The sequence below is a fragment of the Pseudomonas sp. NPDC089569 genome (genome assembly GCF_050280625.1).
In the GTDB taxonomy this organism is placed as follows: Bacteria; Pseudomonadota; Gammaproteobacteria; order Pseudomonadales; family Pseudomonadaceae; genus Aquipseudomonas.
Genome location: NZ_JBNNVQ010000009.1, coordinates 57,161 through 111,999, shown reverse-complemented (window position 1 = coordinate 111,999; position 54,839 = coordinate 57,161). Strand labels below are relative to the sequence as shown.

Annotated in this window: 56 protein-coding genes and 1 pseudogene (2 of these 57 running past the window's edge); 30 read left to right on the top strand and 27 right to left on the bottom strand. The window is 61.2% G+C overall.

Annotated features, from left to right (window positions below; genetic code table 11):
* Positions 1-387: the 5' portion of an AzlC family ABC transporter permease gene (locus tag ACQKP2_RS06970; protein WP_427575472.1), read on the bottom strand. It extends 312 nt beyond the left edge of the window; only the first 387 of its 699 coding nucleotides appear in the window; the start codon lies at positions 385-387; its stop codon lies beyond the left edge, outside the window.
* Positions 388-558: 171 nt separating this feature from the next.
* Here ACQKP2_RS06970 and ACQKP2_RS06965 point away from each other — a divergent pair, with 171 nt between their 5' ends.
* The 4 genes from ACQKP2_RS06965 to ACQKP2_RS06950 all read left to right on the top strand — a co-directional run bounded on the left by ACQKP2_RS06965 (position 559) and on the right by ACQKP2_RS06950 (position 4,024).
* Positions 559-1,494, top strand: coding sequence for a diguanylate cyclase domain-containing protein (locus ACQKP2_RS06965; RefSeq protein ID WP_427575470.1), 936 nt, complete (start codon positions 559-561; stop codon positions 1,492-1,494).
* 284 nt (positions 1,495-1,778) lie between these two features.
* Positions 1,779-2,648, top strand: a complete 870-nt coding sequence (dapA, locus tag ACQKP2_RS06960; RefSeq protein WP_427575468.1) for a 4-hydroxy-tetrahydrodipicolinate synthase — start codon at positions 1,779-1,781, stop codon at positions 2,646-2,648.
* 59 nt (positions 2,649-2,707) lie between these two features.
* Complete coding sequence (locus ACQKP2_RS06955) at positions 2,708-3,082, top strand: DUF2784 domain-containing protein (RefSeq protein WP_427575466.1); 375 nt, start codon at positions 2,708-2,710, stop codon at positions 3,080-3,082.
* A gap of 24 nt (positions 3,083-3,106) precedes the next feature.
* Positions 3,107-4,024: a LysR family transcriptional regulator gene (locus tag ACQKP2_RS06950; protein WP_427575465.1), complete on the top strand. Its 918-nt coding sequence runs from the start codon at positions 3,107-3,109 to the stop codon at positions 4,022-4,024.
* A gap of 9 nt (positions 4,025-4,033) precedes the next feature.
* Here the strand turns inward: ACQKP2_RS06950 and ACQKP2_RS06945 are convergent, their stop codons facing one another.
* Positions 4,034-5,587, bottom strand: a complete 1,554-nt coding sequence (locus ACQKP2_RS06945; protein ID WP_427575464.1) for a sensor domain-containing diguanylate cyclase — start codon at positions 5,585-5,587, stop codon at positions 4,034-4,036.
* A gap of 102 nt (positions 5,588-5,689) precedes the next feature.
* The gene (locus tag ACQKP2_RS06940; protein WP_427575462.1) at positions 5,690-6,214 is read right to left on the bottom strand and encodes a DUF3087 domain-containing protein; all 525 of its coding nucleotides are present in this window, start codon (positions 6,212-6,214) and stop codon (positions 5,690-5,692) included.
* A gap of 215 nt (positions 6,215-6,429) precedes the next feature.
* Between ACQKP2_RS06940 and ppnN the strand changes: the two genes are divergently transcribed.
* The 3 genes from ppnN (at position 6,430) to ACQKP2_RS06925 (ending at position 9,578) form a co-directional block, all read left to right on the top strand.
* Positions 6,430-7,803, top strand: coding sequence for a nucleotide 5'-monophosphate nucleosidase PpnN (gene ppnN, locus ACQKP2_RS06935; protein WP_427575461.1), 1,374 nt, complete (start codon positions 6,430-6,432; stop codon positions 7,801-7,803).
* Positions 7,804-7,950: 147 nt separating this feature from the next.
* Positions 7,951-8,691, top strand: coding sequence for a response regulator (locus ACQKP2_RS06930; RefSeq protein ID WP_427575459.1), 741 nt, complete (start codon positions 7,951-7,953; stop codon positions 8,689-8,691).
* 152 nt (positions 8,692-8,843) lie between these two features.
* Complete coding sequence (locus ACQKP2_RS06925; RefSeq protein ID WP_427575458.1) at positions 8,844-9,578, top strand: substrate-binding periplasmic protein; 735 nt, start codon at positions 8,844-8,846, stop codon at positions 9,576-9,578.
* Between the two features lie 64 nt (positions 9,579-9,642).
* Here the strand turns inward: ACQKP2_RS06925 and ACQKP2_RS06920 are convergent, their stop codons facing one another.
* The 3 genes from ACQKP2_RS06920 to ACQKP2_RS06910 form a co-directional block, all read right to left on the bottom strand.
* Positions 9,643-11,076 carry an FAD/NAD(P)-binding protein gene (locus ACQKP2_RS06920; protein ID WP_427575456.1) on the bottom strand — a complete coding sequence of 478 codons (1,434 nt, stop codon included), beginning with the start codon at positions 11,074-11,076 and terminating at the stop codon, positions 9,643-9,645.
* 100 nt (positions 11,077-11,176) lie between these two features.
* Positions 11,177-12,580, bottom strand: coding sequence for an LLM class flavin-dependent oxidoreductase (locus ACQKP2_RS06915; protein ID WP_427575454.1), 1,404 nt, complete (start codon positions 12,578-12,580; stop codon positions 11,177-11,179).
* A 233-nt stretch (positions 12,581-12,813) separates the two neighbouring features.
* A complete protein-coding gene (locus ACQKP2_RS06910) occupies positions 12,814-13,377 on the bottom strand; it encodes a helix-turn-helix domain-containing protein (RefSeq protein WP_427575452.1) in 564 nt (187 codons plus the stop codon).
* On the opposite strand from ACQKP2_RS06910, the pseudogene ACQKP2_RS06905 reads away from it, so the two are divergent.
* From ACQKP2_RS06905 to ACQKP2_RS06875, 7 genes and pseudogenes are all read left to right on the top strand, one after another.
* Positions 13,372-14,398 (top strand): annotated as a pseudogene (locus tag ACQKP2_RS06905) (DMT family transporter). The gene ACQKP2_RS06910 and the pseudogene ACQKP2_RS06905 overlap by 6 nt on opposite strands.
* Positions 14,399-14,838: 440 nt before the next feature.
* The gene (locus tag ACQKP2_RS06900) at positions 14,839-17,757 is read left to right on the top strand and encodes a monovalent cation/H+ antiporter subunit A (protein WP_427575451.1); all 2,919 of its coding nucleotides are present in this window, start codon (positions 14,839-14,841) and stop codon (positions 17,755-17,757) included.
* On the top strand, positions 17,757-18,101 hold the full coding sequence (locus ACQKP2_RS06895; protein ID WP_095196030.1) for a Na+/H+ antiporter subunit C: 345 nt from the start codon (positions 17,757-17,759) through the stop codon (positions 18,099-18,101). Before ACQKP2_RS06900 ends, ACQKP2_RS06895 begins: the two co-directional genes overlap by 1 nt.
* Positions 18,098-19,783 (top strand): monovalent cation/H+ antiporter subunit D, encoded by a 1,686-nt coding sequence (locus ACQKP2_RS06890; protein WP_427575448.1) that lies wholly within the window; start codon positions 18,098-18,100, stop codon positions 19,781-19,783. Before ACQKP2_RS06895 ends, ACQKP2_RS06890 begins: the two co-directional genes overlap by 4 nt.
* Positions 19,780-20,268 (top strand): Na+/H+ antiporter subunit E, encoded by a 489-nt coding sequence (locus tag ACQKP2_RS06885; RefSeq protein WP_427575447.1) that lies wholly within the window; start codon positions 19,780-19,782, stop codon positions 20,266-20,268. The genes ACQKP2_RS06890 and ACQKP2_RS06885 overlap by 4 nt, the downstream gene beginning before the upstream one ends.
* A complete protein-coding gene (locus ACQKP2_RS06880; protein ID WP_427575445.1) occupies positions 20,265-20,543 on the top strand; it encodes a K+/H+ antiporter subunit F in 279 nt (92 codons plus the stop codon). Before ACQKP2_RS06885 ends, ACQKP2_RS06880 begins: the two co-directional genes overlap by 4 nt.
* Positions 20,540-20,902, top strand: coding sequence for a Na+/H+ antiporter subunit G (locus ACQKP2_RS06875; RefSeq protein WP_427575443.1), 363 nt, complete (start codon positions 20,540-20,542; stop codon positions 20,900-20,902). The genes ACQKP2_RS06880 and ACQKP2_RS06875 overlap by 4 nt, the downstream gene beginning before the upstream one ends.
* Before the next feature lie 767 nt (positions 20,903-21,669).
* On the opposite strand, the gene ACQKP2_RS06870 is transcribed toward ACQKP2_RS06875, so the two are convergent.
* The 4 genes from ACQKP2_RS06870 to ACQKP2_RS06855 form a co-directional block, all read right to left on the bottom strand.
* A complete protein-coding gene (locus tag ACQKP2_RS06870) occupies positions 21,670-22,107 on the bottom strand; it encodes a DUF3995 domain-containing protein (protein WP_427575441.1) in 438 nt (145 codons plus the stop codon).
* Between the two features lie 153 nt (positions 22,108-22,260).
* Positions 22,261-23,277 (bottom strand): ABC transporter substrate-binding protein, encoded by a 1,017-nt coding sequence (locus ACQKP2_RS06865; RefSeq protein WP_427575440.1) that lies wholly within the window; start codon positions 23,275-23,277, stop codon positions 22,261-22,263.
* Positions 23,278-23,396: 119 nt separating this feature from the next.
* The gene (locus ACQKP2_RS06860) at positions 23,397-23,600 is read right to left on the bottom strand and encodes a hypothetical protein (protein WP_427575438.1); all 204 of its coding nucleotides are present in this window, start codon (positions 23,598-23,600) and stop codon (positions 23,397-23,399) included.
* Positions 23,600-24,049, bottom strand: a complete 450-nt coding sequence (locus ACQKP2_RS06855; RefSeq protein ID WP_427575437.1) for a hypothetical protein — start codon at positions 24,047-24,049, stop codon at positions 23,600-23,602. The genes ACQKP2_RS06860 and ACQKP2_RS06855 overlap by 1 nt, the downstream gene beginning before the upstream one ends.
* Between ACQKP2_RS06855 and ACQKP2_RS06850 the strand changes: the two genes are divergently transcribed.
* From ACQKP2_RS06850 to ACQKP2_RS06840, 3 genes are all read left to right on the top strand, one after another.
* The gene (locus tag ACQKP2_RS06850; protein ID WP_427575435.1) at positions 24,044-24,385 is read left to right on the top strand and encodes a hypothetical protein; all 342 of its coding nucleotides are present in this window, start codon (positions 24,044-24,046) and stop codon (positions 24,383-24,385) included. The genes ACQKP2_RS06855 and ACQKP2_RS06850 overlap by 6 nt on opposite strands.
* 96 nt (positions 24,386-24,481) lie before the next feature.
* The gene (locus ACQKP2_RS06845; protein ID WP_427575519.1) at positions 24,482-24,718 is read left to right on the top strand and encodes a hypothetical protein; all 237 of its coding nucleotides are present in this window, start codon (positions 24,482-24,484) and stop codon (positions 24,716-24,718) included.
* A gap of 180 nt (positions 24,719-24,898) precedes the next feature.
* Entirely contained in the window at positions 24,899-25,138 is a 240-nt protein-coding gene (locus tag ACQKP2_RS06840) for a DUF2789 domain-containing protein (RefSeq protein ID WP_427575433.1), read from the top strand.
* A 7-nt stretch (positions 25,139-25,145) separates the two neighbouring features.
* On the opposite strand, the gene ACQKP2_RS06835 is transcribed toward ACQKP2_RS06840, so the two are convergent.
* From ACQKP2_RS06835 to ACQKP2_RS06825, 3 genes are all read right to left on the bottom strand, one after another.
* The gene (locus tag ACQKP2_RS06835) at positions 25,146-25,349 is read right to left on the bottom strand and encodes a hypothetical protein (RefSeq protein ID WP_427575432.1); all 204 of its coding nucleotides are present in this window, start codon (positions 25,347-25,349) and stop codon (positions 25,146-25,148) included.
* A gap of 165 nt (positions 25,350-25,514) precedes the next feature.
* On the bottom strand, positions 25,515-26,738 hold the full coding sequence (locus ACQKP2_RS06830) for a methyl-accepting chemotaxis protein (protein WP_427575518.1): 1,224 nt from the start codon (positions 26,736-26,738) through the stop codon (positions 25,515-25,517).
* A 629-nt stretch (positions 26,739-27,367) separates the two neighbouring features.
* Positions 27,368-27,772: a TraR/DksA family transcriptional regulator gene (locus tag ACQKP2_RS06825; protein WP_175378985.1), complete on the bottom strand. Its 405-nt coding sequence runs from the start codon at positions 27,770-27,772 to the stop codon at positions 27,368-27,370.
* A gap of 363 nt (positions 27,773-28,135) precedes the next feature.
* Here ACQKP2_RS06825 and ACQKP2_RS06820 point away from each other — a divergent pair, with 363 nt between their 5' ends.
* Positions 28,136-28,747, top strand: a complete 612-nt coding sequence (locus ACQKP2_RS06820; RefSeq protein ID WP_427575429.1) for a glutathione S-transferase — start codon at positions 28,136-28,138, stop codon at positions 28,745-28,747.
* A gap of 160 nt (positions 28,748-28,907) precedes the next feature.
* Here the strand turns inward: ACQKP2_RS06820 and ACQKP2_RS06815 are convergent, their stop codons facing one another.
* Positions 28,908-29,837, bottom strand: a complete 930-nt coding sequence (locus ACQKP2_RS06815) for a hypothetical protein (protein WP_427575428.1) — start codon at positions 29,835-29,837, stop codon at positions 28,908-28,910.
* A gap of 278 nt (positions 29,838-30,115) precedes the next feature.
* Here ACQKP2_RS06815 and ACQKP2_RS06810 point away from each other — a divergent pair, with 278 nt between their 5' ends.
* Positions 30,116-30,799 (top strand): response regulator transcription factor, encoded by a 684-nt coding sequence (locus ACQKP2_RS06810; protein WP_427575426.1) that lies wholly within the window; start codon positions 30,116-30,118, stop codon positions 30,797-30,799.
* On the top strand, positions 30,777-32,171 hold the full coding sequence (locus tag ACQKP2_RS06805) for a sensor histidine kinase (protein WP_427575424.1): 1,395 nt from the start codon (positions 30,777-30,779) through the stop codon (positions 32,169-32,171). The genes ACQKP2_RS06810 and ACQKP2_RS06805 overlap by 23 nt, the downstream gene beginning before the upstream one ends.
* A gap of 122 nt (positions 32,172-32,293) precedes the next feature.
* On the opposite strand, the gene ACQKP2_RS06800 is transcribed toward ACQKP2_RS06805, so the two are convergent.
* Complete coding sequence (locus tag ACQKP2_RS06800) at positions 32,294-32,704, bottom strand: SRPBCC family protein (RefSeq protein WP_427575422.1); 411 nt, start codon at positions 32,702-32,704, stop codon at positions 32,294-32,296.
* A 26-nt stretch (positions 32,705-32,730) separates the two neighbouring features.
* Positions 32,731-33,528: an SDR family NAD(P)-dependent oxidoreductase gene (locus tag ACQKP2_RS06795; RefSeq protein WP_427575420.1), complete on the bottom strand. Its 798-nt coding sequence runs from the start codon at positions 33,526-33,528 to the stop codon at positions 32,731-32,733.
* 701 nt (positions 33,529-34,229) lie between these two features.
* Between ACQKP2_RS06795 and ACQKP2_RS06790 the strand changes: the two genes are divergently transcribed.
* Both ACQKP2_RS06790 and ACQKP2_RS06785 read left to right on the top strand, forming a co-directional pair.
* Positions 34,230-34,589 (top strand): DUF6124 family protein, encoded by a 360-nt coding sequence (locus tag ACQKP2_RS06790; protein WP_427575419.1) that lies wholly within the window; start codon positions 34,230-34,232, stop codon positions 34,587-34,589.
* 175 nt (positions 34,590-34,764) lie between these two features.
* Positions 34,765-35,685, top strand: a complete 921-nt coding sequence (locus ACQKP2_RS06785) for a LysR substrate-binding domain-containing protein (RefSeq protein WP_427575418.1) — start codon at positions 34,765-34,767, stop codon at positions 35,683-35,685.
* Here ACQKP2_RS06785 and ACQKP2_RS06780 read toward each other — a convergent pair.
* Both ACQKP2_RS06780 and ACQKP2_RS06775 read right to left on the bottom strand, forming a co-directional pair.
* Positions 35,606-36,199, bottom strand: a complete 594-nt coding sequence (locus tag ACQKP2_RS06780; RefSeq protein ID WP_427575416.1) for a DinB family protein — start codon at positions 36,197-36,199, stop codon at positions 35,606-35,608. The two genes, ACQKP2_RS06785 and ACQKP2_RS06780, sit on opposite strands and share 80 nt — an antisense overlap.
* A 176-nt stretch (positions 36,200-36,375) precedes the next feature.
* Positions 36,376-37,575 (bottom strand): NAD(P)/FAD-dependent oxidoreductase, encoded by a 1,200-nt coding sequence (locus ACQKP2_RS06775; protein WP_427575414.1) that lies wholly within the window; start codon positions 37,573-37,575, stop codon positions 36,376-36,378.
* A 129-nt stretch (positions 37,576-37,704) separates the two neighbouring features.
* On the opposite strand from ACQKP2_RS06775, the gene ACQKP2_RS06770 reads away from it, so the two are divergent.
* The 3 genes from ACQKP2_RS06770 to ACQKP2_RS06760 all read left to right on the top strand — a co-directional run bounded on the left by ACQKP2_RS06770 (position 37,705) and on the right by ACQKP2_RS06760 (position 39,512).
* A complete protein-coding gene (locus tag ACQKP2_RS06770; RefSeq protein WP_427575413.1) occupies positions 37,705-38,724 on the top strand; it encodes a GlxA family transcriptional regulator in 1,020 nt (339 codons plus the stop codon).
* A gap of 46 nt (positions 38,725-38,770) precedes the next feature.
* Complete coding sequence (locus ACQKP2_RS06765) at positions 38,771-39,088, top strand: hypothetical protein (protein ID WP_427575412.1); 318 nt, start codon at positions 38,771-38,773, stop codon at positions 39,086-39,088.
* A 103-nt stretch (positions 39,089-39,191) separates the two neighbouring features.
* On the top strand, positions 39,192-39,512 hold the full coding sequence (locus ACQKP2_RS06760) for a DUF2388 domain-containing protein (RefSeq protein WP_427575410.1): 321 nt from the start codon (positions 39,192-39,194) through the stop codon (positions 39,510-39,512).
* A 66-nt stretch (positions 39,513-39,578) separates the two neighbouring features.
* Here the strand turns inward: ACQKP2_RS06760 and ACQKP2_RS06755 are convergent, their stop codons facing one another.
* Positions 39,579-40,487, bottom strand: a complete 909-nt coding sequence (locus tag ACQKP2_RS06755) for a pyridoxal-phosphate dependent enzyme (protein WP_427575409.1) — start codon at positions 40,485-40,487, stop codon at positions 39,579-39,581.
* Between the two features lie 101 nt (positions 40,488-40,588).
* Positions 40,589-41,380 carry an SDR family NAD(P)-dependent oxidoreductase gene (locus ACQKP2_RS06750; RefSeq protein WP_427575407.1) on the bottom strand — a complete coding sequence of 264 codons (792 nt, stop codon included), beginning with the start codon at positions 41,378-41,380 and terminating at the stop codon, positions 40,589-40,591.
* A gap of 123 nt (positions 41,381-41,503) precedes the next feature.
* Here ACQKP2_RS06750 and ACQKP2_RS06745 point away from each other — a divergent pair, with 123 nt between their 5' ends.
* The gene (locus ACQKP2_RS06745; RefSeq protein ID WP_427575405.1) at positions 41,504-42,451 is read left to right on the top strand and encodes a GlxA family transcriptional regulator; all 948 of its coding nucleotides are present in this window, start codon (positions 41,504-41,506) and stop codon (positions 42,449-42,451) included.
* An 85-nt stretch (positions 42,452-42,536) separates the two neighbouring features.
* On the top strand, positions 42,537-43,196 hold the full coding sequence (locus ACQKP2_RS06740; protein WP_427575403.1) for a methyltransferase family protein: 660 nt from the start codon (positions 42,537-42,539) through the stop codon (positions 43,194-43,196).
* A 135-nt stretch (positions 43,197-43,331) separates the two neighbouring features.
* Here ACQKP2_RS06740 and ACQKP2_RS06735 read toward each other — a convergent pair whose 3' ends face one another.
* The 7 genes from ACQKP2_RS06735 to ACQKP2_RS06705 all read right to left on the bottom strand — a co-directional run bounded on the left by ACQKP2_RS06735 (position 43,332) and on the right by ACQKP2_RS06705 (position 51,571).
* Positions 43,332-44,000, bottom strand: a complete 669-nt coding sequence (locus tag ACQKP2_RS06735) for an HAD-IA family hydrolase (protein WP_427575402.1) — start codon at positions 43,998-44,000, stop codon at positions 43,332-43,334.
* A 63-nt stretch (positions 44,001-44,063) separates the two neighbouring features.
* Positions 44,064-44,471, bottom strand: a complete 408-nt coding sequence (locus tag ACQKP2_RS06730; RefSeq protein WP_427575401.1) for a response regulator — start codon at positions 44,469-44,471, stop codon at positions 44,064-44,066.
* Positions 44,472-44,583: 112 nt separating this feature from the next.
* Entirely contained in the window at positions 44,584-46,197 is a 1,614-nt protein-coding gene (locus tag ACQKP2_RS06725) for a GMC family oxidoreductase (protein ID WP_427575400.1), read from the bottom strand.
* Positions 46,198-46,343: 146 nt separating this feature from the next.
* Entirely contained in the window at positions 46,344-47,561 is a 1,218-nt protein-coding gene (locus ACQKP2_RS06720) for a mandelate racemase/muconate lactonizing enzyme family protein (RefSeq protein WP_427575398.1), read from the bottom strand.
* A 1-nt stretch (position 47,562) separates the two neighbouring features.
* The gene (locus tag ACQKP2_RS06715; RefSeq protein WP_427575397.1) at positions 47,563-48,897 is read right to left on the bottom strand and encodes an MFS transporter; all 1,335 of its coding nucleotides are present in this window, start codon (positions 48,895-48,897) and stop codon (positions 47,563-47,565) included.
* An 82-nt stretch (positions 48,898-48,979) separates the two neighbouring features.
* Positions 48,980-50,404 carry an aldehyde dehydrogenase gene (gene aldA / locus ACQKP2_RS06710; RefSeq protein WP_427575396.1) on the bottom strand — a complete coding sequence of 475 codons (1,425 nt, stop codon included), beginning with the start codon at positions 50,402-50,404 and terminating at the stop codon, positions 48,980-48,982.
* A gap of 234 nt (positions 50,405-50,638) precedes the next feature.
* Complete coding sequence (locus ACQKP2_RS06705) at positions 50,639-51,571, bottom strand: LysR substrate-binding domain-containing protein (protein WP_427575395.1); 933 nt, start codon at positions 51,569-51,571, stop codon at positions 50,639-50,641.
* 370 nt (positions 51,572-51,941) lie between these two features.
* Between ACQKP2_RS06705 and ACQKP2_RS06700 the strand changes: the two genes are divergently transcribed.
* The 3 genes from ACQKP2_RS06700 to ACQKP2_RS06690 all read left to right on the top strand — a co-directional run.
* Positions 51,942-53,585: an ABC transporter substrate-binding protein gene (locus tag ACQKP2_RS06700; RefSeq protein ID WP_427575393.1), complete on the top strand. Its 1,644-nt coding sequence runs from the start codon at positions 51,942-51,944 to the stop codon at positions 53,583-53,585.
* A gap of 75 nt (positions 53,586-53,660) precedes the next feature.
* Positions 53,661-54,614 (top strand): ABC transporter permease, encoded by a 954-nt coding sequence (locus ACQKP2_RS06695; RefSeq protein WP_427575391.1) that lies wholly within the window; start codon positions 53,661-53,663, stop codon positions 54,612-54,614.
* Positions 54,611-54,839, top strand: the 5' end (the start) of a protein-coding gene (locus tag ACQKP2_RS06690; protein WP_427575389.1) for an ABC transporter permease. Its footprint extends 608 nt past the window's final position; 229 of the gene's 837 nt are visible here — the first part of the coding sequence; it begins with the start codon at positions 54,611-54,613; the stop codon falls past the right edge of the window. Before ACQKP2_RS06695 ends, ACQKP2_RS06690 begins: the two co-directional genes overlap by 4 nt.

Sequence of the window (54,839 nt, the reverse complement as noted above, 5' to 3'; positions counted from 1 at the left end):
ATCGAACTGCTGTTTGTCGTGCTGGCTGGTCAAGGCGAACAATTCATCGGTGAGCAGAAACCCCAGCCCCGCGCGCCAGCGCCCCGGCAACGGCGAAATCACCGAACGCATGCTCATCCCGTAAAGCAAGTGCTGGGAGGTCAGCAGCAAGGTGGTCAACAGGATCGAAAAGATCCCGGCCCCGCCCTTGAGCATGCCGATGGCCACCAACTGCGCGGCACCGGCAAACACAATGCTCGACAAGCCCTGGCCTTGCAGGGGCGTAAGATTGGCTTCGATGGCCATGGAGCCGGCCAGCAAGCCCCAGGGCGCTGTCGCCAGAGATAGCGGCATGATCGCCACCGCACCGCGAAGAAACGCACTGCGCGGCAAATGTGAATTGGACATAACGCTCTGCAACCTGTGGAAAGACCGCAGACTGTGCCAGCAGTCGCGGCCAATGGCTTGAACAATCTTGCGCACTGGCGCGAATTTGTTCCGTTCATCGCCTGCCCTTGTGTCACCGAGGTAGTAGCAACATGATGGCGCTGCATTTTTCCCTCAAGGTGCCGCCCCTTCATGATCTCAGCCGAAACCGACAGCGACGTCTACAAAACCCTGCTGGAGTCGACCAAGGCGATTCCCTGGCGAATCGACTGGAAAACCATGAACTTCAGTTACATCGGCCCGCAAATCGAGCAACTGCTGGGCTGGGAACAGGACAGTTGGGTCAGCGTCAACGATTGGGTCGAGCGCATGCACCCGGACGATCGCGACTACGTGGTGGAGTTTTGCGTCTCGCAATCGCGGGCCGGGGTCGACCATGAGGCGGACTACCGGGCGCTGACCAGCACCGGTGAATACGTGTGGATTCGCGATGTGGTGCATGTGGTGCGCAAGGACGGTGAAGTCGAGGCGCTGGTGGGGTTCATGTTCGACATCAGCGAACGAAAGAAAACTGAGGAACACCTGATCCGCCTGCAAAAGCAACTCGAAGAGTATTCCTTTCAGGATGGCCTGACCGGCATCGCCAACCGGCGCATGTTCGACACTGTTCTGGAACGCGAATGGGACGCCGCCCGACACTCGGGGGCGCCACTGTCGCTGATCATCCTGGATATCGACTATTTCAAGCAGTACAACGACCATTACGGCCACATCAAGGGCGACGAATGCCTGCGTCGAGTGGCCGGCACCCTGTCGCGGGCGGCCAATCGGCCAAGGGATTTCATCGCCCGGATCGGCGGCGAGGAGTTCGTCTGGCTGCTGCCGGAAACCGATGCGCTGTCCGCCGGGCTGGTGGCGCGCAAATGCCTGCATCTGGTTCGCCAGCAACAAATCCCGCATGAACTGTCCGCGATCTCGACCCAACTCAGCCTGAGCCTCGGTGTCGGCACAACCCATACTTCGCGGCACGCCACGGCGCTGACATTCGTCGAACAGGTCGATCAGTTGCTCTACAAAGCCAAACGCAATGGACGCATGCGCGCAGAGTTCGCCGATTTTCGCGATTGACAAACGGCGCGCCGGCTTTTAAAACTGGGCGCCTCACTTAGGGTGTAAGCGAATATGTCCGCAACCTGCAACTTCAACATTGTCGTCATTGGCTTGATTGCCAAGGCGCAAGGTTGCGTTGCGCGCACCCTCAAATCGAAGAAACAGTCGCTCATGTGACCGGGGCGCGCTGTCCCGTCAGATGAGCTGACAGGACATTGAGCGCGACGGACCACCCTCCCCCTGCTTATTTCCCTACACGCTCCTGACGGTGACGAAATCGGTCAACCATCAGGAGAAAGTGCATGTCATCGTTTCAAGGTATCTGGGTTCCCCTCGTCACGCCGTTCCACAATGGCGCCATCGACTTCGTCGGCCTGCGCCGGCTGGTCAGTCATCTTCTGGAACAAGGCGTCGACGGTTTCGTGGTCTGCGGCACCACCGGGGAACCGGCGGCAATGGGCAAGCACGAGCAACTGGCGGTGCTTGATGCCGTGCTCGAACAGGTACCGGCACAGCGCGTCGTGATGGGGCTGGCCGGCAACAACCTGAGCGAACTGCTGCAATTTCAGGGTGAAATCCTCAAGCGACCGGTCGCAGGTTTGCTGGTACCGCCACCGTATTACATCCGCCCCTCCCAGGCAGGGCTCGAAGCGTTTTTCAAGACCATCGCCGACGCTTCCAGCGTTCCGCTGATCCTGTACGACATCCCCTACCGAACCGGCGTCGCTTTCGAACAGGCAACGCTACTCAGGATCGTCGCCCATGAACGTATCGTCGCGATCAAGGACTGCGGCGGCAACTTTTCAAACACCATGGCATTGCTGGCCAGTGGCGATGTCGACGTGCTTTGCGGTGAAGACAACCAGATGTTCAGCGCCCTGTGCCTGGGTGCCAAAGGCGCGATTGCCGCCTCGGCACATGTTCGCCCCGAATTGTTCGTGCGGTTGTACCAGCAGATCCGCGATAACCGGCTTGCCGAGGGCCGGAACACGTTTTTCCGCCTGCTGCCACTGATCGACAGCCTGTTCCTGGAGCCCAACCCGGCCCCGGTAAAAACCGCACTGGCCCTTGAAGGCCTGATCGATGACGAGTTGCGCGCGCCGATGCAACGCAGCAGCCCGGCCATGGCGACACGCCTGAAGGCCGTACTGGGCGCGATGAACAATCCATAGAGTGCCGGCCGCCTGGCGAAGTACCATGCAGTGATTGGCTGACACCTGCGGGAGTCGACATGCTCTATCGAATCGCCGCCGATGGACTGGTGCTGTTTCATCTGTCGTTCATTCTGTTCGTGCTGTTCGGCGGGCTGTTGGTGCTCAAATGGCGCCAGTTGATCGGCTGGCACCTGCCCGCCGTGCTCTGGGGGCTGGCGGTAGAAGCCTTCCACCTGCCCTGCCCGCTGACACGCTGGGAAAACCTGCTGCGCCATGCCGCCGGACAAAGCGGCTACGGCGCCGGCTTCATAGAACAGTACATCTGGCCCGTCATTTACCCGGCCGGGCTGACGCCAGCCATTCAATGGTGGCTGGCCGGCGTGGTGCTGCTGGTCAACGCACTGGTCTATCTTCGTGTGACCAGGCAATGGAAATCACGCCACACCTTTTGAACACCGGCCTAGAGGATTGAGTGCATGCTGTCGACCGAAGACCTGGCGTTGCTGGCCGCCATCCGCGAAACCGGCAGCCTGTCGCGGGCCGCGGCGCAGCTCGGCAAAGCGCCTTCGACCGTGTCCTATGCGGCGCGGCAACTGGAGGAGCGTTTCGATGCCCTGCTGTTCGACCGTCGTCGCTACCGCTTGCAGTTGACCGCGGCCGGCGAGCTGCTGGTCAACGAAGCGACACGATTGATGGATGACGTCTCGCGCCTGACCCAACGGGTGCAGCAAGTGGCCAACGGTTGGGAGAGCCGGTTGTGGATCGTCACCGACGAACTGCTGGAATTCGAAAACCTGATTCCGGTGATTCAGGAATTCGACGCCCTGGGGTCCGGCGTACCGTTGCGCATTACCCAGGAGGTGCTCAAGGGTGTTTGGGAAGCCCTGCGTGAAGGGCGCGCCGATCTGGTGATCGGCGCCACCAACGAGCCGCCGGCGATCGGCTCGCTGCGCTGGATGCAACTGGGGGAAATGGAGTGGGTATTCGCCGTCTCGCCCAGGCACGCCCTGGCCAAGGCCAAAGAGCCGATTTCCAGGGCGACGGTAACGCAGCATCGGGCGATTGTCGTGGCCGACTCATCCCGGACCAGCGAGGGTCGTACCTACGGTGTCTCAGGTGGCCAGCCCGTGTTGGCTGTACCGACCATGCGCGCGAAGATCCTTGCCCAGTGCGACGGCCTGGGCGTGGGCTGGCTGCCCCGGCATCGGGTGGCCTCGCTATTGAACAAGGGGATGCTGATTGAAAAACAGATGGCCGACCCGCGCGAGCCGAATATCCTGTACGCAGGCTGGCGCGGCGATCACGATGGCCGCGCCCTGGGCTGGTGGCTGGAAAAACTCAGGCAATCGCATCTGGCTACCCGACTGGTGCAGGGCATCGACCTGTTTGCTTGAGGCCACGGGTCAATTGGCAATGACACTCATGTTGCGGCCACTGGCCTTGGCCCCGTACAACGCCTTGTCGGCGGCACCGATCAGATCCTCCGTGCGGGTCTGTGAAGCAGGATCGTAGCCACACACACCGACGCTGACCGTCACCACGCCTTCGGGGCTTTGACTGTGCTCCAGGCCTGCGGCCAGTACCGCACGACGTATTTTTTCCGCCACCAGAAACGCCCCCACATAGTCGGTGCCAGGCAGCACCACGGCAAACTCTTCACCGCCAAAGCGCGCCGCCAGGTCACCGGGGCGCTTGATATGGTCGGTGATGACGGCCGCGACATTGCGCAAACACTCATCACCGGCCAGATGGCCGTAGTGATCATTGAATGCCTTGAAATGATCGACATCGATCATCAACAGGGCCAGGCCTGACAGATTGCGCCGGGCGCGCCCGGTTTCCGCCTGGATGAACAGATCGAACTGGCGACGGTTGGCCAGGCCGGTCAGCGCGTCTTCCAGGGCCAGCAACTCCAGGTTGCGATTGAGTTCGAGGAGTCTTTCCTGCGACGCCAGCAACTCGATCTGTATCCGGTTCTGGCGCTTCATCAATTTGATCAGGCGATAACCCAATACCCCGAGAATCCCCAGCAGCAGGGCAACGATCAGCGCACTGCGCAGCGACTCCTTGCGCCAGCTGGCCAGCACCTCGTCCTTGTTCAGCGCGGCAAACACAATCAGCGGATACCCCTCGACCCGGCGATAGCCCACCACCCGCTCGACACCGTCGATGATCGATCTGATCGTCGCCGTACCCGCACTGGCGTTGGGCAGCAACTGAGTGAACAGCGGGCTCCTGGCCAGGCTGGTGCCGATATCCCCTTCGTTGAACGGTCGGCGCACGATAATGCTGGCATCGTCCGCGATCAGGTTGATCACGCCGTTGCTGCCCATGTCGATGCTGTTGTAGAGCTCCAGGAAATGCGAAAGATACAGGGTCGCCAGCGCCACACCGGCGAAACTGCCGTCAGGGTGATTGATCCGCCGCGACACCGTCATGATCCATTCACCGCTGGAGCGGCTCTTGATCGACGGACCGATATGCGGCCCGCGGTCGGGATGATCGCGGTGATAGATGAAGTACTCACGGTCGGAGTTGTTGGCGACGCCCACCTCGGCGCCATTGGAATTGGCAATCCACTTCCCGGTCTCGTCATAAACGAACAGGCCATGGATCTGACTCAACTCACTGCGCTGGGCACTGAGCAAGCGTTGCAAGCGGTTGAGCCCGCCTCCCTCGACGCCTTCGTTTTCCAGGCGATCGACCAAAGTGAACAGCAGCGTATCGGCCTGTTTGATCGAGGCCTGCGCCTGCGAGGCCAGGGTCTGCGCAAGGTTGGACATCGCCACTTCCTTGTCATGCAGATGGTACTGGCGCGAATTCCAGACTTGCCAGATGAGGAACGCTGCCATCGACAGGCACACGGCCATCAGCAGCGTCACCGCCGAACGCATCTTGAATCTGGCGACGGTGGGTCGGTTTTTTTCGATTCGGTCGTATATGGACGGATGCCCCATGACATGCCCTCCTTGATTCTTGTGATAAGGCGAGGCTTCCTGCTCGCGTTGTTGGCTCACTATGCCTGATCGGCAACCGGCCCCGCGAGCCTTGTTCGCCGATCAGGCCTTGCGTTTGACCGCGTCCAGCCACACCGGGTCCAGTCGCGTCTGTTCGATATCGAGCCCCAATGCCTGCATCCGCGCCTCATGTTGCTGCATTTCCCGTCCCAATTGCCCATGATCACTGGAGTTTCCGTCCAGATGGTGCATTTGACTCAATCCCAGATGATAGAACCGCAACAGCTTCATGGCCGTCGGATCGCCCGCATCCACGGCGGCCGTGACCTGGTGCATGATGTTGGTGATGCTCATCAGGCTGCGCTTGAGCTGCCAGCTGTAGACCGCTGCCGCCATCCACGCCTGGGTCCAGAACACCTTGCGCATCAACGTCGCCGTCACCAGTACCGCAGCGAATACACCCCCGATGTTGTAACGCAGATTGTCCCCGCCGGGCTCACCGAACAAAACCACCGCCGTGCTCGACAGCGCCATCGCCAGCGCCAGGAAAATCAGGGCAATGACCAGCGTGCTGCGACGCGTCTGTTGCCGATAGGTGTCGGCGTTCATCGGCTGGATTTCGAACATCGCGTCGGGTTTCCTGAAGTGGCGTGCAAAAAGAGTGCGGGCATTATCGCCTCTGCGAGGGATTTGGCTATGCTGGGGCTCCTTTTCATCTTTTCATCGTCAAAAGGAGGACATGGCGAGACAGCGCAGTTCGTGCCATCTTCTTTCATGGATACACACTATTCGGATGCCATTCGTAGTTTGTGCAGGAATGACATCGTTTTAAGGATCATTGCATGACCCAACGACAAGTAATCAACGCTTCGGTCAGTCCCAAAGGCAGCCTGGAAACACTCTCCCAAAGGGAAGTCCAGCAACTGAGCGAAGCCGGCTCCGGCAGTACCTACAACATCTTCCGCCAATGCGCCCTGGCCATCCTCAACACCGGCGCCCACGTCGACAACGCCAAAACCATCCTCGAAGCCTACAAGGACTTCGAAATCCGCATTCACCAGCAAGACCGCGGCGTACGCCTGGAACTGCTGAACGCCCCGGCCGACGCTTTCGTCGATGGCGAAATGATCGCCAGTACCCGTGAAATGCTGTTCAGCGCCCTGCGCGACATCGTCTACACCGAAAGCGAACTCGACAGCCAGCGCATCGATCTGAGCACCTCGCAGGGCATCAGCGACTACGTGTTCCACCTGCTGCGCAATGCCCGCACCCTGCGCCCCGGCGTCGAACCGAAGATCGTGGTGTGCTGGGGCGGCCATTCGATCAATACCGAAGAATACAAATACACCAAGAAAGTCGGCCACGAACTGGGCCTGCGCAGCCTGGACGTCTGCACCGGCTGCGGTCCCGGCGTGATGAAAGGCCCGATGAAAGGCGCCACCATCGCCCACGCCAAGCAGCGTATCCATGGCGGGCGTTACCTGGGCCTGACGGAACCGGGGATTATCGCCGCCGAGGCGCCGAACCCGATCGTCAACGAACTGGTGATCCTGCCGGACATCGAAAAACGCCTGGAAGCCTTCGTCCGCGTCGGCCACGGCATCATCATCTTCCCGGGCGGCGCCGGTACGGCCGAGGAATTCCTGTACCTGCTCGGCATCCTGATGCACCCGGGCAACAAGGGCCTGCCCTTCCCGGTCATCCTCACCGGGCCGAAACATGCCGCGCCGTACCTGGAGCAACTCGATGCCTTCGTCGGCGCAACCCTGGGCGAAGGCGCCAAACAGCACTACCAGATCATCATCGACGATCCTGCAGAAGTCGCCCGGCAAATGACCCAGGGCCTCAAGGCGGTCAAACAGTTCCGCCGCGAACGCAACGACGCCTTTCATTTCAACTGGCTGCTGAAAATCGACGAAGGCTTCCAGCGTCCGTTCGACCCGACCCATGAAAACATGGCCAACCTCAAACTCAGCCGTGACCTGCCCCCGCACGAACTGGCTGCCAACCTGCGCCGCGCGTTCTCCGGTATCGTTGCCGGCAACGTCAAGGACAAGGGCATTCGCCTGATCGAACAACACGGCCCGTACCAGATCCGTGGTGACGCGGCGGTCATGCAGCCGCTGGATCAACTGCTCAAGGCCTTCGTCGCCCAGCACCGGATGAAACTGCCGGGCGGCGCGGCCTACGTGCCTTGCTACCAAGTGGTTGCCTGAGTTGCTGCTTCTGTAGGAGCGAGCACGCTCGCGATGGACGCCAACGATGACGCTGGGTGCCTGATGCCCCGCGGCGTTCTCGGGTCTTTCGCGAGCATGCTCGCTCCTACAGGAAGCCATACCTGCGAATAACAAAGGGATTCACTGATGGACCACGTCAACCACATCCTGATCGTCGACGATGATCGCGAGATTCGCGAATTGGTCGGCAATTACCTGAAGAAGAACGGTATGCGCGCCACCGTCGTGGCCGACGGCCGGCATATGCGCAGCTTTCTGGAAGCCAACCAGGTCGATCTGATCGTGCTGGACATCATGTTGCCCGGTGACGATGGCCTGGTCCTGTGCCGTGAACTGCGTTCGGGCAAGCACAAGGCCACGCCGATTCTGATGCTCACCGCACGCAACGACGAAACCGACCGAATCCTGGGCCTGGAAATGGGTGCCGACGACTACCTGACCAAACCATTCGCCGCCCGTGAACTGTTGGCACGAATCAATGCGGTGCTGCGCCGAACCCGGATGCTCCCGCCCAACCTGCTGATCACCGAAAGCGGCCGGATGCTCGGCTTCGGGCGCTGGCGCCTGGACACCACTGCCCGTCATTTGCTGGACGAAGACGAAACGCTGGTGGCCCTCAGTGGTGCCGAATACCGTCTGCTGCGAGTGTTTCTCGATCATCCGCAACGGGTCCTGAGTCGCGACCAATTGCTCAACCTGACCCAGGGTCGCGACGCCGACCTGTTCGACCGCTCCATCGACCTGCTGGTGAGCCGCCTGCGCCAGCGATTGAAGGATGACTCTCGGGAACCTCTCTACATCAAGACCGTACGCAGTGAGGGCTACGTGTTTTCCTATCCGGTGCAAATGCTCGACGAAAAGACATGATTGGCGGATCGTCACTGAAAACAGACCGCCTCTCATCTGCCTTCAGCCCCCCTGTAAATCCTCATCTCTGACGTAAAAGCCCCGGAGATTGTCCGGGACAGTAGCATTGTGCCTGTAATAAGATCGGCGCTTCATTTCTTCAAGGACGATTCATGAAGCGCTTTGCCGGTTGCCTGCTGTATGTCCTGGCGTTGAATGTGCAGGCAGCCGATCTGAACCTGCTGACCGACAACCACCCTCCCCTGCATTTTCAGCAAAATGGCCAACTGGTGGGGTTCGGTGTGGACGTGGTGCAGGCCCTGGCCGAACGCACCGGTGATCACGTGAATCTGCAGCAGGTACCTTTGTTACGCGCCTTGCGGGTGGCCGGCACGGAACCGGCCACCGGGGTCTTCACCGTTTTGCGCACCCCTGAACGGGAAACCCAGTACCAGTGGGTCGGGCCCTTGCTGGACGTGGAAACCGCCTTGTATTGCGCCGACAGCAGCCGACCACCGGTCCACAGCCTGTCGCAAGCGGCGGGCATTGGCCGGATCGTTGTCCCGCGCAAATGGCTGATCTACAGCTACTTGCAACAGCAGGGTCTGACCAACCTGTACGGCGTCGCTTCGCCCGAACAAATGATGCGCCTTGCCCGCATGGGCCGCACGGACTACGTGGTGTCCGACACGCTGTCCATCGCTACCCTGGCCCGGGAAGAAGGCCTGGCGCCGAGCCAGTTGCATTACCAGATGCCCTTGATGCAGCGAGGCAGTTACATCGCCTTTTCCTTGCAGACCGATGGGCGCCAGGTCGCACGCTGGCAGGAGGCGCTGGATGAGATGGCCCGCGACGGGCGCCTTGAAAAGATCAAGCAGCGCTGGCTCAGCAACACCACGCCGCGTTGAGCCAGCGGCCTCGGTCAGATCTGCATTCCCCCCTCACCCACAGACCGGCAAGGCTTTTCCATCGTCAGGACTGCTGCACCAGACGTGCTGCCAGCGCCTTGGCCTGACTCGCCACATCCGTCACCGCCGTGCTCTCCCACCATATCCCGCGCAGCGGTGGCCCCATGGCGAACAGCCGTCCGGCGGCGCGGCCATGGGCATCCAGCACCGCACCATCGACCTCGGCGGCAATTCCCAGCGCCAGCGGTCCCGGTTTTATCAGCCCACGCGACAACAGTTGTTGTGGCAGCGGCCGGGCGACCCGCCGCCAGTCGTACTCGATACCGCTGGAATTGATCAGGGCTGCACCCGTGACCACCGTGGTCCGAGTCTCGCCACGACGTCGAATCCTGATGCTGACCTCGCCATTGACCGAAGGCTCGATCCCCTTGAACGACGCCGCCTGAATCCGCAACCGTCCTTGCTCGTGCAAGCGTGCCACCAGTTCGGCGCTCAACGGTGGCGAACGATGGTGGTGGCTTTCCCACCAAGGCCGCACATGGCGCACGAACTGACGTCGTTGCACATCGGTGGCCTGGTGCCAAAGGCGACCGATGTGCGCGCGCACGGTGTCCAGCGGCGCTTGCCAGTCGATGCCCTGGGCGATGGCGTCGCGACACTGCCGGCGCAATGCACGCACCAACTGACGAGGGCTGCGGATGGCGTGATCTTCTGCGAGGAAATCCGCCCAGGCCGGCGGTTGGCGTCGCACGTGAGGCAGCAGGCCGTGGCGGGAAAACACTTCGATCGGTCCACGATGCCCTGCCTGCTCCAGCGACACCACCGCATCGACCATGGTCAGGCCCGAGCCAATGATCAGCACCGTCGATTGCGGATCGAGCTGCTGCATGGTGGATACGTCCCAGGGATCGAGCGCTGCCGCGTTCAAGCCGCTGGATACGGTTTGCGGCGTGCGCGCGGCGGCATACATCCCGGTGGCCAACACGGCATGGGCACCCTGCAACATCCGGCCGTCGCTCAGGGTCAGGCGCACCGAATCCGCCTCGGTCTGCAGATCCACCACTTCGGCCTGCACGTGTTCGACCGTCGAACCGATCGACGCCCCTACGGCCTGAGCCTCGGCCAGGCGCTGCTGCACGTATAGACCGAAGAGTCCCCGAGGCGGGAACAGTTCGCTGACCGGTACATGCTGTTGATCCGACTCCGGCCAGCCGCCAGCGGCGATGTATTCGCTCAACCATTGAGTCAGGTCGTCGGCGTTGTCCGGATCGACACTCATGCGTGCCGCATTGCCATTGAGCGTGTGGCCCAACTCCACGGCACTGTAGGCCTCGCCCCGGCCGAGTTCGGCACGGGGTTCAATCACCAACACCTGGCGACGACCCGGCAGGCGCAATAACTGCGCCGCCAGCATCGCGCCGCTGAGGCCGCCGCCGACGATCAGGATGTCCGCGTGACGGATGGCGTCGTTCGCCTGTCCGATTCCGGTTTCGCTCATGCCGTTCTCACTGCTCTATCTATCCGGGTAAACATCAGGTCCGTTCCTTGAACACCAGATTAATCGTTTGTCTCGCCATCGGGGAATCCGCTTGAAACCTTCATGCAGACACCACTTGCCTGCCCTTCTGACGCAACCCCGCGAGATCACGGTAGCCGCTGCCCGGATGAGTCGCCGGTAGTCCCGGCCCTTCCCCAAACAGCTTTTCACGCAGCGTGCCGGGTGCATATTCGGTCTTGTATGCACCGCGCTTTTGCAGCTCCGGCACCAGCAGGTCCACGGCGTCGATGAAAGTTTCGTGGGTCAGAGCATAAGCCAGGTTGAAGCCATCCACATCGGTGTCTTCGACCCACTCCTGCAGCAGATCGGCGACGGTTTCCGGGCTGCCGACGAACAGCGGGCCAAAGCCGCCGATCCCGACCCAGTCCGCCAGCTCACTGGGCGTCCAGACCTTGTTCGGGTCCGCCGTGGAGAACGCCTCCACCGCCGATTGAATGGCATTGGTGTGCACATGCTTGAGCGGTTCATCGGGCTTGAAACGGCTGAAATCGATGCCGGTCCAGCCGGAAATCAGCGCCATCGCACCTTCATAACTGACCCAGCTTTTATATTCCTCGAACTTGGCCTTGGCCTTGGCATCGGTCTCGCCAAGAATCACCGTTTGCAGGTTGAAAATCAGCACCTTCGACGGATCGCGCCCGGCCTGTGCCGCACGGCGGCGGATATCGGCCACGGTTTTCTTGAGCAGCACCTTTGACGGCGCGGCAACGAACACGCACTCGGCATGTTCGGCGGCGAACTGCTTGCCGCGACTGGACGCACCGGCCTGATAGAGCACCGGCGTGCGCTGCGGCGAGGGTTCGCAGAGGTGAATGCCCGGCACCTGGAAGTGTTTGCCGACATGGCCGATTTCGTGGATTTTGCTCGGATCGCTGAAAATCCGGCGCTCGCGGTCGCGCAGGATGGCGCCCTCTTCCCAGCTGCCTTCCCAAAGCTTGTAGCAAACCTCGAGGTATTCCTCGGCGAAATCGTAACGGGCATCGTGTTCGGTCTGCGCTTGCTGGCCGATATTCCTGGCGCCGCTCTCCAGGTACGAAGTGACGATATTCCAGCCGGCGCGCCCCTTGGTCAGGTGATCGAGGGTCGACAGGCGCCGGGCGAAGGGGTACGGATGTTCGAACGACAGCGATGCCGTCAGGCCGAACCCCAGATGTTCGGTGACCAGCGCCATGGGCGGGATCAATTGCAGCGGATCGTTGACCGGAACCTGCGCCGCCTGGCGAATGGCCGCGTCGCCATTGCCGTTGTAGACATCGTAGATGCCCAGCACATCGGCAATGAACAAGCCGTCGAACTTGCCCCGCTCGAGGATTTTCGCAAGGTCGGTCCAGTACTCCAGATCCTTGTACTGCCAGGAACGATCCCTGGGGTGCGCCCACAACCCCGGCGACTGATGGCCGACACAGTTCATGTCAAAAGCATTGAGTCGAATTTCACGGGCCATCAAACGGCTCCCTGCGCAGGTGGGGACAGGGTGTGAATCACGGGGGCGGTACGGGGGGGTTGAGCTTTGGCGGTCATGAGCCGACTCCAGGTCTGGGTATATGCCCCAACGCTTTGCAGGAGTCATGCCTGGAGTTAAATTTCTTTTAATTCATATAGTTACTAAATAAACAGAGAAAACACCTGAAGTTATAAAACAGCAAACTGTTTATTCGGTGTTGGCCGGGCAACACTTCAGATCACCACATTTCGCACAAATCGCACCGCCACCGGCCCATCGTTGCGATAGCTGTGAGGCTGATTACTGGCGAACATATAGAACTCACCGGCGGCGATCCGGTGGGGTGTGTCGCCGATCACCAGGGTCAGGCAACCTTCGAACACATAGAACTGTTCGCTCCAGCCATCGGCATCCGGTTGCGACGGATAAACCTCTCCCGGTTGCAGGCACCATTCCCACTGCTCCACTTCACGGGTGGCAGTGGCCCTGGACAGCAGCACGGCCTTGCTGCCCGCAATCGTACCTGCCCAGGCCAGTTCATTGATGCGGCTGTGGTCTCGCACATCGGGGGCCTGGATCAGATCGCTGAACGCCACATCCAGCGCCTCGGCCACGCGGTCGAGCGTCGTCAGGCTGACATTTTTTTCCCCGGCCTCGATGGCCACCAGCATCCGGCGGCTGACACCGGATTTTTCCGCCAGGGCGGTCTGGCTCATATCGGCGGCATGACGCAGACGACGAACGTTCTGACTGACGTGTTGCAGGACTGAAGCCCGTTGCGCGGAATCTTTGTGCACTATATTGCTCACTTGAGGGTATTGCGCAGTATACTGCACAACTTCCGGCGCATTGTGCGTCGCCCCCAAGGTAGTGCGCAAGATCATGACGTCGGTCAATTCATCCCGGGCTTCTTCCCCCTTCCTGCGACTGAGCAAGGCCGAGTGCGTGCTGGTGCTGATCACCGTGGTCTGGGGCGGCACCTTTTTGCTGGTCCAGCACGCGATGACCGTCAGCGGGCCGATGTTCTTTGTCGGCCTGCGCTTTGCCGCAGCCGCGAGCATCGTTGCCCTGTTCTCCTGGCGCAGCCTGCGGGAATTGACCCTGCTCGAACTCAAGGCCGGTGCTTTCATCGGCGTGGCGATCATGCTCGGTTACGGTTTGCAGACCGTTGGCCTGCAAAGCATTCCCAGCAGCCAGTCGGCGTTCATTACGGCGTTGTACGTGCCGTTCGTACCGTTGCTGCAATGGCTGGTACTGGGCCGTCGGCCGGGATTGATGCCCAGCATCGGGATCATGCTGGCCTTCACCGGCCTGATGTTGCTGTCGGGACCTTCAGGCGCATCGTTCAACTTCAGCCCCGGTGAAATCGCCACCCTGATCAGCGCCATCGCCATTGCCGCGGAAATCATTCTGATCAGCACCTTCGCAGGAAAGGTCGACGTCAAACGAGTGACTGTTGTGCAACTGGCGACCACATCGCTGCTATCGTTCCTGATGGTGGTGCCGACCCAGGAACGGATACCGGACCTGTCGTGGTTGCTGCTGTGCAGCGCGCTGGGCCTGGGCGCGGCGAGCGCGGCCATCCAGGTGGCCATGAACTGGGCGCAGAAGAGTGTCTCGCCAACCCGTGCAACGTTGATTTACGCCGGCGAACCGGTATGGGCCGGGATTGTCGGGCGCATCGCCGGGGAACGCTTGCCGGCCATTGCGTTGCTGGGTGCCGGGCTGATTGTGGCGGCCGTGATTGTCAGCGAGTTGAAGACCAAGGGTAAGGCGGCTCTGGTTGAGGAAGAACGGGAGCAAGAGGCGCAGGGTTGAATCCAATGATTTGTAGCGTTTAACCGATCGTTGGCTGTAGGCATCAGGCTCGCCGGCGAAGAACGATTACACCGTTCTGACAGATGCACCGAGGTGTCTTGTTCGCCTGTAGGAGCCAGGCTTGCCCGCGAACAACGATGACGCGGTGTGCCAGTTACACCGCGGTACCTGGTTCGCCGTAGGAGCCAGGCTCGCCGGCGAAGAACGATGACGCGGTATAGCAGGCACACCGCAGCGCATGGTTCGCGGGCAAGCCTCGCTCCTACAGGACGAACAACGAAGACGCAGTGTGTCAGTTACACCGGAGGCGTCAGATTTGCTGAAACAATGTTAAACAAGATTTTTCCGTCTACCTTGTAGGATTCTGCGACAGCTTGGCGTTTGGTGATCCGGGAGCTGGCACGTATGATGCTTCACAAACTTCCGCAGATTAGAAGCCTATGTCCCTGATAGTACTGCTGCTTCTACCTTTCCTGGGTAGTTGTCTGGCCGCCTTGCTGCCGCACAACGCACGCAACTCCGCATCGCTGCTGGCTGGCCTGATCGCCTTGATCGGCACCATTCAGATCGCACTTCTTTACCCGCAGATCGCCCATGGCGGCGTCATCCGTGAAGCATATTCCTGGCTGCCGAGCCTGGGCGTGAACCTTGTCCTGCGCCTGGACGGTTTCGCCTGGCTGTTTTCGATGCTGGTACTGGGGATCGGCACCCTGGTCTCCCTGTACGCCCGTTACTACATGTCGCCGGATGACCCGGTGCCGCGCTTCTTTGCCTTTTTCCTGGCGTTCATGGGTGCGATGCTTGGGGTGGTGATTTCCGGCAACCTGATCCAGATCGTGTTTTTCTGGGAGCTGACCAGTCTCTTCTCGTTCCTGCTGATCGGTTACTGGCACCACCGCGCCGATGCGCGGCGCGGCGCCTACATGGCGTTGATGGTCACGGGCGCAGGTGGTCTGTGCCTGCTGGCGGGGGTCTTGCTGCTCGGCCATGTGGTTGGCAGCTATGACCTGGACAAGGTCCTGGCCGCCGGCGACCTGATTCGCGCACATGCCCTCTACCCCATCCTGCTGCCCCTGATCCTGATCGGCGCACTGAGCAAAAGCGCACAATTCCCCTTTCATTTCTGGCTACCCCATGCCATGGCCGCACCCACGCCGGTCTCGGCGTACCTGCATTCGGCAACCATGGTCAAGGCCGGGGTTTTCCTGCTGGCGCGACTCTGGCCGTCGTTGTCGGGCAGCGAAGAATGGTTCTACATCGTCAGCGGCGCCGGGGCTTGTACCCTGTTGCTGGGTGCCTATTGCGCGATGTTCCAGAACGACCTCAAGGGTCTGCTGGCCTACTCGACCATCAGCCACCTGGGCCTGATTACCTTGCTGCTGGGCTTGAACAGCCCGCTGGCTGCCGTCGCGGCCGTGTTCCACATCCTCAACCACGCGACCTTCAAGGCGTCGCTGTTCATGGCCGCCGGCATCATCGACCACGAAAGCGGCACCCGCGATATCCGCAAGCTCAGCGGCCTGGTCAAGCTGATGCCGTTCACCGCCACCCTGGCCATGGTCGCCAGTGCCTCCATGGCCGGCGTGCCGTTGCTCAATGGCTTCCTGTCCAAGGAAATGTTCTTCGCCGAAACCGTGTTCATCAACGCCACGGCCTGGATCGAAGCTACCTTGCCGATTGTCGCGACCATCGCCGGGACCTTCAGCGTTGCCTATTCCCTGCGTTTCACCGTGGACGTGTTCTTCGGGCCAGCGGCCACCGACCTGCCACACACACCGCACGAGCCACCGCACTGGATGCGTGCGCCTGTCGAGCTGCTGGTGTTCACCTGCCTGGTGGTCGGGATTTTCCCGGCCCAAGTGGTCGGCCCGTTGCTAGCCGCTGCAGCGCTGCCTGTCGTTGGCGGAACCTTGCCTGAATACAGCCTGGCCATCTGGCACGGCCTGAACGCACCGATGATCATGAGTCTGATCGCCCTGTCCGGCGGCACTCTGCTCTACCTGTTGCTGCGCAATCAGTTCAAGCACGGGCGCTTCGTCCATCCTCCGCTGGTTGGCCGACTCAATGGCAAGCGCCTGTTCGAACGCAGCCTGGTGATCAAGATGCGCCTGGCCCGGCGCCTGGAGCAGTTGATCAGCACCCGGCGCCTGCAGACCCAGCTGTTTCTGATGGTACTCGCTGCCGTGCTGGCCGGTTTGATTCCGATGCTGCATGGCAGCCTGCACTGGGGCGACCGGCCGAAAATCCCGGGCTCGATCGTTTTCGTCATTCTCTGGCTGTTGGCCATTGCCTGTGCCCTGGGCGCAGCCTGGCAAGCCAAGTATCACCGTCTCGCTGCCCTGACCATGGTCAGTGTCTGCGGCCTGATGACCTGCGTGACCTTCGTCTGGTTTTCCGCGCCGGACCTGGCGCTGACGCAACTGGTGGTCGAAGTGGTGACCACGGTCCTGATCCTGCTGGGTCTGCGCTGGTTGCCTCGACGCATCGAAGAGGTATCGCCGCTGCCGAGCAGTCTGCGCAAGGCGCGTATCCGGCGTCTGCGCGACCTGTTGCTGTCGACAGTGGTCGGTGGCGGCATGGCGCTGCTGGCCTACGCGATGCTGACCCGGCAGACACCGAACGACATCTCCTCCTTCTACCTGAGCCGCGCCCTGCCCGAAGGCGGCGGCAGCAACGTGGTCAACGTGATGCTGGTGGACTTCCGTGGTTTCGACACCCTGGGTGAAGTCACCGTGCTGGTGGCGGTGGCGCTGACCGTGTACGCCCTGCTGCGCCGCTTCCGGCCGCCGAAAGAGAGCCTGCAGTTGCCGGCCCAACAGCGCCTGCTCGCACCCGATGTAGTCACCGATCTGGTCAACCCGCGCCACGCCAGCGACACCGCGCTGGGTTTCATGATGGTGCCGGCGGTGCTGGTACGACTGTTGCTGCCGATTGCCCTGGTGGTGTCGTTCTACCTGTTCATGCGCGGGCACAACCAGCCCGGCGGCGGTTTTGTCGCGGGATTGGTGATGTCGGTGGCGTTCATCCTGCAATACATGGTCGCCGGTACCCAATGGGTCGAAGCGCAAATGAGCCTGCGACCGTTACGCTGGATGAGCACCGGCCTGTTGTTCGCCACGGTCACCGGCCTTGGTGCGATGGCCGTCGGCTATCCATTCCTGACCACGCATACCTGGCATCTGGACGTGCCGTTGCTGGGCGATATTCACCTGGCCAGCGCACTGTTCTTCGATGTCGGCGTCTACGCGGTGGTGGTCGGCTCGACGCTGCTGATCCTGACGGCGCTCGCCCACCAATCGGTCCGCGGCCATAAAACCGCAGCCCAGCCCAAACCCGTCGCCATCAAGGAGAGCGTCTGATGGAAGAAGTCATCGCAATCGCCATCGGTGCCCTGGCCGCGTCCGGCGTCTGGTTGATTCTGCGTCCACGGACGTTCCAGGTGGTCATGGGGCTGTGCCTGCTGTCGTATGGCGTCAATCTGTTCATCTTCAGCATGGGCAGCCTGTTCATCGGCAAGGAGCCCATCATCAAGGACGGCGTGCCGCAGGATCTGCTGCATTACACCGACCCGCTGCCACAGGCGCTGGTATTGACCGCGATCGTCATCAGCTTCGCCATGACTGCCTTGTTTCTGGTGGTATTGCTGGCCTCCCGGGGCCTGACCGGCACCGACCACGTGGATGGCCGGGAGCCTAAGGAATGAATGCAATGACGCACCTGATCGCCGCGCCGATCCTGCTGCCGCTGCTGAGCGCTGCGATCCTGTTGATGCTCGGCGAGAAACACCGGCCGCTCAAGGCCCGGATCAACCTGCTCTCCAGCCTGTTGGGGCTGGGCATCTCGCTGCTGTTGTTGCAATGGACGCAAACCACGGGCGTGCCCGGCTCCATCGGCGTGTACCTGCCGGGCAACTGGCAAGTCCCCTTCGGGCTGGTGCTGGTGGTTGATCGCCTCTCGGCGCTGATGCTGGTGCTGACCGGCATTATCGGGGTCAGCGCACTGCTGTTCGCCATGGCCCGCTGGGACAGCGCCGGCTCGAGTTTCCACGCCTTGTTCCAGATTCAGATGATGGGGCTTTACGGCGCATTCCTCACCGCCGACCTGTTCAACCTGTTCGTGTTCTTCGAAGTGCTGCTGGCGGCCTCCTACGGCCTGATGCTGCACGGATCCGGCCGGGCGCGGGTTTCGTCGGGACTGCATTACATCTCGATCAACCTGCTGGCCTCGACCCTGTTCCTGATCGGTGCGGCGCTGATCTATGGCGTCACCGGCACCCTGAACATGGCTGATCTGGCGCAGAAAATCCCCCTGGTGCCACCAGCCGATCGCGGTCTGCTGCACGCCGGCGCGGGCATTCTGGCGGTGGCCTTCCTGGCCAAGGCCGGCATGTGGCCGCTGAACTTCTGGCTGGTGCCGGCGTACTCCTCGGCAAGCGCGCCGGTGGCGGCCCTGTTCGCAATCATGACCAAGGTCGGCGTCTACACCTTGCTGCGCCTGTGGACCTTGCTGTTCTCCGCACAGGCCGGCGCGTCGGCTTACTTTGCAGGTGACTGGTTGATCTACGGCGGCATGGCCACCCTGATCTGCGCCGCCGTGGCGATCATCAAGGCACAACGCCTGGAACGCATGGCCAGCCTGAGCATCCTGGTGTCGGCGGGGATTCTGCTGTCAGCCATCGGTTTCGCCCAGCCCAACCTGATCGGCGCTTCACTGTTCTATCTGGTCAGCTCGACCCTGGCCTTGAGCGCGCTGTTTCTGTTGGCCGAGTTGATCGAACGCTCGCGGTTGGTCAACGAAATCCCGCTGGAGGATGAAAACGAGATGCTGCCACGGCCGCTCGAATCTTTACCTCCGGTCAAGGGCACCAACCTCGACGATGACCAGAAAGCCATGGTCGGCCAGGTGATTCCCTGGACCATGGCGTTCCTGGGCTTGAGCTTCATTGCCTGCACCCTGCTGATCGTCGGCATGCCACCGCTTTCCGGATTCATCGGCAAACTCGGCCTGCTCAATGCCCTGCTCAATCCGTTGGGTCCGGGCAATGGCAGCGATGCACCGATATCGAATGCGGCGTGGGGCTTGCTGGTGCTGTTGATTCTCTCCGGGCTGGCCTCGCTGATGTCTTTTGCGCGCCTGGGCGTGCAGCGTTTCTGGACGCCGGCCGAACGCCCCTCTCCGGTACTGCGGCGGCTCGAATGCGTGCCGATTTTTCTGCTGCTGGGTCTGAGCATTGCGCTGACGTTCAAGGCCGAACCCTTGATGCGCTACACCCAGGCGGCGGCCGATGCCTTGAGCAACCCGCAGCAATATGTGATGGCCGTGCTTGGCACTCGTACAGTGCCGAATCCGCAAGCCGCCAGCGTACTGTCGGAGGTGCATCCATGAAGCGACTGTTTCCTGCGCCATGGCTTTCGCTGGCCCTGTGGCTGTTGTGGCTGGTGCTGAACCTGTCGATGAGCCCCGGCAACTTGCTGCTGGGGGCTGCGCTGGGGTTCGTTGCCCCCCTGATGATGCGCAAATTGCGACCATTGCCGATTCGCATTCGCCGACCGGGTGTGATCCTGCGCCTGCTGCTGGTGGTCGGCCGTGACGTGCTGTTGTCCAATCTCGCCGTGGCCTTTGGTGTGCTCAATGCCGGCCGCCGGCCACCGCGCTCGCGTTTCATCAAGGTGCCGCTGGACCTGCGCGATGCCAACGGCCTGGCGGCGCTGTCGATGATTTGCACCGTGGTGCCCGGCACGGTCTGGTCGGAACTGGCGCTGGACCGCAGCATCTTGTTGCTGCACGTTTTCGATCTGGGTGACGAGGCGCCGTTCATTGAACATTTCAAGACGACGTACGAACGCCCGTTGATGGAGATATTCGAATGAACGCGCTGTTATCGAACGCGATCCTGCTGAGCCTGTTCCTGTTTGCCGTGGCGATGATCCTGACCCTGATTCGCCTGTTCAAGGGGCCGTCGGCCCAGGACCGGGTATTGGCCCTGGACTACCTGTACATCGTGGCGATGCTGATGATGCTGGCCCTGGGCATTCGCTATGCCAGTGACACCTATTTCGAAGCCGCGCTGCTCATTGCCCTGTTCGGCTTCGTCGGCTCTTTTGCCCTGGCGAAATTCCTGCTGCGCGGCGAGGTGATCGAATGAATGCCCAACTGCCTCTGTGGGTGGAAATATCGGTGGCACTCCTGCTGGTCGTCGGCAGCCTGTTTGCGCTGATCGGCGCCATCGGCCTGCTGCGGATGAAGGATTACTTCCAGCGCATGCACCCGCCAGCCCTGGCCTCGACGTTGGGCGCCTGGTGCGTGGCCCTGGCCTCGATCATCTACTTTTCTGCGCTCAAGTCCGGCCCGGTGCTGCATGCCTGGCTCATCCCGATCCTGCTGGCGATCACCGTACCGGTGACCACCTTGCTGCTGGCCCGGGCGGCACTGTTCCGCAAGCGCATGGCCGGTGACGATGTCCCGGCGGAGATCAGCAGCCGGCGCACGGAAAGCGGGAGTTAGATTCGCGATCCGTGTTGATCGGACCGGCCTCCTCGCCCCGTAGGAGCCAGGCTTGCCGGCGAAGAACGATGACGCGGTACAGCAGATAATTCGCGGCGCCTGGTTCGCCGTAGGAGCCAGGCTTGCCGGCGAAGAACGATTACGCGGTACAGCAGATAATTCGCGGTGTCTGGTTCGCGGGCAAGCCTCGCTCCTACAGGCGAAGAACGATAACGCGGTACAGCAGATAATTCGCGGCGTCTGGTTCGCCCGTAGGAGCCAGGCTTGCCGGCGAAGAACGATTACGCGGTACGGCAGATCATTCGCGGTGTCTGGTTCGCCCGTAGGAGCCAGGCTTGCCGGCGAAGAACGATAACGCGGTACGGCAGATCCTTCGCGGTGTCTGGTTCGCCCGTAGGAGCCAGGCTTGCCGGCGAAGAACGATAACGCGGTACGGCAGATAAATCGCTGCACCTGGTTCACCGTAGGAGCCAGGCTTGCCGGCGAAGAACGATGACACGGTATGGCAGATTTTTCGCGGTGCCTGGTTCGCGGGCGAGCCTCGCTCCTACAGGCGAAGAACGATGACGCGGTGCAACAGATAAATCGCGGCGCCTGGTTCGCCGTAGGAGCCAGGCTTGCCGGCGAAAAACGATGACGCGGTGCAACAGATAAATCGCGGTGCCTGGTTCGCGGGCAAGTCGGATCGCCGCCCACTCGCTCCTACAGGCGAAGAACGATGACGCGGTACAGCAGATAATTCGCAGTGCCTGATTCGCGGGCCAACCTCAAGCCCACGCCACCGCCAGCAACCCGCTCCCCAACAGCACACACAACGGTGAATAGACCCAGGTATCCCATCGGGCAAACCTGGAGTCTTTGACCTCCTTGAAAAATCCCATCAGGTCCGAATCGCCAATGGCCCGGGCAAACAGGAGCGTCGCAACGGTGCTGATCACCCACTGCAGCGCCTGATGATGCACCTGCGGCAGCCACCAGCCGACACGCAGACAGACCAACAAGGCAATCGCCAACAGCCCCCCAGCCACCAGAAAAGTGATCCAGCCCTGCGGCTTGAAGGCGGGCTGTAACTGCACTTCGCCTTCCACCGGCACTTGCGGCACGGCCACCACCGTTGCCCATTCGCCTCCCAACGCCCAATACACGTGAACCAGACTAATCGCTGCAAACATCGTCACCAGCCATTGAGCCAACGCAAAGGTCATGGTTGCAGATCCTTGGATGTGATTTGGTCAGAGACATCCTAGTCGGCAATTTCCCGAGTGCACGACCGGTCGGCGGAGCGTCGGGTCGGCTTCAAAAGCAAAAGCAAAACCTTCGTCGGTTCGCCGACCGAAGGTGATTTCAAATGCAACGCATTACTTCAATTCGGCCGAGACTTTATCGGCCACCTCCTTGGGCACCCAGGCCTTCCACACATCCGGGTACTGCTTCATGAACGCCTCGGCCGCCTGACGGGGCGGCGTGTGTTTTTCACTCATGTCGGCCAGGGCCTTGTTCAACGGATCGATGGGGAAATCGACCTTGGTGAAGAATTCGGCAATCTGCGGGTACTGTTTCTGGAAAGGCGTGGACACGCCGATGGACAGCTTCGAGGCCAGCGAGCGGGTGGGCTTCGGATTGGGGTTGTCGGCGTCGGTCAGGGTTTTCCAGGCCTCGGCATCGAATGGCGGCTCTTGCAGTTGAATCAGCTTGAAGCGCCCGAGCAGCGGCGTGGGTGACCAGTAATAGAAGAGCACCGGTTTGCCCCGGCGAATCGATGAGCTGATTTCCGCATCCAGCGCCGCACCCGATCCACTGCGGAAGTTCACATAGCTGTCGTCCAGCCCATAAGCCTTGAGCTTCTGCTTGTTGACCACTTCCGAGGTCCAGCCGATGGGGCTGTTGAGAAAACGCCCCTTGTTGGGGGCTTCGGGGTCCTTGAACACGTCCTTGTACCTGGGCAGGTCGCTGACGCTGCGCAGCTCCGGCGCCATCGGCTTGATGCCTTTGGCTGCATCGCCCTTGATCACGTACTCCGGCACCCACCAGCCTTCGGTGGCGCCCTTGACCGTATCGCCGAGGCTGACAACCTTGCCTTCGGCCTCGGCCTTGACCCACACCGGGCTGCGCCCTGCCCACTCTTCACCGATGACCTGAATGTCGTTATTGGCCAGCGCGGTTTCCAGGGTGATGGTGGTGCCCGGCAAGGTATCGGTCGGCAAGCCGTAGCCCTTCTCGACAATGATCCTCAGGACATCGGTGATCAGGCTGCCGCTCTCCCAGTTGAGATCGGCGAAATGGATCGGCGTCTGCGCGGCCTGCACCGCGGCGGGTGACGCCAGCAAACCGCAAGTGGCGATGACCACCGCCAGCAACTGTCGAAAACCTTTCATGCTTTTGCACCTCGTGCTGTTCACAGCAATCGCAGGATGGCCTGGCAGAAGACCGCAAAGCCTCTGAAACAATCAGTCAACTGACTGTAGTAGAGGTTCCTGCTTTCGAGGGAGATGGATCAGTTTTCAGACGTTTGCTGCAAGCGTGCCAGTTCTCTTCTGACCATGCTGGCGTACTCCGCCGGGCGCAAGGTGTAAAGCTGTGACGCCACCCAGTTCAACCAGCCACCCTGCAGGACGGCCTTCTGCTCGAACAACCGCAGGGCCTCGGCCTGAGCGCTGGCCTGGTTCTGCTGATGAAAATCGGCGCGGGTCAGGCTCATTACTCGCTGGCCTTGAACGTCACCAGTTCGCCCTTGCGCCACTTGGCCGCCTTGGCGGTCACAGCTTTGAGTGTCTTGGTCAGGCCTTCCTGCAATTGCTGGTGAGCGGCGAATACCGTCACCGCGCTGTGACCTTCCTTGAACACGATGCCTTGGCCGTCGGCGGTGTTCACAAACGCGTAGTCACCCAGACCGTAGACCGTCAGCTTGATTTCACGAAACCTGATTTCCAGTTTTCCGCCTTCGCGGCTCGGCAGCACCGAGGCACTGAAATGATCGCCGACCTTGAGTTTGAGTCCCGGCTTGTCGTCCACCACCAGGGCCGATTCAGTGTCGATTTCGGCAACATAGATGCCTTCGGCATTTTGCTCGGTGATGTAAACGAAACGTGACTGAAACTGCTTGACCAGCTTTGCGCGCAAATCACCCAGCACGAACAAAGCATGCATATCGAGATTACTGACTGCCAAAGAACCATCCCCATATCTGAAAATAATGCCGTACGCATAAAAAGCGCGCAGCCGAAAAAAGCGGCAATGCCGAAGGTCAAACCCTGTAATCCCTGGTCAAGATCACTGAAGGAGCAGCGACCTCATGCAACATACGGCACGCGCAGGCTACTGGACGCTGTTGACCGCGTCTTGCCTGGTATTCGTCAAAAGTTGAAGGAAAATACCCTTCGTACTGCCAGAGAAATACGGACTATCAACTTCAGGAAAAAACTCTTGGAAAAAAGCACTTTTCTGACATATCGCCAGGCAAAAATTGCTTTAGATAAACATTGATCACCCGCTAGTGAGGGTGATTCTAGAGCAGCCATGCTCACCGAGACTACCCATCACCACGTACATACGTCGGTAAAACAACGAAAAGGACTTCATATGTGCACGCTGACACACTTTGCCCAGCCCCAGGCCCCCACACTGCACGCACGTCCGGAGGGGGTGCGATACCCCGCTCTTGAACCCCCGCCTCATGCCGCACCCAGGTTTCAGGTGATTCTGGCCGGCAATGCCTTTTTCCATATCAAGGAAATTTCCACCGGCCATGTAAGAGGTTTCAGAGGCGATCACAACGAAGCCTGCGCGCTGGCCCGCTCGTTTGAATCCCAGGGTTGAAGGGTGGCTTGAACGCTCTGTTCGCGCGAATGGCACTTTGAGTGCCCGTGCCCGGATTGGCGGTCTATGCTGACTTCTGTCTTCTACTTTCGTACGAACGATGAATCAGTGTTCCACTCAAATGGGGTGGAACCTGATTCATTTTTCGTATTCGCGCCCGAAACCTGCAAGGAGATGAAGATGGAATCCCCGACCCATGACTTGAAAGGTTTGTTCGACCAACTCGGCCTGGACTCGAACCAGAAGGCTATCGACCAGTTCATTGCCGACCATTCACCGCTGCCCGACAACAAGAAACTGATTGATGCCGAATTCTGGACGCCCCAACAGGCCGGGTTCCTGAAGGAACAGTTGCGTGAAGATGCCGACTGGGCGCGGGTCGTCGACGACCTGAACCTGCGCATGCATCAGTTGCACTGACGCCAGGTCAATGCAGGCTGCCAGGAGGTTGGGCGTTCAACTGTGCCAACCAGGCAGCCCTGCACTCCTCTGCCTCATCACGACTGGCGAATGCGGTGCCGCGGCGTTCGCCGTTCAGCAACACAACCCAACAGACACTCTGCCCCAGGGCGCGCAAACTGGCGGGTACGCCGGAGCCGATCATCACCGCGACATCTACTTTGCTTTGCATGATGCTCTTCGAACTCCGTTAGCTACCTAACTATATAGCTAGAGTAGAGCGTTCCGGACCGTAGAAACACCAACAAGTTTGCACAGCTTCATTGTCAAAACCGTAACAATCGCAAACGCCATGGTTGAAATGGTTCGCGGGCAAGCCTCGCTCCTACAAACGTGTTTATCGGGGGCTCTGCGGTCTGTACCCCAACCGCAACCCACCCCAATGCCGGCCCTTGAGCATGATCGGCACCGACAGGTCATGCATCAGCTCTCCCGTGTCGCGGGTGTAGGTTTGCAGCAACACCGCCTGTTGATGACTGCCGCAGCGAATCCCGGTGCGATCGGCGAATTTGCGCTTGGTGCGGTTCTGCGCGGTATCGACTTGCACATCGCCGGTCAGTGGCTGGCTGAAGACCTTGTTGTGAGTCGGCACATAGCCTTGCTGGGTACAGGCGATGGCGAACACCAGGCCTTCGTGCCGTTCCAGCATGGGTTCCTGGATCGCCGGCAGGACCTGATCGGTATAGCGGTCGAACCGTGTCTGGTATTTGGCCGGACTGGTTCCGGCGATCACCTGATAATTGCGATCGAACAGGTCGTCCAGGCTGATGCGCCCTGCGTCAATATCCGCTTCGAAACGCGCTGCGATCTGCCCAGCCCCCTGCCGGGCCAGGTCGTAGACACGCTGGTGATAGTCATCCAGCCCAACCTCGGCCAGACGCTCACTGATACTTTCGGCCTGACCTTCCATCGACACTGCCGCTTCGGCCAGGCGCCGGGTCTGTTGATCGCTGACGGCCAGATCGCTGCGCATCTGCTCGATGGCGTGAAACAGGCTGTCGAGTTGTTCGCGATTGATTTCAGTGCCGCGGGCGATTTCCCCGACCTGACTCTCGACGCTGGCCGCCAGCCGGGCGATGTCATCGAGGTGCTGTCCGGTGTTTTCCACCTGCTCGACGCCGGTATCGAGGTCACCGGACAATTGACGAATCTGCTCCACCACTTGCGCCGTGCGCTGCTGGATATCGGCCACCATTTCACCCACCTCGCCGGTCGCGGTGGCCGTGCGTGCGGCCAGACCGCGTACCTCGTCGGCCACCACCGCGAATCCGCGCCCATGCTCTCCAGCCCGTGCCGCTTCAATCGCCGCGTTCAACGCCAACAGATTCGTCTGGCTGGCGATGGACTGGATCACCAGTGTCACGCGCTGGATATCGTCGCTACGCACACTGAGGGCCTCGATCAGTTCGCGGCTGCCATTGGCCCGTTCGCTGAGCCGATGCATGCGCGCAATCGATTCGGCCAACTCACCACGACCGGCCGCTCCACTGCGATGCGCCTCGCTTGCAGCCGCCAGGGCATCGCGACTGAGGGACGCGGTCACCCGTTCAGTGGCGATCATTACTTGCGCGCTGTTGACGATTTGGGCCGCCGCATCGAGCTGCGATTGCAGCTTGTCCGCCAATTGCCTGACCGAAAAGGCCACACCGGCGGCAGACAGTGCGTTATGGCTGGTGATACAGGAAAGATCGCGGGTCAACGCCGTGAAAGCCCCCGACGTATCGGCCGTAACGGTTTGCTCGGCCGCGCGCGAGCGCAGTCGAGGCAACCAGATGATCAGCACGGCCAGTGGCAGGCTCACGTAAAGCGACCATTGCCCGAACGTCAAACCACAGAGCAACAGCATCAGGGCGATGCTTTGCAGCGTGGGTGTCAGCCAGCGATTGCCTGGCCACCTTAACGGTGCGGGCACAGCCGCCACCAGAGACTCTTCTCTCGACATCGTTGTCACCCCGCCCATCTTCTAATTGTTGTTTTCTCATTGAACGCCACCATAAGGCCATTATCCATGAGCCTTTAGTCGTGGTTCTTGCAGCGGATCAATAGAAGTGCGGGGATTTTATGCAGGCGTCAGAACGCAAAGATCGCAGCCTTCAGCAGCGCCTACCGGTTGATTTCAACGCGGGCAGGCAGTGCCGAAGGCTGCGATCTTTTCAAGGCAGCCGCCCCTGCAGGGGCTGCCTCAAGGAATCAGGCCTGACGCTGGTGCTTGTCGATCTGCTCGTGACGTTCTTGAGCTTCGATGCAGTATTTGGTGGTGGGGCTGATCAGCAGGCGCTTGAGGCCGATGGGCTCGCCGCTGTCATCGCACCAGCCGAAGCTGTCTTCCTTGATGCGTTCCAGGGCTTGTTCCAATTGAGGCAGCATGCGCTGGTCGCGATCGATGGCATTGACCAGCCAGGTGCGCTCTTCTTCCACAGAAGCCGCGTCAGCCGGATCGGCCGGGCTGTCCAGGCTTTCGATGGCGATGCGGTTCTGCTCGATGCGCTCATGGGTTTCGACTTTCATGTTCTGCAACAGCTCAGAGAAAAAAGCATGTTGCTCGGCATTCATGTAGTCATCCGCCGGCATCGCCAGCAACTTGTCCTTTGTCATTGATATCTCTATAAAAAAACGTGCATTAAGGCGAATAAGGGAGCGTTCCGGCGGACCTGGCAGGCCATCGGAAAGGCGCCGTTCATACCAAGCGCCACCCGGCACTCAATTTACGAGGGGCGGCAGTCTAAGGCCGACTGGAGGCCTCAGCAACTGAAAAGACAGCGAATTTGTCCGACAAGGCCTCGAAAATGCTCTATGGCAGGCATTGAGGCGCACATCGGAGTGCGTTTATAGCAAGAAATTCAATCCGGCGGTGCCCTATAGAAGACAAACGGCTGGGCGGCATCACCCCCGTTTGCAGGCCGGACGGTCTCGGCTAAGGTTGTCGTTCCCGAAACGGCCATCACAAGGAGCGGTTAAATGAAGCTGATCGGCATGCTGGATTCGCCTTATGTAAGACGTGTCGCCATTTCTGCAAAGTGCCTGGGCATCGAGTTGGCGCATGAATCGGTGTCGGTGTTCCGGACCTTCGAGCAATTCCAGCAGATCAACCCGGTGGTCAAGGCCCCGACCCTGGTGCTCGATGACGGCGAAGTGTTGATGGACTCGACACTGATCATCGACTACCTGCAAACGCTGGCCGACCCGCAGCGCAGCCTGATGCCGACGGGTATCGCGCAACGCCTGCGTTCGTTGCGCCTGATCGGCCTGGCGCTGGCCGCCTGTGAAAAATCGGTACAGCTTTATTACGAACGCAACCTGCGACCGGCCGAGATTCAATTCAAGCCCTGGGTCGAGCGGGTCGAGGGACAATTGGCCGCAGCCTACCAGGCACTGGAGCAGGCGCTGAACCAGCAACCACTGGCAACCGACGGTTCCATTGACCAGGCCGGTATCACCCTCGCCGTGGCATGGAGTTTTACCAATCTTGTGGTGCCGGATCAGGTGTCAAACGAGCGGTTTCCCGAAATTGCCGCATTCACCGCCTATGCCGAACAGCTTGAGGTGTTTGTCAGCACACCGATTGACTGAAAACCCTGTGCAAACCTGCATACAAAAACGCCGCTCCTGCCAAAGGCAGCAGCGGCGCTTTTGAACAACATCAGTGCATGAACAAGGCGATCAGGATAATGATCGGAATGGGTACGCCAAGAAAGAACAGCAGTAATGAACGCATGATGATTCTCCCGGGTTAGCGAATCGGGGTCGTGGTCACATAGGTGTCGGTTTCCAGATACACCACCGCATCCCGGCGGCGACCACCGAACGTCGCGGCAAGACTGGCGAAAAAGGCTCCGGCCAGTAACGCAACGAACATCCATAACGTGGTCCAGGCGGCGACTTTGGCGGCGGTGTCGGCCGCGTCCATTGCAGCCTGCTTGGCATCGGCGACGGTTTTCTGAGTACGGGCATAAACCTCATCGACTCGGCGCTCGGCATCTGCCTGGGTCAGGTTGGTTCGCTGCGCCACCAACTGCGCCAGATAAGCACGGTCTTCGGCCGACAGTTGTCCGTCATTCAAGGAGCGAACGAAGATACGAGTCACGGTGCCGCGCACCGCGTCATCGCTGACAGCCTCCGGACGCTCATCGCGAAACAGGCTGTCGATGAAGTAGCCGTACTGATCACTGTTTGTATTGGCGGCAGCCGTGCCCGCAGCTTCAGTGGCGGCACTTGCGGCGCCACCGATCATATGGGCACCGGCCTGCACCCCGCCGCCGACCATGCTGCCGACCGAACCGGCCACCAGCGTTGCCGTCACCAGGGTGGCGACACACCAGGCGAGAAAACCATGGGCGGTATCGCGAAAATAAACTTCATCGCCATGCATATACGCCCATTTCACCCGTAACCGCCCGGCGATATAACCACCCACACCGGACGCCGCGATTTGCGTGAAAGCCAGCCAGACAATCGTCGAAATGCCCAATCCCTTGGCACTGATGCCTTCATGGGCCCACGGCGACACCACCGAAAACCCAAGGCCGAAGCCCAGCAGCACCAGAATCAGCGACAAAGCCGCCGCAGCCGCAGCCCCGGCGAAAATGGCTCCCCAGGAAACCCCGGAGAGCGTCGTCGACTCATCCATGACGGGATAGAAACCCTCTGTGGATCTATTCATTGTTGTATCGCTCCAGGCAGAAAGAAGGTGTTACAACTCGTGGATCAGCCTTTGCAGTCACCGTGCCAGTCGCGAACTTGAGATAAATGGTTAAACTTCAGCAGGTTATAAAGATTGAACTTCCCGGCCTCATGCAAGATGCAATGAGAGGTCAGGTTCAGCGGGTTTTATGCATTGGCCCGTGCTTGAGTTATCCATGAACTTTTATTTAGAAAGCCTGTGATCATTTCTTGGCAAAATGCCGCACAACGTTGTGAACACTTAATCAGGCCAGCCCCATGACCCGCATCTTGACCATCGAAGACGACGCCGTGACCGCCCGGGAAATTGTCGCCGAACTCAGCAGCCACGGCCTCGAAGTCGACTGGGTCGACAATGGCCGCGAAGGTCTGGAGCGCGCGGTCAGCGGCAACTACGACCTGATCACGCTGGACCGCATGCTGCCGCAGCTCGATGGCCTGGCGATTGTCACCACGCTGCGCAGCAAGGGCGTGACCACACCGATCCTGATGATCAGCGCCCTCTCCGATGTCGACGAGCGCGTGCGCGGCTTGCGCGCCGGAGGCGACGACTATCTGACCAAGCCTTTTGCCACCGATGAAATGGCCGCCCGGGTCGAAGTGCTGCTGCGACGGCAGAACACCGTCGCCGCCCATGCCACCACCCTTCGGGTGGCGGACCTGGAGCTGAACCTGATCAGCCACGAAGCCAGCCGCGACGGTCAATTGCTCACGCTGCTGCCCACCGAATACAAGCTGCTGGAATTCCTGATGCGCAACACCGGGCAAATCCTCTCGCGCATGATGATTTTCGAAGAAGTCTGGGGCTATCACTTCGATCCCGGCACCAACCTGATCGACGTGCATATCGGCCGCCTGCGTAAAAAGATCGACCCGCCTGGCAATGTTCCACTGATTCGGACGGTGCGAGGCTCGGGTTATGTCATTGCCGAACCCGTCTAAGGGCTGGCGTTCCTCCAACAGTCGCCTGTTGGCGCTCTACAGTGCATTGTTCGTGGCCTGGAGCGGCATCCTCATGGGAGTCATGTATTACGAGGTGTCGGCCTACCTGGACAACCTGGCCAAACATTCGCTGATGCAACGTCAGCATCTGTTCTCGCGCTTTTCGGGCGAACAACTGGTGGACGCCCTCGCCGTCAGCATGGCGTTCGATATTCGGGGCATCGACGCCTACGGCCTGTTCGATGCGCGCCATCGATACCTCAGCGGCGCACTGGATCATATTCCCCGCGGTTTGCCGCTGGACGGCCAGATTCACATGCTGGCCGACTGCGTCGACTCCGACGATCCGACCCTGCCTGCCGACAGCTGCGATGCCGTCGCCACCCCGACCCGCGATGGCGGCTGGCTGGTGCTGGTGCGCGACAATGGTTCGCTGTTCGCCGTGACCCGGATCATTCTGCACGCCTTGTTCTGGGGCGTGACCCTGACCATATTGCCCGGCATTGTCGGCTGGCACCTGCTGCGCCGCCGACCGCTGCGGCGCATTCGCGCGATTCAGGCCAGCGCCGAAGCCATCGTCGCCGGCGACCTGACCCGGCGCCTGCCGCTGTCCAATCGCCGCGACGAACTGGACATGCTCGCCGCCATCGTCAACGCCATGCTTGAACGCATCGAGCGCCTGATGAACGAGGTCAAGGGCGTGTGCGACAACATTGCCCATGACTTGCGCACCCCATTGACCCGCCTGCGTGCCCAGCTCTATCGCATGCAGCAGCAAGCCGGCGACGGCTCGGCGCAAGCCATGCAACTGGACCTGGTGCTGGCCGAAGCCGATACGCTGATGGCACGTTTTCGCGGTTTGCTGCGCATCTCCGAACTGGAAGACCGCCAGCGCCGCTCCGGTTTCGTAGAACTGGACGCGGTGTCATTGCTGCAGGAACTGCATGAGTTCTATCTGCCCCTGGCGGAGGACGACGGCCTGACGTTCGAGCTGCAACTGCCGGCATCGTTGCCGCCCCTCAACGGCGACCGCGCGTTGTTGTTCGAAGCGGTGGCGAACCTGCTGAGCAATTCGATCAAATTCACCCCGCCAGGCGGCCAGGTGATCTTGCGCGGGATCGAGCAAGGCGGATACACCCGCATCGAAGTGCTCGACTCCGGCCCCGGCATTCCCGAGGCCGAACGCGAAGCCGTATTCCAGCGTTTCTATCGCGCCGAAGCGGGCAACCAGAAGAGCGGCTTCGGCCTTGGCCTATCGATTGTCGCGGCCATTGTCAGCCTGCACGGCTTTGCCCTTGAAGTGGGCAGGAGCGAACTGGGCGGCGCGCGGCTGGTGCTCGATTGCCGGCAGAGTTTGATGCCGCCGGCATAACGCAGGTCCCCTGTAGGAGCGAGCACGCTCGCGATGGTCGTCAACGAAAACGCTGGCTGCCTGACACCCCGCGGTGTCCTGTCGTCCATCGCGAGCGTGCTCGCTCCTACAGGGGATCTGTTTTATGCCGGGTAGTTGGCCCGCAATGCCTCAAGCCCACCCTGATACACCCCGCCAAACAACGTCACCACTTCTTCATCACTCACCCCGACCGGTTCGAATCGCCCCGACCAGGTCACCCGTGCGCCCTCGCCCAGCGCCTCGACCTTGATCGTTGCCAGATAACCGGTCACCGGAAACGGCGACTCCACAAACGAGTAGCTGTAGGTTTTCGCCGCATGGTCGAACACCTGCAAACGCTCGACCACCACCGTGCCGTCGTCCGTTTGCAGGCGCCGAACCCGGCCTCCTTCGCTGAGTTCGCTCTGGGGAATGAACGGAACCCAGTCCGGCAGCGAGTTGAAACCGCCGATCAATTGCCAGACCTCATCGGCCGACGCCGGGATGTCCATCGTTGCGGATGCAGTTGCCATGTAATGCTCTCTCTTGATCAGGAACGTCAGATTGCCAGGCTATCGACGACGCCGCCATCAACCCGCAGCGCCGCGCCGGTGGTCGCAGAGGACAAGGGCGAAGCGATATAGGCCACCAGATTGGCCACCTCCTCGACATCCGCCACGCGCTGGATGATGGAAGTCGGCCGGGCGCTGCGCACGAACGCATCGGCTTCCTCGCGAACACTGCGTCCCGACTTGGCCGTGGCCTCCTTGAGCATCTGCTCGACGCCATCGGTCAAGGTCGGCCCCGGCAGGATCGCATTGACCGTCACGCCAGTACCCGCCAGGCGCTTGGCCAGGCCGTGGGAGACCGCCAGGTTGGCACTCTTGGTCACGCCGTAGTTGAGCATGTCCGCCGGTATCGCGATGCCGGACTCCGAAGACAGGAAGATCACCCGCCCCCAGCCCTGCTTGACCATGTCCGGCACGTAATGCCGTGCCAGGCGCACGCCGGAGATCACGTTGACCTCATAGAAGCGCGTCCACTCGCTGTCGGGGGTGTCGAAAAAATCCACCGCGTTGTAGATCCCGAGGTTGTTCACCAGAATGTCGGCGCGCGGCTCGGCGGCGAACAACTGCGCGGCGCCTTCGGCAGTGCCCAGGTCCGCAGCCAGCCCCCGCAACCGGGCGTCCGGCACACGTTGGCGAATGCTGGCCAGGGCCTGTTCGACCTTGGCCGCCTCACGACCGATTACCACCACCGTGGCGCCGGATTCGGCCAGCGCCTTGCTGATGCCCAGGCCGATGCCGGCGGTACTGCCGCTGACAATCGCCAGTTTTCCAGTCAGATCGATTTTCATGCTCAAGCTCCAATGATGACGGGCAATCCGCTGCACACGACAGCAAAGGTCGCAAGGAGCGGTCACGGAACAAAAGAGTGTAGCGACCCGCCAGCAGAACGCCGTCCGGTTGTGCTTCGTCCGGATCAAGGGTCATTTCACCCGGCTCGTCACTCCCACAATGGGTTGCTGATCGAACGCAGATCTTGTGTGCGCCCACGCCCCCTGTAGGAGCGAGCAAGCTCGCGATGGTCTCAAGGACACCGCTGGGTGTCAGGTTTCCAGCGTTATCGTTGACGACCATCGCGAGCATGCTCGCTCCTACACAGGTGGGTTTGCTGCTTTGATCGTTCCCACGCTCAGCCAATGTTTAATGCATGTTTAACGGCTGTCAGCGTTACGTCCTGCAAGCTACAACGGCTTGCTACCTTGCCTACGCTTACGCCAGAATCCGCCGGCTTGTGCGCCCTGGGGTCGGGTTTTATCGTGGGCCGGTCGCTGAAAAAGACAGCGATCGGGTTTGGTAGCCCGTCCGTATACAAGGCGCATAGCGTCACCTCTGCAGGTGTTTCTCACGACACCGGCATTAATGGTGGCCATGCGCAGGGCACCCTCGGGTGCGCCGGTTTTCCTTGTAGCCGGTCTACCAACCTTCGTATGGCCACCACCCTTCGTTTGGTAGCGAGGTTGATGGCTCCAATGTTCTTACAAGGAGATTCATCATGATCAAGCCAACACCTAACCCCCCAGAAACAGACCCAACCTCCCCCTACAAAAGCCCCAACTCCAAACAATTCCACGAAGCCGCCGAACGCGCGCTCAATCACCACTTCAACCCCACCGCCAACATCATGGCCACGCCGCACAAACCCTCTGCACTCTTCACCCTCAACCCCGACATCGACACCGAAACCCTGCTCGTCCACGCCTGCGAATCCCTGGCCTCGGCCAACGTAATGGCCAACGATCTGGCCGGGTTCCTGGAAGGCCCGCACCGCAACACCCTGCTGGGCATCGCCCAGGTCATCATGCTGGGCGAACTGGCGGTGAACCGCGCGCTGGATAATCTTGACCCACCTTAAATCTGCGCCACACCGTTCAACCCTGTAGGAGCGAGCAAGCTCGCGATGGTCTCAAGGACACCGCTGGGTGTCAGGTTTCCAGCGTTATCGTTGACGACCATCGCGAGCTTGCTCGCTCCTACAGAGGTGGGTTTGCTGCTTTACTGAAAAGACCCAAAAACCTGTGAGCCCCGCCATGAACCGCAACGACCTGCGCCGCGTGGACATGAACCTTCTGGTGATTTTCGAAACGCTGATGTTCGAGAAAAACCTGACCCGGGCCGGGGAGAAGCTGTTCCTCGGCCAGCCCGCCGTCAGCGCGGCGTTGGCGCGGTTGCGGGATTTGTTCGATGACCCGTTGCTGGTGCGCAATGGCCGGGTGCTGGAGCCGACCCAGCGGGCGCTGGCGATTCTCCAGGAGTTGCAGCCGGCGATGGACACCATTTCCGGTGCGGTCAGCCGGGCCAAGGATTTTGACCCGTCCACCAGTCGCGATGTGTTTCGCATCGGTTTGTCGGACGATGCCGAGTTCGGCCTGTTTCCGCCGTTGCTCAAGCAGATTCGCGAAGAGGCGCAGAACGTTGTGGTGGTGGTGCGACGGGTGAATTTTCTGCTGATGTCGTCGATGCTGGCGTCCGGGGAGATTTCCGTGGGAATCAGCTACACCACCGAACTGCCGGCCAATGCCAAGCGCAAGAAACTGCGGGACTTGAGCGTGAAGATTCTGCGCGGCGACAACCGCCCCGGCACGTTGACCCTGGACGATTACTGCGAGCGGCCCCATGCCTTGGTGTCGTTTTCCGGGGATTTGACCGGGGCCATCGACACCGACCTGGCGCGCATCGGCCGCTCACGCCGGGTGGTGCTGGCGGTGCCGCAGTTTGCCGGCCTGCGCGCCTTGATCGCCGGCACCGACATGCTCGCCACAGTGCCGGACTACGCAGCCTGCGCCCTGATCGAAGGCAGCAACCAGTTGCGCGCCGACGACGCGCCTTTCGAGATCAACCTGTCCGAACTGTCCATGGTCTGGAACGGGGTCAACGATAACGATCCGGCAGAACGTTGGTTGCGCTCGCGAATTGCCCAGCACATGTCGGCGCCACTGCCGGCGCATTGAGCGAGTGGAAATGGGGGTCGGTCTCGCGCAGGTAGATCGGCATGTCGGTCATGGGCGGTATCGCCGGAATCTCGAAGTACATCTGGATGATCCAGCCACGGTGATAACCGCCGTGGTTGACCACGTGCATCAGCATCGACCCGGCGCTCATGGTGCCGCTTTCCCCGGACACGAAGGTGAAGCGCAGGGGCTTGTCCAGCGAAGCATCGGTCTGCCGGGCCGCCCAATTGCAGTACCAGCAATCGATGTCCTGTTGCGCCAGGCGCAGCACCGACAATTGGGGGTGTACCAGATCATGGGAGGTCTTGAAGCCATGTCCCCGGCCTTCGAGGTGGGCTTGCCAGATGCGGTCAATCACGTAGATGTGGTTCAAGGTGCCGATCATGTTCTTGAAAATCCCGGCGCGCTCTTTCTCGACTTCGCCCGGCGGCAACTGCGCCAGATTGTCGAAAAGACGCCGGTTGGCCCATTGTTTGTAATCGGCGAGCATTCGGGCAGTGCGTACATTGATCATCAGATGTCTCCGATGGCGAAGAGCACATTACCCAAGGATAGCGCTATCCACGACAGACGGTGCAGGCGCTGATTACCGGTCGTTCCTCCATTAACCGTAGGACCCAGGCTTGCCGGCGAAGGCAATTTCAATGGCACGGCACGACGTGAGGCCGCCTTCGCGGGCAAGCCTCGCTCCTACAACAGCAGGTGTTCCAACACCCTGTCGGCCAGTGCCAGGCAACTGGTCAGCCCCGGCGACTCGATGCCGAACAGGTTGACCAACCCCGGCACCCCGTGCTCGGCCGGGCCGCTGAGGCAAAAGTCGGCGGCTGGCTGGCCCGGTCCGGTGATTTTCGGACGAATGCCGCTGTAGGCCGGTTGCAGGCTATTGTCCGGCAAGCCCGGCCAATAACGACGGATCGCTGCGTAGAAGCCGTCGGCCCGCGTCGGGTCCACGCGGTAATCGATCGCATCGACCCATTGCACGTCCGGGCCGAACCGCGCCTGGCCACCCAGATCGAGGGTCATGTGCACCCCAAGCCCTGCGCTTTCCGGCGCCGGATACACCAGATGCCGGAACGGCGCGCGACCGCTGAAACTGAAGTAACTGCCCTTGCACAAGTGCGCCCGCGGGATGTGCTGCGCGGGCAAACCGGTGATGCGGCCGGCCACCTCGGGCGCGGACAGCCCCGTGCAATTGATCAGCTCGCGGCAGCCCAGAGTCATGGGCTCGGTGCCGCCCATTTGCAACTCGAATCCCTGCCCGGTGCAACGGGCCGACAGCAGCGGCGTATGAAAGGCCAATGAAGCCCCCCGAGCTTCGGCATCCCCCTGCAGCGCAAGCATCAGCCCATGGGAATCGACGATGCCGGTGGATGGCGACCACAACGCGGCGACACAGGACAATGCCGGCTCCAGCGCCTGTGCCTCAACGGCGTCCAGCCATTGCAAGTCATCGACGCCATTGCGCCGCCCCTGCTCCAACAAGCGTTGCAGGGCGCCCTGCTGCGCTTCATCGGTGGCGACGATCAGTTTGCCCAGGCGCTGGTACTCGACAGCGCGCTCGTCACAGTAGGCGTAAAGCTGCTGCCTGCCCGCCACGCACAGCTGCGCCTTGAGACTGCCGCCGGGATAATAGATGCCGGCATGGATCACCTCCGAATTGCGCGAACTGATGCCGACACCGATGCCCTCGCCGGCCTCGACCACAATCACTTCACGCCCGCTCAGGGCCAGCGCCCTGGCCACTGCCAGGCCGACGACGCCGGCGCCCACCACCACACTGTCGATTTCCAGGTTCACCTGCCCTGCCTCCTTGTAACGGCGGCCCTTGTAACGGCAGCCCCATTCACCGTCATCGATCCGCCTGGAGAATATCGTCGGCAGCATGGCCATGAACAAGACCGGTTGAAATTTGCCCCGCCCAATGACATAAAACCCTGAATTCCTGACAGCCGATCAACTGCGATAACGCTTATACCGTTTGCGAATTAAGATTATTCCAACTCGCCGATACAGAAGCTTATGAACCCTATCGCTGTCCCTTGCGACTCGCCCGAAATCCAACCCGGTCAGCCGCGGCTGATCGTCTTCCTGGCCTACCCCGACATGGGCCTGCTGGACCTCACCGGTGCACAAACCGTGTTCTGGGCCGCCTCGCGCTACATGAACAAGCGTGGCTTGCCCGGCTACACACTGCACACCGCCAGCGTGGCGGGTGGCTTGATGCCCACGGCCGAAGGGCTGTCCGTCAACACCGTACCGCTGAGTGACTTTGCCGATCAAACCATCGACTCGCTGATCGTCCCCGGCTCACCGCACATTATTCCGGCGATGGCCAACGCCATGGATCTGGTGGCCTGGCTCAAGGATGCAGCAACCAGCGTCAAACGCACGGCCTCGGTGTGCACCGGTACGTTTCTGTTGGCCGAGGCCGGGCTGCTCGAAGGCAGGCGCGCCGCCACGCACTGGTTGATGTGCGACACGCTCAAGACGCGTCATCCGTCGATCGAAGTCGATCACGATGCAATCTTCGTCAAGCAGGATTCGGTCTGGACCTCTGCGGGCGTCAGCGCCGGCATCGACCTGGCACTGGCGCTGGTCGAAGAGGATTGCGGGCGCGAAGTCTCCTTACAGGCGGCCAGGGAGATGGTGGTGTTTCTCAAGCGTCCCGGTGGCCAGGCCCAATACAGCAAACTGCTGCAGGCACAAACCGGTGAAGGCGCCGCTTTCGATGATCTGCACGTGTGGATCACGGAAAACCTGGAGGGGGAAAACCTCACGGTCGACCGGCTCGCCGAGCAAGTGCAAATGAGCCCGCGCAACTTCGCCAGGGTCTACAAGCTCAAGACCGGCCGAACCCCGGCCAAGGCCGTGGAGGTCCTGCGAGTCGAAGCCGCGCGACGCCTTCTGGAAGAGTCCGAGCGCAACATCGACCAGATCTCCCGGCTGTGCGGCTTTGGCGACGAAGAACGCATGCGCCTGACCTTTCAACGCAACCTGGGCATTTCGCCAAGGGACTATCGCAACCGGTTTTCGCGCTGAGCCGAAGATCAAAACCCTGGCCCCTGTGGGAACGAGCCCGCTCGCGATGGCGACCTCGCGCCATGCATCGCCTCTGAAAACGCTTTCGCCTGTAGGAGCCAGGCTTGCCGGCGAAGGCGACCTGACGTCATGCACCGCCTCTGAAAACGCCTTCGCCGGCAAGCCTGGCTCCTACGGGTTATGTGTCGGTTGCAAAATCCAACCGATCAGCGAAGCCACCGAGGTGTCTTTCAACAGCAAGATAGCGACACTGCCGATGGGGGGCCAGCACGATGCGAATGCCCCGGCCCGGGCCTGCGGCGAAGCCAAACTGGCCGACCCGGCACTGCGGGTGGAGGTGATTGTCTGCGCCGCACGCAACTGAATTTCCGGCGGCTCTGCACCCACGACACAAGAAAAGGGGAACTCCTGGCGAACGGCGCACCTCCTAAAACATGAGGCACTTACTTTTTTCAGAGGACACCGTCATGCGCCGTCTGATCATCATTTCTTCGCTTGTGTTGTGTTTACCCTTCGGCTCTGCCCTGGCCAAAGTGGATGCGGGTGATGTCGCCACCTCGGCCGGCGTCTCCGCTTCCCTTTATTCGACGTTCAAGGATCACAAACTCATGATTCCCGCACGGGATGACGCCTCCAGCTTCGTGGCCAGCGGCGGCACCATTCGCGGCGCGTACCTGGAATCGGTACTCAAGCAACTGCGCCATGATCATCCGGATCTGAACAACGCAAGCGACGAAGACCTGGCCCGTGCCATCCTCGTCCAGGAAGGCGTTGCCGCCGGTCAATAATCCACACCAGTCGGTGGTAGGGCCTGTGACACCGGGATCGCGTTTGCAGCCCTGCCTTGATTGACTTCATCGAGCCCAGCCGGCCACCAGTTGTGCGCTGATACTGACGCCGCCGCACACCACAATCACCACGTCATGGGCCTCGGCGATGGCAGGGTGATCCAGGTAGGCGACGGCCAGCGAAACGCCGCAGGCGGGCTCGACCAACTGACGCAAGTCGTTGGCGAAACGCACCACCCCCATGATCGCTTCCTCGTCCCCGAACACCACGCACTCGTATGGAAATGCGCCGATGTGCTGCACCGGCCATTCGGCGACCTGCGCTGCACCGAGGGAAGTGGCGACCGTATCGATGCGTGGCAGGCGCACCGGATGCCCTGCCTCGACCGCCGCCGCGAACGACGCCGCACCCTCGGTTTCGCAGGCAACGATGCGGCAATCCTTGCGCCCATGACGAATCAATCCGGTCAGCAGCCCCGCCAGCAGGCCACCGCCGCCCACCGACGTGACCATCACATCGACCTGCGGGCAGTCCTCGAGAATTTCATCGACCATCGTGCTATGCCCTTGCCACAGCACCGGATGATCGAAGGCCGGCACGTATTCGGTATCGGCCCCCTGGGCAAGCTCCCTGGCGCGTTGATTGGCCTCGTCCCAGACCTTGCCGTGCACGATGACCTCGGCGCCGGTCTTGCGGATGCGTGCGCGGGTGGTTTCCGGGGTGGTGTGCGGTACGACGATGCAGGCCTTGAGCCCCAGTTGCGCTGCAGCCACGGCGGTGGCGTAGCCGGCATTGCCACCGGAAGGACAGACGACTCTGGTTTTGCCCTGACTGGCGGCCTGGCTGCACAACAAGCCCATGCCGCGCAGCTTGAACGAGCCACTGGGTTGCAGGTTTTCCATCTTCAGCCAGATGCGGCGCTCAGGCGTCGAAAGGCCCGGGTGTAGCAGCAACGGTGTTCTGATGTGAAGCATGGCGGCTCCTGTTGCACGCCGCCGGCCCGCCGAATGTCCGACGGGTCAGCGGTGAACGGTCCTTGTTCAAGCTTAGTTCACCCTGACCCGTCGCCCACGCCTCAGCGATAACGCGGCGCCGGGCTCGAGTTGTGGAGCACCCCGGACAGCACCTGGCGCTGGGCTTCGTATTGATCCCAGTGTGCACCGTCGTGCAGGCCCGGAATGGTCACCGTTTCCCCGCTGGCCAAGCCGACCAGCGCGGCGTCGACCATGTCTTCGACGTTCATCACAATTTCCTGCGGCAGGTTTTCCACCGGATGACCGGCTTCGTTCCAGAAGTCGGTTGCGGTGGCTCCGGGCAACACAGCCTGGACACGCACGCCTTTTTCGGCCAGTTCGTGATGCATCGACTGGCTCAAGGCCAGGACGAATGCCTTGCTCGCGCCATACACACCGTTGAGGGTTTCCGGGACGATCGAGACGATGGAGGCTATGTTGATTACCGTGCCTTTGCCACGGGCGACAAAACCGGGCACCCCAGCATAGGCAAGGCGTGTCAGGGCGGTGATGTTGAGGTTGATCAACGCTTGCATGTCATCCACGGGGCTGTCGAGCAGCGGCAAGACCGCCCCGACCCCGGCGTTATTGACCAGCAACGTAATGCTCGCGTCGCGGCGCAAAATCTGTTCGACACGCAGCAAATCCGCCGAGGCTTTCAAATCGGCGGCCACCACCTCCACGTTGCGCCCGGTCTGGTCGCTCAGGCGGTTGGCAAGGGCGTCGAGTTTGGTCTGGCTGCGCGCCACCAGAATCAGGTCATAACCCTGACGGGCGAGGCGGTCTGCATACACCGCGCCGATGCCCGACGACGCGCCAGTGATCAGTGCGGTGCCTTTGGAGGAAAGTGTCATGTTCGATGTCCTTCAACGTGAGGCGAGATATTCGCCGGTATGGACCGTTATAAAGGGACTCGCGAATGTCGCAAATGACGTTTAAAGTACGTTTTTCGGACATGGCCGTTTGAGGGCATTGCGATGATCACGGTGGCGTTTGTGGTATTCGAAGGTTTCCAGTCCATGGCCTTGGCCGCCATGTCGGTGTTCGAATACGCCAACTTCAGCGCGGCAGAAACGTTGTATGACGTGCGCGTGCTGTCCGAAGGCGGCCATACCCTGCGTGCCTCCGGCGGGCTGAGTGTCGGCACCGAGGCGTTCGATGAGCGCGTATTCGACACCGTGATCGTGGCCGGCGGCGATTCCATCCTCGAACAGGCCCCCGACACGGTGCTCGATTACCTTCGCGCCAGCACCCGAACCGCGCGACGCACGGCGTCGATCTGCTCCGGTGCCTTCGTCATGGCACAGGCCGGCTTGCTCGACGGACGGCGCGCGACCACGCACTGGGCCTATGCGCGCCAACTGCAGGAGCGTTTCGCCTCGATCAAGGTGGAAGCCGACCGCATCTATGTGATCGACGGCCCGATCTGGACTTCCGCCGGCATGACCGCCGGCATCGACCTGGCCCTGGCCATGGTGGAAAAGGACCATGGCGCCGAATTGGCACGTTCGGTGGCGCAGAAACTGGTGATGTACCACCGCCGCGCGGGTGGCCAGTCGCAACATTCGGCGCTGCTTGCACTGGAGCCCAAATCCGATCGTATTCAAACCGTGCTCGGTTACGCCCGCGAACACCTGGCCCAAGCGTTGTCGGTGGAGCAACTGGCGCAGGTGGCCAGCCTGAGCCCGCGGCAATTCAGCCGCGCCTTTCGCGCCGAAACCGGGCAGTCGCCGGCCAGGACCATCGAAAACCTGCGCCTGGAAACGGCGCGGCAAATGCTTGAGCGCGGACGCCTGACCCTCGACCAGATTGCCCTGGAAACCGGCTTCGGCGACCGCCGTCGCATGCGCGAAGCCTTCCTGCGGGCTTTCGGCCAGCCGCCACAAGTGATTCGACGCAATGCCCGCCATGAGGCAAGCGCCTGACCCGACCACTGCGCAGGGTCATGGGAACCTTCAGCGAGGCGGCGCCTTCTACACTGAAAGTGTCAGGGTCGCTTTGGGAGGCTTCATGAAAATCTCGGCCAGACTGGCTTTTTTCGCCATCGTGAGCACCCTCGCCTACCTCGGCCTGGCCATCTGGGGCCTGGGTGGTTTCGCCGCCTTTTTCTCGCACGGTGCACTGGTGGTCGTGGCCCTGGCAACGCTGCTCATGGCCGTCGCTTCGCTGTTCACCGAGGTCAACCTCAGTTCCGGCGAGCGCGAAGACCGGGCCAATCGCTGGGTGATCCCCGCCTTCGCTGTCATCGGCCTGGTGAGCGGCTATCTGCCGGCCTATTGCGACCGTATCGATGTCTGGACCTTCGGCGGCGAAGGCGTGCGCTGGCTCGGCGCCCTGCTGTTCATCCTCGGCGGTGCGCTGCGCTTGTGGCCGGTGTTCGTGCTGGGCAAACGCTTCAGCGGCCTGGTGGCCATTCAGCCGGGGCATCGCCTGGTCACCGACGGCATTTACCGTCACCTGCGCAATCCCAGTTATCTGGGGATGATGGTCATAGGCGTAGGCTGGGCCCTGGCGTTTCGCTCAGGCGCGGGGCTGCTGCTGGCGGCACTGACCCTGATTCCGTTGATAGCGCGCATTCATTCCGAAGAGGCGCTGCTGCGGGCGCAGTTTGGCGGCGAATATGAAGCGTACTGCTCACGCAGTTGGCGCCTGATCCCAAAAATCTACTGACCCCTGTAGGAGCCAGGCTTGCCGGCGAAGGCGGCCTTACGTCATGCATCGCCTCTGAAAACGCTTTCGCCGGCAAGCCTGGCTCCTACGGGGCCTTGGTCGTCTGCAAAATGAATCGGCAGGGGTAGGTGTCGATCACGCAGGATGCAAGCTAATCAGGCTCTCGGCGTTTACCCGGACCCTAACCGCCTCATACCCCGCCAACGTCCCATGCACCGTTTCAATCGGCTGCTCATGGGTCGCGGTGACAATCACCAGGTCCGCACCCGCCGCCTCGGCAGCCTGAATCCCCACCGTTGCATCCTCGAACACCAGGCAATCGCCGATCGGCACACCCAGCCGCCGGGCGGCCAGGAGGTAGCCGGCCGGATCGGGCTTGCCGAGGTTGACGTCTTCGGCGGTGATCAGCACATCCGGCTCGGGAATCCCGGCGGCGGCCATGCGTCGTAACGCCAGAGTCCTGGGCGCCGAGGTGACGATGGCCCATTGATGGGTCGGCAGCGACTTGAGAAAACGCCCGGCACCGGCCACTTCTTCAACGCCGTCCACATCCTCGATTTCCGCGTCGGTGATCCACGCCGCTTCGGCCTCGGCATCGACACCGGGCAAGCCCAGGCGCTGGATGGTATCGATGGCGCGGGCACCGTGGATGGTGGGCAGGAAGCGCTCGACGTCGACACCGTGGCGCACAGCCCAGGTGGTCCAGACCCGTTCGGCGGCGGCAATCGAAGTGAGAATGGTGCCATCCATGTCGAACAGGAAGGCGCGGTAGGTCGTGTCGAAGATCGAGGGGTGAGCGGACAAGAGAAGAACCTCGCAAGTGCCTGGCGAACATGCGGGGCAATGTAGCACTTGCAGCAGGCGCGGTCAGTGCAGTCTTTTCGACTCGAAGGCACCATTGACGCAGTCGAGCAACGAGCCGATGGCCCAGGGCTTCTTGATGAACGAAACCGGATGGCGAACCCCGGAACTTTCAGGGGTCTCATAGCCGGACATGATCATGATCGGTTTTTCCGGCCAGCGATCACCGAACTGGTTGGCCAGGTCGGCACCATTGAGCGTGCCCGGCATGGTGATGTCCGTCAGCAGCAAAGCCACTTGCACGGCATGTTGCTCCAGATACACCGATGCCGCATCGGCACTGGATAGCGCTCGCACCGAGAACCCCTCGTCCTCGAGAATTTCACAGAGAAAATCCAGGATCAGCGGATCATCCTCGACCACCAGGATCAATCCGCCGCCAAGATGTCTTGCACAGTTCGATGATTGGCCCATGACTACGCCGCTCCCTGTTGCATCCATGATTTCGCGTGTTGGAATCCGCCACCTACAGGTAGGAACGGCGGATTGCGCGGAAATTCATTTTTGATGCAGGAAGGCGACGCTGTCAGGCGTCCTGCAGGATCAAGTCGGCGCCCTTCTCCGCCACCATCAGCACGGCAGCATGGGTATTGCCGGACGTCACGTTGGGGAAGATCGACGCATCGACAATGCGCAAACCGTCCAGGCCATGCACCTTGAGGCGCTTGTCCACCACCGAACGGGTTTCGTCCGCCCCCATCGCGCAAGAGCCGCACAGGTGGTAGATCGAACCGCTGTTTTCCCGGAAGTACTGCAACATCTGCTCGTCGGTTTCAACCACCGGGCCTGGCAATACTTCTTCGACGGTAATGCCCTTGAGCGCCGGCGCCTGCATGATCTTGCGCATCAGACGACTGCCCTGGATCACCTCGTCGATGTCCTTCTGGGTGCTCAAATAGTTCGGATCGATCAGCGCTGCATCACGCGGGTTTTTTGACGCGATCCGGATATGCCCGCGGCTGGTGGGCCGGCACGGGTTGAAGCACAGCAGGAAACCGGAGTACGGCTCGGGCTTGAGGCTGGCCTTGTTGTTTTTCGGGATCTGGTAGGACAACGGGTTGAAGTACAGCTGCAGGTTGGGATTGCTCTGCTGCTCGTCGCCACGGAAGAAACCACCGGCCTGATTGACGCTCATGGCCAGCGCCCCCTTGCGGGTGAACAGGTATTGCAGGCCGAGCTTGAACTGGCCGAACAATGAACTGAGCTGATCGTTGAGGGTCGGGATGTTCGCCTTGTAGTAGTAGCTGGCGCACAGGTGATCCTGCAGGTTTTCCCCTACCGCCGGCAAATGCTTGACCAGCGGGATCTTGTGTTCGGCCAGCAGCGCCTGATCGGCGACACCGGACAATTGCAGGATCTTCGGCGTATCCACCGCGCCGGCACACAGGATCACTTCCTTGTTGGCGGTGAAGGTGCGCACCACGCCATGCTGGGTGATGGAAATACCGGTGGCACGCTGCTGTTGCTCATCGAACAACACACGGTCGACCAGGGCGTTGAGTTCGACCGTAAGGTTTTGCCGGCCCAGGGCCGGATGCAGATGGGCAAAACTGCTGGAGCAGCGCTGGCCGTCGCGGGTATTGACGTCGTAGATCCCCGCGCCCTCGAATTTGGGCCCGTTGAAATCGTCGCTGCGCGGATAACCCAGCTCATCGCAACCCTTGAGGAACACATCGCAGATCGGATGGGTCTGGCCCTTCATCGGGGTGATGCTGATCGGACCGCTGCCGCCGTGGTATTCGCTGTCGCCCAGCGGATGATTTTCCAGCTTGCGAAAGTACGGCAGCACGTCCTTGAAGCTCCAGCCGTCGTTACCGTTGGCCGCCCAGTCATCGAAATCATGGGCCTGGCCACGCACGTAGATCATGGCGTTGATCGAGCCCGAACCGCCCTGGACCTTGCCGCGCGGAGCATAAATTTCACGGTTGCCCAACTGCTTCTGCGGCTGGCTGTAGTACATCCAGTTGAAGGTCGGGTTGTAATACATTTTGGCGAAGCCGACCGGGATCTTGAACCACGGGGAACTGTCCTTCCCGCCCGCTTCGAGCAGCAGCACCGTGTATTTCCCCGAGGCCGAGAGGCGATTGGCCAGGACACAGCCTGCGGCGCCAGCGCCAGCGATGATGTAGTCGTATGTCATGCACGGTTACCGCGTAAGTCGTTGTACTGATTTCCTGTAGGAGCGAGCATGCTCGCGATGCACCGGAGAACGCCGCTGGGCATCAGGCACCCCGCGTTATCGTTGACGACCATCGCGAGCGTGCTCGCTCCTACAGGAACGTTGCGTCAGCCCCTGGCCGGCGATGTGTCTTTGACGTCGGCCGGGGTCGGCGCCATTTGCAGGTGCAGGCGCTCGCCGGTGTACGGCGAATGCTTGCGCACCACGTCCATGTTCAGCTCCACGCCCAGGCCCGGTTCGGTGGACGGGATGATGTAGCCGTCCTCCCACTGCAACGGTTTGGTCAGGACTTCGGCATGGAAGCCGCCCCAGGTCATGATGCTTTCCTGGATCAGGAAGTTCGGCGTGCAAGTCGCCAGCTGGAAGCTAGCCGCCGCGCCAATCGGCCCGTTGTACAGGTGCGGAGCGATCTGCGCGTAATAGGCTTCGGCCATGCTCGCGATCTTCTTGGCTTCCAGCAGGCCGCCGCAGCGGGCCACGTTCATTTGCAGGATCGACGCACCGCCGGCCTGCAACAGCTTGAAGAATTCATACTTGGTGGTCAGGCGCTCGCCGGTGGCGATCGGGATGCTGGTCTTGGCCGCAACCTGCGCCATGGCGTCTTCCTGCCCTGGCGGTACCGGCTCTTCGAACCACAGCGGGTCGTATTTCTCCAGGCGCTTGGCCAGGCGGATGGCCGAGGACGGCACCATTTGCCCGTGGGTGCCGAACAGCAAGTCGCACTTGTCGCCTACTGCTTCGCGGATCTTGCGGCAGAAGGTTTCGCAGCGCTCCAGCACTTCCAAGGAAATCTGGTGGCCGGAGTACGCGGTGTACGGCCCCGCCGGGTCGAACTTAACGGCGGTGAAGCCCTTGTTCATGTTCTCGATGGCGCACTCGGCAGCCAGGTCCGGGTCGTCGTAGTCGTACTCGCCCTTGCTGTTGATCGGGTACAGATAGGTGTACGAACGCAGACGTTCATTGACCTTGCCGCCCAGCAGCTCGTACACCGGTTTGTTCGCTGCTTTGCCGATGATGTCCCAGCAGGCCATTTCCAGGCCGCTGACCACACCCATCATGGTCAGGTCCGGGCGCTGGGTGAAACCGCTGGAGTAGGCCTGGCGGAAAAAGCGCTCGATATGGTGCGGGTCCTGGTTCAACAGGTAGCGTTCGAACACGTCTTCGATGACCGGCACCATGGCCTTGGGGCCGAAGGTCGCGGCGTAAATCTCGCCCACGCCTTCGATGCCGCAATCGGTCTTGAGTTTGACGAACAGCCAGTACATCCCGCCGATGTGCGGTGGCGGAACAGCAACGATATGGGTTTCAAGGGCGACGATTTTCATGTCAGGCACCGGTCTTGTTCAAAGAGGTCTTGTTAGAGGTTTTACGCTTGATGCGCGCACGCAGGGTCAGGGCCGCCAGGGTCCCGAGCAGGCCGACGCCCGCGATGTAGCCGAAATACAGCTTGTAACCAAAGGCACCGGGGAAATGTTCGGTGAGGTAGCCATTGATCAGCGGAATGAACGCGTCCGGCAGGTAACCGACCACCGAGACAATGCCGATGGCCAGGCCGGTGATGCGCAGGGGAATGTTGCAGGTGTCGAGGATCGCCCAGTACAGCCCGCGAATGGCGTAGGTCATCAGGCCGATGAAAATCACCGTGCCGATCAGCAGACCCATGCTGCCCAGCGCCGGGAACACGATCAGGCCGATCATTGCCAGGCTCGCCAGCAACATCGCGACGATCAGCACCGAAATGTTGGAGAACTTGTCGCCCAGCCAGCCGCCGCCGATGCCGCCGATGGGGCGCATCCACAACTTGATGGTGGTGATGGTGCCCGCCATGACCGCGGTCATGCCGCCACCCTGCAGGTAGTCCGAGAAGCTGTAGGTGGCCCAGAAGATGTGGTAACCGCAGAACACGATGGCAGTGACCAGCCACAGCTCGGGGATTTTCACCAGGGTGGCCAGGTCGCTGAGCAGATTGAACTTGCCCTTCTCGACTGCCGGGGTGTCCTCCATCGTTTTCGGGTCTTTGATCAGCACCAGCACGCAGCCGATGGCAATACAGGTGAAGGCGTAGAGGTAGACCACATGCTTGAAGCCTTCGGCCGTCGACTCGCCACGGGTTTCGGTGGCGAAGGCAAACAGCGCCAGGGCAACGGTAGCGAGCAAGGCTTCCACCAGACCGCGACCGCCGTCGAGGATGCCGAAGAAACGCCCCTGCTCGGAATGATGGGCGATCATCTTCACCCGCTTGAGCACCGAGGCCCAGAACGTCAGGCCGGTGGTCAGGCCCCAGCTCCCGAAAATGATCATCAGACCGGTCATCGAAGGCGCCGTGGAGTACCACAGGCCCAGGGCGCCGGTGGCCACCAGGGAAAAGAAGATCAGAAAGCGCGGCGCGATACGGTCGGCCAGCCAACCGCTGGGCAGGTAGCTGAGCAGGAAAATCGTACCCAGCATCGAATACAGATAACCCAGCTCGCTGTGGTTGATCTGGAACACTTCGAGCATGGTGGTCTGGTAGACCTGGCGCAGGTACAGGATCGGATAGATCGCACCGGCGGCTAGTACCAGCAGCATCAGTTGGAAGTAGCGACTGCCCTTGTCGCCATGGCTTTCGGTGCCGACGGTCGAACCCTGAACGGCGGCCGCAGAGGAAGCAGGTTTGGACATCTGGAAAACCTCGGGAGCCCGGTGTCCGGGCGCCCCTGATAATTGTTTTTATAAGTACAGCGTACGGCGTGTAACCAGTGGATCAGTACTTCATCACCACCAGACGGGTCTGGGTGAATTCAAGCATGCCGTGCTTGCCGTCATCACCGCCCAGTCCCGAGCGCTTCCAGCCGGCGTGGAAGCCCTGGTACGGGTCGGCCGGGGTGCGATTGACGTACAGCTCGCCGGCCTCGATGGCGCCGGCGACTTTCATGCTGGTGCGATAGTTTTCGGTATAGAGCACCGAAGACAGGCCGAACTGATGGTCGTTGGCCATGGCCAGGGCTTCGTCGATGTCGCGGTATTTGAGTACCGGCAGCACCGGACCGAAGATTTCTTCGCGCACGATCTCCATGTCCTGGCGGCAACCGCTGAGCAGGGTCGGCGGGTAGAAATGGCCTTTGCCTTCGGGCAGTACGCCACCGGTTTCCAGCACGGCGCCTTCGGCGATGGCGCGCTGGACCATGGCGTGGATGTTCTGTTGCGAGGCGGCGTTGACCAACGGCCCCATCAGGCTGGCGTCGGTGGCGCGGTCGCCGAATTTGACGGCGCTGATTTTTTCTTTCAGCAGGCCCAGGAATTGCTCGTAGACGCTTTCCTGCACATAGACGCGCTCGACCGCCGTGCACAGCTGGCCGCAGTGGGTAGTCTTGGAGGCAACGATGGCGCTGGCGGCGGCTTCGAGGTCCGCATCGGCTTCGATGATCGCCGGGGTCTTGCCGCCCAGTTCCAGGGACGGCTTGGCGATGTTGGCCTTGCAGTAATCGAGCACGATACGCCCGGCGTTGACGCTGCCGGTCAGGGTGATCAGCCCCACCGCCTCATGGGTGCACACAGCGGCTGCGGTGGCGTGATCCATGGTCAGGATGTTGATCACGCCCGCCGGCATGCCCGATTGCTGCACGGCTTTGGCGATTTCGAAGGCCGAGGTCGGCGTGTTGTTGCTCGGCCGAACTACCACTGTGTTGCCGGCAATCAGCGCCGGGGCGATTTTGCGCAGCAGGGTGTAGACCGGGTAGTTGAACGGAATCAGGCAAGCGACCACGCCAATCGGCTCGCGGTGCAGGAACAGTTTTTCGTCCGGCGTGTCGCTGGGAATGATCTCGCCTTCGATACGGCGCGCCCATTCGGCGTGATAACGGGTGATCTGCGCGGCATAACGGGCTTCGTTGCTGGCATCGGCGACGCTTTTGCCGGATTCGGCGGCCAGGGCTTGGCCGATGTTCTCGGCGTTGGCGTCAAGGGCATCGGCGAAAGCGCGCAGGTGTTCGGCACGCTCGATGCTGATGAGCTTGCCCCATACTTTTTGTGCTGCCTGGGCCACTTCCACTGCCGCTGTGGCTTCATCGGCGGTGGCTGCCGAGACATGACCCAGCAGCGCTTCGGTCGCCGGGTTGTAGACCGCAATCTGCGCATCGCTGGCCGGTTCGACGAAGTGGCCGTTAACAAAATTTCGCTCGAGTCGCATGTGAATCGCCCATCGTTGTTTTTATCCAGTCCGGGCAGTTTTGGCGTCTGGCAGGCATTGAACAAACGATTTATTGAGCGATGTAACATGCAAAAAATGCAGGTTACCCCAAAAAAACAACGCAATCCCCTGTGGGAGCGAGCCTGCTCGCGATTGCGGTGTATCTGTCCAGTGGATCATTGTCTGGTACGACGCCATCGCGAGCAGGCTCGCTCCCACAGGGTTCAGGGTGATTCAAATGGCTGCGGTAGAGGGTTCGAGCTGCCTTTGCGCCAACCAGATTTCCTCCTGCAACCACTGGCTGAACACCTGCAGTTGCGGCATCTCGGTCTGCTCCGGCCGGGTCACCAGCCAGTAGGATTGGTGGCCGTCCACATGCACGTTCAGCACCTGGGTCAACTGCCCGCTGGCCAGTTCCGACGCCACCATATGCCAGTCGGCGATGGTAATGCCCAGGCCATCGACGGCCGCCTGGATCGCCAGGTCCAACAGGTCGAATTCATAACCGCCCTGAGTGTCGACGCCATTGATGCGCGCCGCGTCCAGCCAGTGCTTCCACGTCAGGTAGCGCTGGTCTTCGCGCGCCAGCACATGCAGCAATGTCAGGCGATTGAGATCGATACCCCGCTCGCTCCACTCCCGCGCATACAAGGACGGCGCGCACACGGCGATATGCCGCTCCTGAATCAGTAACGAGCTGTCCAGTCCATCCCATTCGCCATTGCCGAAACGGATCGCGCAATCGAGTGTGCTGGTCTCGGCCAGGCTGTCCTGCAAGCGCGTGGTGATACTCAGTTCCAGCTCCGGATGCTGTTCGCGCAGCCGCCCCAGACGCGGCATCAACCAACGACTGGTGAAGGTCGGCGGGGCATTGATATGCAGACGATTGGAATGAGTTTTCTGCTGGATGCTGCGCACCGTCAGCTCGATCTTGTCGAACGACTGGTGCAGCGCCCGCAGCAGTACCCGGCCGGCGCTGGTGAGTTCCAGATGATGGTGGCGACGTTCCAGCAGGTTCTCGCCCAATTGCTCTTCGAGCTGGCGCACCTGTCGGCTGACCGCACTCTGGGTGACATTGAGCAGCTCGGCCGCCCGGGTAAAACTGCCGGTACTGCCGGCCACTTCGAAAGCCTTGAGCGCATTCAAGCCGGGCATTTTGCGTTTCATGTAGAGCACTCGTGGAAGGCTGACCAGGCCATAAGCATCCCATGCCTCGTGGGAAATTTCCTGAGTAACATGCATTTTTGTGGTGTGTCGGACAATTTCCGCTTCGCCCCGGTTGGCTTTTTTGTGGGAGCGAGCCTGCTCGCGATTGCGGTACATCCGACACTTGAATGTCGACTGACACACCGCCATCGCGAGCGTGCTCGCTCCTACAGGGTTCGTGCCAAGGGCGTCTAAATCGGCCTTTGGTATGGCCACCCGCCAGTAACCTGCGTTTTTCGAACGTTTGATCGCGAAATTTATCGTTTGTCGATATTTCAGCGGATGACAAAACTGCGGCCATCTCAAATAAAAACAACATGAGAGCTGCCCCATGTCCCACCTCTACGAGTTGAAAACACTGGACGGCAATGCACCGCACCCTGCGGTGAACGACCTGTGCATCCAAGTCAAAAGCGGCGAGATCAATCGCCGGCAATTCCTGCGTACCGCCGCACTGCTGGGCATCACCGTGGCCAGCGCCAGCACCTTCGTGGGCTCGGCCTTGCTCGGCGACTCGGCGTTCGCCGCTGAACAACAACCGCCACGTCAGGGCGGCAGCCTGCGCTTTGCCTGCGCCATCCAGGAAATCCAGGACCCGATGCTGATCACCTGGATCGAAGCCTCGAACCTGCTGCGCAACTCCCTGGAATTCCTGACCTGGGTGGACGCCGACAACCTCACCCACCCGTATCTTGCCGAGAGCTGGAGCCCGTCCGAAGACCTCAAGGTCTGGACCTTCAACCTGCGCCAGGGCGTCAAGTGGAGCAACGGCGACGAGTTCACCAGCGACGACGTCGAGCACAACATCAATCGCTGGATCGCCGCGGATTCCAAGTCGGTCAACCGCACCGCATTCCAGGACGTTGCCGCCTTCGAAAAAGTCGGCCCGTACCAGTTCCGCCTGGTGCTCAAGCGTCCGATCCTGGCCATCCCGGAAATGCTCAGCGCCTTCACCTGCACCCTCGTGCATCGCAGCTTCAAGAACGGTGACGACTGGACGAAGAACCCCATCGGCACCGGCCCGTTCAAACTCGTTTCCTTTGCCGTCAACAAGCAGGCCACCTTTGTCAAGCGCGCCGATTACTGGCGCAAGCCGGCCAACCTCGACGAGCTGCGCTATGTCGACATGGGCACGGACATTTCCACCCACCTGGCCGCCCTGCAGGCCGGCCAGGTCGATGTGTTGTACCGGGTCACCGTGGCCGAGCTGGACCTGGCCAAACGCCTGCCGGGCGCACAGTTGCTCAGCTGCAAATCGGCGCAGACCGTGGTCATGCGCATGGCCTGCGACCAGAAGCCGTTCACCGATGTGCGCATCCGCAAAGCCGTGGTGATGTGCGCCGACAACGCGCAAATGCTGAAAATCGCCTATCGCGGCATGGGCACCCTCGGTGAAGACCACCACGTCGCGCCCTCCCACCCGGAATACTCGCCGCTGCCCAAGCGCGAGCGCGATGTGGCCGGGGCGAAGAAGCTGCTGGCCGAAGCCGGTTTCCCCAATGGCCTCGACATCGACCTGATCGTCGGCAACACCCAGGGTCGTTATGAGCAGGACTGCGCGCAGATCCTGCAACAGAACTGCCTGGAAGCCGGTATTCGCATCAACCTCAAGGTCATCCCGGCCACCCAGTACTGGCCGATCTGGGACAAGGCCGCGTTCAGCCTGACCTATTGGGCTCACCGCCCGCTGGGCGTGATGTCCCTGGAACTGGCCTACCGTAGCGGCGCGGCCTGGAACGAAAGCCATTACAGCAACCCGGCGTTCGATGCCGCACTGGACAAGGCCATGGGCATCATCGATCCCAAGCAACGCGCCGTGGCGATGCAGGATGTCGAGCGCATCCTGCAGGACGACGCCGTGATGGTTCAGCCGTTCTGGGGCGACAAGTTCACCGCCACCAGCAAGAAGGTCCAGGGGTTCAAGGTTCACCCTTCGGATTTCTACCCAATGGATGAAGTCTGGCTGAGCGCCTGACGCGCAGCCCCCAAGCGCCCGCCCACCCCACGGTGCGGCGGGCCGGCATCCCTTGATTAGCCGGAGCCTGCAAGCATGGCTGAATTTCTGTTGCGCAAATTGATGGCGCTGGTCGCGACGCTGTTGTCGGTGTCGCTGATCGTGTTCGTCGCCCTGGAACTGAACATCGAGGACGTGGCGATCAACGTCCTCGGCCCCTACTCCGCCGCCGACCAGCGCGCCGCGTGGCTGGTGGAGCACGGTTACAACCAACCCTTTGTCTGGCGTTACCTGGTGTGGCTGAAGGATTTTGTCAGCGGCGACTGGGGCACCTCGGTGCATTTCCGTGAGCCTGTGATCAACCTGTTGCTGCCCAACCTCGGGCAGACCCTGATCCTGGCCGGGCTCGCGTTGCTGGTCATGGTCCCGGTGGCCCTGACCCTGGGCATCGTGGCCGGCATCCGCCAGGGCTCGTTGGCCGACCGCCTGGTGTCGTTCCTGTCGATCGTCACCACCTCGATTCCGGACTTCGCCAGTGCGGTGTTCGTGTCGGCGATCTTCGTGTTCTGGCTCAACTGGCTGCCGGGCGTGAGCAGCATGAGCGAAGGCTTCAACAGCGCCGAACTGGCCCTGCCGCTGATGGTGCTGTGCCTGTTCGGCATCGGTTACCTGGCCCGCATCACCCGTGCCTCGATGGTCGAAGTGATGCAGGCGCCGTACATCCGCACGGCTCGCCTGAAGGGCGCGTCGACCTCGCGCATCGTCTTGCGCCATGCCCTGCGCAATGTGCTCATCGCGCCGATCACGGTGATCATGCTGTACATCCCGTGGCTGCTGTCGAACGTGATCGTGGTCGAGGTGTTTTTTGCCTACAAGGGCTTCGGCTCGCTGCTGTACACCGCGTCCCTGAACCACGACGTGTACCTGATCGAAGCCTGCGCCATGATCAGCGGCCTGGTGGTCGGCGCGACCAAGATCCTTTCCGACCTGGCCTACACCTGGCTCAACCCGCGCATCACCCTGCGCAGTCTCGGCGGAGGTGCCCAATGAGCTTGTTGCAATCGTTCAAACATCCTTTAGCGCTTCTCGGCCTGCTGCTGGTGGGCGGCTGGGTGCTGGTCGCCGCGTTTGCGCCATGGCTGGCGCCCCACGATCCGCTGGAAAGCTTCAGCCCGTTGCTCACGCCGATGACGGCCGACCCCACCGGTCAAAGCTTCCTGCTGGGCACCGACATGATCGGCCGGGACATCCTTTCGCGCCTGGTCTGGGGCACGC

Coding starts and splice junctions, on each gene's coding strand:
- ACQKP2_RS06780 (WP_427575416.1), bottom strand. CDS start 36,199: ATGATCAATGTACGCACTGCCCGAATGCTCGCCGATTACAAACAATGG.
- ACQKP2_RS06820 (WP_427575429.1), top strand. CDS start 28,136: ATGAAGCTGATCGGCATGCTGGATTCGCCTTATGTAAGACGTGTCGCC.
- ACQKP2_RS06880 (WP_427575445.1), top strand. CDS start 20,265: ATGAACGCGCTGTTATCGAACGCGATCCTGCTGAGCCTGTTCCTGTTT.
- ACQKP2_RS06740 (WP_427575403.1), top strand. CDS start 42,537: ATGAAAATCTCGGCCAGACTGGCTTTTTTCGCCATCGTGAGCACCCTC.
- ACQKP2_RS06765 (WP_427575412.1), top strand. CDS start 38,771: ATGGCGACCTCGCGCCATGCATCGCCTCTGAAAACGCTTTCGCCTGTA.
- dapA (WP_427575468.1), top strand. CDS start 1,779: ATGTCATCGTTTCAAGGTATCTGGGTTCCCCTCGTCACGCCGTTCCAC.
- ACQKP2_RS06810 (WP_427575426.1), top strand. CDS start 30,116: ATGACCCGCATCTTGACCATCGAAGACGACGCCGTGACCGCCCGGGAA.
- ACQKP2_RS06900 (WP_427575451.1), top strand. CDS start 14,839: ATGTCCCTGATAGTACTGCTGCTTCTACCTTTCCTGGGTAGTTGTCTG.
- ACQKP2_RS06895 (WP_095196030.1), top strand. CDS start 17,757: ATGGAAGAAGTCATCGCAATCGCCATCGGTGCCCTGGCCGCGTCCGGC.
- ACQKP2_RS06950 (WP_427575465.1), top strand. CDS start 3,107: ATGCTGTCGACCGAAGACCTGGCGTTGCTGGCCGCCATCCGCGAAACC.
- ACQKP2_RS06850 (WP_427575435.1), top strand. CDS start 24,044: ATGCATATCGAGATTACTGACTGCCAAAGAACCATCCCCATATCTGAA.
- ACQKP2_RS06835 (WP_427575432.1), bottom strand. CDS start 25,349: ATGCAAAGCAAAGTAGATGTCGCGGTGATGATCGGCTCCGGCGTACCC.
- ACQKP2_RS06930 (WP_427575459.1), top strand. CDS start 7,951: ATGGACCACGTCAACCACATCCTGATCGTCGACGATGATCGCGAGATT.
- ACQKP2_RS06860 (WP_427575438.1), bottom strand. CDS start 23,600: ATGAGCCTGACCCGCGCCGATTTTCATCAGCAGAACCAGGCCAGCGCT.
- ACQKP2_RS06705 (WP_427575395.1), bottom strand. CDS start 51,571: ATGAAACGCAAAATGCCCGGCTTGAATGCGCTCAAGGCTTTCGAAGTG.
- ACQKP2_RS06965 (WP_427575470.1), top strand. CDS start 559: ATGATCTCAGCCGAAACCGACAGCGACGTCTACAAAACCCTGCTGGAG.
- ACQKP2_RS06955 (WP_427575466.1), top strand. CDS start 2,708: ATGCTCTATCGAATCGCCGCCGATGGACTGGTGCTGTTTCATCTGTCG.
- ACQKP2_RS06885 (WP_427575447.1), top strand. CDS start 19,780: ATGAAGCGACTGTTTCCTGCGCCATGGCTTTCGCTGGCCCTGTGGCTG.
- ACQKP2_RS06915 (WP_427575454.1), bottom strand. CDS start 12,580: ATGGCCCGTGAAATTCGACTCAATGCTTTTGACATGAACTGTGTCGGC.
- aldA (WP_427575396.1), bottom strand. CDS start 50,404: ATGCGACTCGAGCGAAATTTTGTTAACGGCCACTTCGTCGAACCGGCC.
- ACQKP2_RS06700 (WP_427575393.1), top strand. CDS start 51,942: ATGTCCCACCTCTACGAGTTGAAAACACTGGACGGCAATGCACCGCAC.
- ACQKP2_RS06715 (WP_427575397.1), bottom strand. CDS start 48,897: ATGTCCAAACCTGCTTCCTCTGCGGCCGCCGTTCAGGGTTCGACCGTC.
- ACQKP2_RS06720 (WP_427575398.1), bottom strand. CDS start 47,561: ATGAAAATCGTCGCCCTTGAAACCCATATCGTTGCTGTTCCGCCACCG.
- ACQKP2_RS06695 (WP_427575391.1), top strand. CDS start 53,661: ATGGCTGAATTTCTGTTGCGCAAATTGATGGCGCTGGTCGCGACGCTG.
- ACQKP2_RS06825 (WP_175378985.1), bottom strand. CDS start 27,772: ATGACAAAGGACAAGTTGCTGGCGATGCCGGCGGATGACTACATGAAT.
- ACQKP2_RS06755 (WP_427575409.1), bottom strand. CDS start 40,487: ATGCTTCACATCAGAACACCGTTGCTGCTACACCCGGGCCTTTCGACG.
- ACQKP2_RS06760 (WP_427575410.1), top strand. CDS start 39,192: ATGCGCCGTCTGATCATCATTTCTTCGCTTGTGTTGTGTTTACCCTTC.
- ACQKP2_RS06925 (WP_427575458.1), top strand. CDS start 8,844: ATGAAGCGCTTTGCCGGTTGCCTGCTGTATGTCCTGGCGTTGAATGTG.
- ACQKP2_RS06730 (WP_427575401.1), bottom strand. CDS start 44,471: ATGGGCCAATCATCGAACTGTGCAAGACATCTTGGCGGCGGATTGATC.
- ppnN (WP_427575461.1), top strand. CDS start 6,430: ATGACCCAACGACAAGTAATCAACGCTTCGGTCAGTCCCAAAGGCAGC.
- ACQKP2_RS06845 (WP_427575519.1), top strand. CDS start 24,482: ATGTGCACGCTGACACACTTTGCCCAGCCCCAGGCCCCCACACTGCAC.
- ACQKP2_RS06790 (WP_427575419.1), top strand. CDS start 34,230: ATGATCAAGCCAACACCTAACCCCCCAGAAACAGACCCAACCTCCCCC.
- ACQKP2_RS06785 (WP_427575418.1), top strand. CDS start 34,765: ATGAACCGCAACGACCTGCGCCGCGTGGACATGAACCTTCTGGTGATT.
- ACQKP2_RS06865 (WP_427575440.1), bottom strand. CDS start 23,277: ATGAAAGGTTTTCGACAGTTGCTGGCGGTGGTCATCGCCACTTGCGGT.
- ACQKP2_RS06815 (WP_427575428.1), bottom strand. CDS start 29,837: ATGAATAGATCCACAGAGGGTTTCTATCCCGTCATGGATGAGTCGACG.
- ACQKP2_RS06805 (WP_427575424.1), top strand. CDS start 30,777: ATGTCATTGCCGAACCCGTCTAAGGGCTGGCGTTCCTCCAACAGTCGC.
- ACQKP2_RS06830 (WP_427575518.1), bottom strand. CDS start 26,738: ATGATCGCCACTGAACGGGTGACCGCGTCCCTCAGTCGCGATGCCCTG.
- ACQKP2_RS06795 (WP_427575420.1), bottom strand. CDS start 33,528: ATGAAAATCGATCTGACTGGAAAACTGGCGATTGTCAGCGGCAGTACC.
- ACQKP2_RS06870 (WP_427575441.1), bottom strand. CDS start 22,107: ATGACCTTTGCGTTGGCTCAATGGCTGGTGACGATGTTTGCAGCGATT.
- ACQKP2_RS06770 (WP_427575413.1), top strand. CDS start 37,705: ATGAACCCTATCGCTGTCCCTTGCGACTCGCCCGAAATCCAACCCGGT.
- ACQKP2_RS06745 (WP_427575405.1), top strand. CDS start 41,504: ATGATCACGGTGGCGTTTGTGGTATTCGAAGGTTTCCAGTCCATGGCC.
- ACQKP2_RS06840 (WP_427575433.1), top strand. CDS start 24,899: ATGGAATCCCCGACCCATGACTTGAAAGGTTTGTTCGACCAACTCGGC.
- ACQKP2_RS06890 (WP_427575448.1), top strand. CDS start 18,098: ATGAATGCAATGACGCACCTGATCGCCGCGCCGATCCTGCTGCCGCTG.
- ACQKP2_RS06945 (WP_427575464.1), bottom strand. CDS start 5,587: ATGGGGCATCCGTCCATATACGACCGAATCGAAAAAAACCGACCCACC.
- ACQKP2_RS06725 (WP_427575400.1), bottom strand. CDS start 46,197: ATGACATACGACTACATCATCGCTGGCGCTGGCGCCGCAGGCTGTGTC.
- ACQKP2_RS06855 (WP_427575437.1), bottom strand. CDS start 24,049: ATGCATGCTTTGTTCGTGCTGGGTGATTTGCGCGCAAAGCTGGTCAAG.
- ACQKP2_RS06920 (WP_427575456.1), bottom strand. CDS start 11,076: ATGAGCGAAACCGGAATCGGACAGGCGAACGACGCCATCCGTCACGCG.
- ACQKP2_RS06875 (WP_427575443.1), top strand. CDS start 20,540: ATGAATGCCCAACTGCCTCTGTGGGTGGAAATATCGGTGGCACTCCTG.
- ACQKP2_RS06750 (WP_427575407.1), bottom strand. CDS start 41,380: ATGACACTTTCCTCCAAAGGCACCGCACTGATCACTGGCGCGTCGTCG.
- ACQKP2_RS06940 (WP_427575462.1), bottom strand. CDS start 6,214: ATGTTCGAAATCCAGCCGATGAACGCCGACACCTATCGGCAACAGACG.
- ACQKP2_RS06800 (WP_427575422.1), bottom strand. CDS start 32,704: ATGGCAACTGCATCCGCAACGATGGACATCCCGGCGTCGGCCGATGAG.
- ACQKP2_RS06775 (WP_427575414.1), bottom strand. CDS start 37,575: ATGGCCATGCTGCCGACGATATTCTCCAGGCGGATCGATGACGGTGAA.